The following is a 57671-nucleotide window of genomic DNA, read 5'->3' as shown; positions in this document are numbered from 1 at the left end:
ACTTGAATTATATATAATAATTTTCTGATTTTGAACTTCTGCCCTGGTGGTGTAGGGGCTATCATGCGGGCCTGTCGAGCCCGCGACTCGGGTTCAAATCCCGGCCAGGGCGTTCAATTATATTCATGAAAAATTTTTATATTTAAAAGTACATAAATCCACAGTATTACATGTACGAAATAAATATATTACAGTATAATACATAAATATATTATGTATCATTATATATATTATATATAATACATAAATACAGCATATACTTGATATTATTACATTTGTAACTAGGGCCCGTAGCTCAGTCTGGCAGAGCGCTTGGCTTTTAACCAAGCGGCCGCGGGTTCAATTCCCGTCGGGCCCGTTCTGATTTTATATTTGAATTTTCTAGCTGGAGGAATTATTGGTGAAAGAGGATATTTTAAAACATGAACTTGTTCCAAGGCATGTTATTTTATCTGAATCTGAAATTGAGAAGGTTTTTAAAGATCTGGATTTTGAAAAAGATCGTCTCCCTAAAATAAAAAGTGATGATCCTGTTGTTAAAGCTATTGAAGCTAAAAAAGGAGACATCTTAGAAATTACAAGAAACAGTCCTACTGCAGGGACATTTGTTACATATAGGTTAGTTGAAGGTTAACTTTTTTATGGAAAATTATTAGTCATTTGGCAATACTTATTGAATTCTTATTATATTTTTATTTTTTATCTGAATTTGATATCGAAAATCTGATATCTGAACTTATTAATATATTATTTGACTTTAAAATAAGTTTAAAGAGATATTATCTGAAATCATTATAAAAAAATGTTATTTAAAATTTATTAATGAAGTATAGGGGTATAATAAAAATTAACATTATTATTAAAATCAGAATAATATTAAACTATAAAAATAATATTTAAATCAATATTAAGAACTTTTAATTTATTCATTTGATTTATTTGTTGATAATAATATATCATTTTGATTATATCCTTGTATTTATTGTTTACTGTAATATTAGTGTATTTGTAACGTAATTAAATATCATTCGATCGTAAAAATTGATTATAATGTATTATATTTTATTACACTATAATTTACTATACATTAAAGTATAATTTACTATATTAACTTAATTTACTATATTAAATATTTATTCTGGAGGAAGTCCATGAAGAACAATACATGGGGATTGGTAGACGCATTTTTTAATAAATATGAATTGGTTGATCACCACATCAAATCATATAACGACTTTGTAAATAATCGTATACAAAATATAATTGACATAACCGAGCCTATTACATTGGAACAAGGAGAATATGTTCTTAAAACAGGTAAATTGGAGATAAAAAAGCCATTCACTAAGGAAGCAGATGGTTCTAAAAGTTTAATTTATCCTACTGAAGCAAGACTTCGAAACTTGACTTATTCTGCACACATGTCTTTAGAAATGGCTTTAAATAAGGGTGAAGAGGATAATCCCTTAGAAAAAGTCTATATTGGTGAATTGCCTCTCATGCTCAAATCAGACATTTGTCATTTAAACGGTCTTGATAAGGATGAACTACTAGCTAAAGGGGAAGATCCACAAGATCCTGGTGGATATTTTATTGTAAATGGTTCTGAAAGAGCTGTTGTAACAATGGAAGAAATAGCTCCAAACAAAATTATTCTTGAAAGATTAGGTGAAATTGAAGATAGAAGGGCTAAAGCTATTGTGACTTCTATAAAAAGTGGTTTTAGGGCAAGAATTTCATTAGAATATAGAAAGCCACGTAAAAGTGGGGTATTTTTAAGAATATCTTTCCCATATGTCCCTGGAGAGATTCCTTTAGTAATATTGCTTAGGGCTTTAGGTTTATCCACTGATGAAGATATTATTACAGCTATTTCTGATGATTTTAATTTCCAAATGGTAATAGCCGATGATATCCAAGTTTCAGAAGCAGCACTTAAACTTGATTCTAAAGAGATGGATGAACTTTCTAAAGAAGAAAGAGAAGAATATCTTCAAAATGCAGCTATTAAATACATAGGTAACAGAGTAGCTAAAGGTATGACTGAAGAATACCGTATTAAGCGTGCTGAAGATGTTATAGATAGATATTTACTCCCACACATGGGTGTTGAAGGTGAAAAGCGAAACAGCAAAGCTATTTACTTGGCTGAAATGTGTGAAATGCTACTTCAAGTTATTTTTGAAATGAGAGAACCTCATGATAAGGATCATTACACTAATAAAAGGCTTCGTGTTTCTGGAGATTTAATGGAAGATTTATTCAGAGTAGCTTTCACAAGTTTAACTAGGGACATGAGCTATCAGCTTGAAAGGAGTATATCTCGTGGGAAAGAACCTTCTATTAGACAAGCAGTTAGATCTGATGTTTTAACTGAAAATATAAAACATGCAATAGCCACTGGTAATTGGGTAGGTGGAAGGGCTGGTGTAAGTCAGCTATTAGATCGAACTAGTTATATGGGCACACTTTCACATTTAAGACGTGTTGTTTCACCATTAAGCAGAAGTCAACCTCATTTTGAAGCTAGGGATTTGCATCCAACACAATTTGGTAAGATTTGTCCTAATGAGACTCCAGAAGGGCCTAATTGTGGGTTGGTAAAGAATTTAGCTCTTATGTGTAAAATATCTGAAGGTTCAGATACAGAAGAAATTGAAAATGCCATTAGAGAAATGGGTATTTTGAAATAATTATTATTTTTTTATTTTTATTTGGAGGAGTTTGGTGAATAAAGCTAAAATTTACATAAATGGGGAGTTAATTGGAACTTGTGATGACCCTATTGATTTTGTAGGGGAAATGCGAGAAAAAAGAAGGTCTGGTGAAGTTTCTGATGAGATGAATATCACCTACTATGAAGAAACTGATGAAGTATATATCTTTAATGATCCAGGAAGAGCTAGAAGGCCTCTTATAATTGTTAAAGAGGGAGTTCCTTTACTTGAAGAAAAACACATGGATGAATTAGAAAAAGGAGAAATCAGATGGGATGATTTCATAAAGTTAGGAATTGTAGAATATTTAGATGCTGAGGAAGAAGAGAATTCTTACATAGCTATGGGGTTGAATTCTTTAAATGAGGATCATACTCATTTGGAAATAGATCCTTCTACAATGCTTGGTATTTGTGCAGGGATTATTCCTTTTTCTGATCATAATTCTTCTCCTAGGAACACTATGGAAGCAGGGATGACAAAACAAGCATTGGGTCTTTATGTTTCTAATTATGCACTGCGTACTGATACTAGGGCACATTTATTACATCATCCTCAAACACCATTAGTTAAAACACGAATAATTGATGCAACAAACTATGATAAACGCCCATCTGGGCAAAATTTTGTGGTAGCAGTCATGTCTTTTGAAGGATATAACATGGAGGATTCTTTAATTTTAAATAAATCATCACTTGAAAGAGGAATGTCTAGATCTTCTTTCTTTAGATCTTATGAAGCATCTGAAAGAAGATATCCTGGTGGACAAGAAGATAAATTTGAAATTCCAGAAAAAGGAGTTAGAGGATATCGTTCTGAAGAAGCTTATAGGCATTTAGATGAAGATGGAATTGTTAATCCAGAATCTTATGTAGAATCTGGTGATGTTTTAATTGGAAAAACTTCCCCTCCAAGATTTTTAGAAGAGATTGATGAGTTTGGAACTGTAGCTGAGAGAAGAAGAGAAACTTCTGTTACTGTAAGGCATGGTGAAAAAGGTGTTGTAGATGCAGTTCTTTTAACTGAAACCGTTGAAGGAAGTAAATTAGCTAAAATAAGAGTTAGAGATACTCGGCAACCTGAATTTGGAGATAAATTTGCTTCAAGACATGGACAAAAGGGTGTTGTAGGTCTTATATTATCTCAAGAAGACGTTCCATTTACAGAAGATGGGGTTGTCCCAGATTTAATAGTTAATCCTCACGCTATCCCTTCTAGGATGTCTGTTGGTCAAGTTATTGAGATGGTTGCAGGAAAAGCAGGATGTATGGAAGGACATCGTATTGATGGAACTCCATTTAATGATGATATGGAACAAATAACAAAAGATGCTCTTACAGCTAATGGATTTGAATCAGCAGGATGTGAATCACTTTATAGTGGTACAACTGGTGAAAGAATTGAAGCTGAAATATTTGTAGGAGTAGCTTATTATCAGAAACTCCATCATATGACTACTGATAAAGTTTATGCTCGTTCAAGAGGACCTGTACAAGTTCTTACAAGACAACCTACTGAAGGTAGAGCTCGTGAAGGTGGCCTTAGATTTGGAGAGATGGAAAGAGATTGTTTAATCGCTCATGGAGCAGCTCTCGCATTAAAAGAAAGACTTTTAGATGAATCTGATAAATATGAAGCTATTATTTGTGGAGACTGTGGTATGATATCTGTGTATGATAAAATACGGGACAAGAAATATTGTCCTATTTGTGGAGATGTGGATTCTTATCCAGTTGAAATTTCTTATGCATTTAAATTATTACTTGATGAGCTTAAAAGTCTATGTATTTTCCCTAAATTAGTTTTAGAGGATAAGGCTTAGAAAAAAATCAATTAACCATTTTAATTAAGATTAATATTATCGAATAAATTAATATTATTTTAATTAAAGTTATTTTCATATTATTAAAATTATTATTCAAATTAAATCTATTATAAGATTATTAAAAAATAATTAAGAAATCTTATAAATCCAAATTATTATTCAAATTAAATCTATTATAAAATAATTAAGAAAATTATTATAGATAAAAATTATTTATTTAAAATCATTTATTAAATTGTGGAATTATATGAAGGAGCCAATATTTTGAAAGGAATAATAAAACAGATTTCTCAAATTAACTTTGGACTAATGTCTCCAGAAGATATAAGGAAGATGTCTGTTACTAAAATTGAAACTCCAGACACTTATGATGAAGATGGTTATCCAATTGAAAATGGATTGATGGATCCTCATTTAGGTGTTATTGACCCAAGTTTGAGATGTCGTGCTTGTGGTTCTAAAGGTGGAGAATGTCAAGGACATTTTGGTAGTATAAATTTAGCAAGACCCGTAATTCATGTTGGATTTGGTGATACAATTCACAAAGTTTTACGTTCTACATGTAATTCTTGTGGCCGTATTCTTCTAAATGATACTGAAATAGTAGAATACAGAGAAAAACTTGATGATTTAAAAGAAAATGAAGATAGTACTAATGACGTTATAAAAGAAGTTTATACAGTTGCCCGTAAAGATAAATGTCCTCATTGTGATGAAGAACAAGAAGACATTAAAATTGATAAGCCTATTTCAATAATTGAAGGAGATTATAAATTAACTCCAAGTGAAGTTAGAGAAAAATTAGAAAGAATATCAGATGATGATGCATACATTTTAGGAGTTAATCCTGAGGTAGCTCGTCCTGAATGGATGGTTTTAACTGTACTTCCAGTTCCTCCTGTAACTGTGAGGCCTTCAATTACTCTTGAAACTGGAGAAAGGTCTGAAGATGATTTGACTCACAAACTTGTGGATATATTAAGAATAAATCAAAGATTGATTGAAAACATGGAAGCTGGTGCTCCTCAGCTTATTGTTGAGGATCTTTGGGAACTTTTACAGTATCATGTTACTACTTACTTTGACAACGAAGCTTCAGGTGTTCCTCCAGCAAGACATAGATCTGGAAGACCTCTTAAAACACTGGCTCAAAGACTTAAAGGTAAAGAAGGTAGATTTAGAAGTAATCTATCTGGTAAAAGGGTTAATTTTTCAGCACGTACTGTAATATCTCCTGATCCTAACATAAGTATTAATGAAGTTGGTGTTCCTGAGATGATAGCTAAGGAAGTTACAGTCCCAGTACATGTTAATGACTGGAACATTGATGAAATCAAGGAGCATATTAGTAACGGACCTGATGTTCATCCTGGAGCTAATTATGTTATAAGACTTGATGGTAGAAAAATACGGGTTTATGATGAAACTAAAGAAGCTATAGTTGAAAAATTAGAACCTGGTTACATTGTAGAGCGCCATTTAAAAGATGGAGACATAGTTCTATTTAATCGTCAGCCTTCTCTTCATAGAATGTCAATGATGGCTCATGAAGTTAAAGTTCTCCCATATAAAACTTTCAGACTTAATTTATGTGTTTGCCCTCCATACAATGCAGATTTTGATGGGGACGAAATGAACATGCATGTTTTCCAAACTGATGAATCAAGAGCTGAAGCTAAATCTTTGATGAGAGTACAAGAACATATTCTATCTCCAAGATTTGGAGGACCAATTATTGGAGCTATACATGATCACATATCTGGAGCATATCTTCTTACAAGGACAGGTTCAACTTTTACTGAAGAACAAGCTTTCCAAATCATAAGAAAAGCTAAACTTCCAATTCCTAAACGAAAACATGAAGATTGGACTGGAAAGGAATTGTTCAGTTTATTGCTTCCAGAAAAACTTAATATGCAATATAAGGCAGAAATTTGTCAAAAATGTGATGAATGTAAACTTATGGACTGTGAAAATGATGGATATGTAGTTATTGAAGATGGACAACTTATTTCTGGTGCTATGGACGAGAAAGCATTTGGTTCTTTTTCAGGTAAGATATTGGACAGTATTATGAAAGAATATGGTTCAGATGAAGCTAGAAAATTCCTTGATTCTTCAACGGACTTAGCTATTTCTGGTATTATGAAAGCTGGAATTACTACAAGTACCAATGATGAAGAAATTCCTGATGAAGCTAAAGAAAGAATTGAAGATCATCTTCACAATGCAGAGAAAAAAGTAGATCAACTTGTTGCAGCTTATGAAAATGATGAATTGGAGTCATTACCTGGAAGAAGCCTAGAAGAAACTCTAGAAATGAAAATTATGCAAGTTCTTGGTGAAGCAAGGGATAAATCAGGAGAAATAGCTGAAAGTTACTTTGGAATGGATAATCACTCTGTTATAATGGCAACAACTGGTGCAAGAGCATCTATGCTTAATTTAACTCAGATCACTGCGTGTGTCGGACAACAGTCTGTTCGTGGTGGTAGAATTGATAGGGGATACATTGAAAGAACATTGCCTCATTTTAAAAAGAACGAATTAGGGGCAAAAGCTCGTGGATTTGTTCATTCAAGTTATAAAGAAGGTTTGGATCCTATTGAATTCTTTTTCCATGCTATGGGTGGAAGAGAAGGTTTGGTTGATACAGCTATTCGTACTGCTCAAAGTGGTTATATGCAAAGAAGACTTGTAAACGCATTGCAAGATCTTAATGTAAAAGAAGATGGATTAGTAACAGACAACAGAGGAATGGTTATACAAACTATGTTCGGTGAAGATGGTGTTGATCCAGCTAAAAGTGATTATGGAAAAGTTGCTGATTTAGATAAGATCATTGATGAAATGAGAGTTAAAAAATAGCTATTGGATAGGTGATTTTTGTGGAAATAATTGACAAAAAAATAATTGAAAAGGTAGAGAAAATAGCTAAAAAGAAGAAAGCAGAATTTCCAGAAAGTTATATTTATGATATTTCTGAAGCATATGTTAGAAGAGAGCTCACTGAGAAAGAACTTGAAACACTCATAATTAGAGTTAGAAAAGCTTATGAAAGAGCTAGGGTCGAAGCTGGAGAAGCTGTAGGAACTGTTGCTGCTCAATCTGTTGGGGAGCCTGGTACTCAGATGACCATGCGTACTTTTCACTATGCAGGAGTAGCTGAATTAAATGTTACTCTAGGTCTTCCAAGACTTATTGAAATTGTAGATGCCAGAAAAAAGATTTCAACTCCAACTATGGCTATATACTTTGAAGATGATAAAAAAGAAGATGAAGAATTTGTTAAAAGATTAGCTAATCGTATTGGTAAAAGTACTATGAATGATATCTTGAAAGATTTCTATATTAATTATGCTGAGATGAAAGTTGATGGTATTATTGATGAAGAAAAGATTGAAGATAAAAGACTTGATAAAGATGAAATTTTAGCTAATGTAGAAAAAGCTTTTAAGAAAGTAATTACTATAAATGATAATAAGCTAACTTTTGAACCAGCAAAACCAAGTATAAGAGAACTCAGACTTCTTGCAGATAAAGTCCGTTACTTACAAATTAGTGGTGTTAAAAATATTGGAAAAGTCATTATAAGAAAAGAAGATGAATGGATCATACATACTGAAGGTTCAAATCTTGGTGATATTCTTGAAATTGATGGTGTAGATAAGGTTAGAACAACCACAAATGATATTCATGAAATTGAAACTGTTCTTGGTATCGAAGCAGCCCGTAATTCTATTATTAATGAGGCTCTTCGTACTCTTGAAGAACAGGGTCTAAGTGTTGATGTTAGACATATTATGCTAGTCGCTGATATGATGGCTGCTGAAGGTTCTGTTAGATCCATTGGTCGACATGGTATTAGTGGTGAAAAATCCAGTGTTCTTGCTCGTGCAGCATTTGAAGAAACTGGTAAACATCTTCTCCGTGCAAGTATAAGGGGAGAAGTTGATAAATTAACTGGCATAATTGAAAACATTATCATTGGACAACCTATACCCCTTGGTACCGGCTCAGTCGGTGTTGCAATGAAATCAAATAAAAATAAATCGAAATAATAAAGGAGGCAGATGATGGACGTAGATAGAGGAATTAGAGTAGCAGTTGACACAGGTGATGTGACACTAGGCTCTGAAAAATCAATTCAATCTTTGAAATTAGGAAAAGGACAACTTGTTGTTGTTGCTGAAAATAGTCCTAAAAATATATTAGAAGATGTAGAATACTATTCTAAACTTTCAGAAATTCCAATTTACATTTTTAAAGGAACAAGTGTAGAATTAGGTTCTGTTTGTGGTAAACCTTTTACTGTGGCTACTTTAGTCATAAACGATCCAGGAGATTCTACTATATTAGAAATAATGGGGTAGATTTTTGTGGCTATTAAATTTAACGCAAACGAAATAAGATACATAGCTCTATTTGAAAGTATGACTGGTGCTATGGTTAAAGATTGTATCATAGATGAAGATAATGGAAAGGTCACATTTGTTGTTAAAAATGGTGATATGGGTTTAGCTATTGGTAAAAAAGGTAGTACTGTTACTAAAGTTCAAAAAGCTGTTGATAAAGGTGTTGAAATTATCGAACATTCTGCTGATGCAACTGAATTTATTAAAAACTTAATGGCCCCAGCTGAAGTTAAAAGTATTAAGTTGCTTCAAAAAGAGAATAAAGAAAAAGTGGCTACTGTAGTTACTGATTCCGTAAACAAAAGAATAGCTATCGGTAAAAATGGTCACAATATTGAAAAAGCTAAATTATTAGCCAAAAGGCAATATAATATTAGTAACATCATTTTAAAATGATGTTATTTCAATATTTTTTATTAAAAGTATTAATTTAGTAGTATATTTTTTTAAAATGCTATAGAATCATATCTATTAAAATTATTATTTGCATAAAGTTTTATTAAGTATAATACATCTTAATCATGTGTATTAGATAATCATAGGATTTATTAAATATATAATTTAATAAATAAAAAATAAATAAAATATATAATTAAATCCATAAATACAACAATTTATTATTTAATAAGAATAATTTAATAATGAATTTTTAGTATTATTATATCCATATTATAATTATTTAGCAATATTATAATGATTATTGTTATCATTATTATGATTACTGTTACTCTTATTACTATTGCTATGATTATTGTTAATTATTTGATAATGAAAATCTAATTATTTGATAAATATGATTATTATTAACTTATTTAATAAAATTATTAAAATTGATTTTATACATAAAATTTATAAGGGTTGTAATTTATATACATTTATAATAGATATGGTTTAAGTAATATATGTATGAATTAGTTAAATTCAAAAGTCTTAATATATCTAAGAAGAGTATTTTGAGTTTAGAATGTAGCTACATGTGTGCCAATAGTTATAGATCCTACTAATTATGCATAATTGTATTTAAAATCAGTCTTTTATAGATAAATTTCATTGATATTTGATATAGTTTAAGAAACATAATTCTTATTTTCTAATTCAATGTTTTTAGTATACACTACTTAAATAGTTGTGTTATTTTTGTTTATCTATTATCTATAGTATATTAGCTAATATTATGTAGAAATATCATAAATATGAAATTAAATAATAAATATGAGATTAAATAATAATTTCAATAAATGAGAAAATTGATAGAAATTATAGAGTATTATAATTATTCAATAAATTGATAAAATTGAATTTATAGAAAATTAATGATATTAATGATTATTAATTACTAGACATTAATAGACTATTGATTTAAAATATTAACTAAAAAATTAGATTATTAGTTTAGAATATTAATTAGACGAATATTAATTAGACTATTAATTTCTGAATATTAAATAAACTAATAGCTAATAAATTTGAAAGTATTAGTTAAAAAATTAATAGTTAAATTTTTACAATGCTCAATCAATTATTAAAGAGATTCATGAGTTATTTGAATTATCTCGATAAAGTTATAATGAGGAAAAAATATGCCGGGACTTTTCGCTGCAAAAAAACTTAAAAAGAATAGACAAAATTTCAAATGGAAAGATGTGGATTACAAAAGAAAAGCTTTACGTTTAGATGTTAAAGCTGATCCCCTTGAGGGAGCACCTCAAGCAAGAGGGATTGTTATTGAAAAGGTTGGAATAGAAGCTAAACAGCCTAATTCAGCTATACGAAAATGTGTTCGTGTTCAATTAATTAAAAATGGTAAACAGTTAACTGCATTTGCTCCTGGCGATGGAGCTATTGGCTTTATTGATGAGCATGATGAAGTTATGATTGAAGGAATTGGTGGACCATCTGGAAGATCTATGGGAGACATTCCAGGGGTTCGTTGGAAAGTAAGTAAAGTTAACAATGTTTCATTAGAACAAATGGTTCGTGGAAAAATAGAAAAACCTGTAAGATAATGGGGTAGTTTAATGAGTCAAGTTTTTGATAAATGGGATTTAAAAGATATAAAAGTTGAAGATTTAGGTTTAATTAATTATATATGCTTAGATGAAACTTTAGTTCCTCATACTTTAGGAAGACATGTTAGAAGGCAGTTTGCTAAATCTAAAGTTTCTATTGTTGAAAGATTAATGAATAAGGTCATGAGAACTCAAAGAAACTCTGGTAAAAAGAATAAAGCTTATAATATAGTTAAGGATTCTTTTGAGGTTATTAATAAAAAAACTAAGCAAAATCCTGTTCAAATTTTAGTAAAAGCAGTTGAAAATACTTCTCCTCGTGAAGAAACTACAAGAATTAAATATGGTGGAATTGGTTACCAAGTAGCAGTAGATATAGCACCTCAAAGAAGAGTAGACCTTTCTTTAGGATTTTTAACTAGAGGAACCCTACAATCAGCTTTTAAAAATAAAAGATCTGTAGCTGAATGTTTAGCTGATGAATTGATGCTTGCTTCTGAACATGATACAAGAAGTTTTGCTATTCAAAAGAAAGAAGAAAAAGAAAGAGTAGCTAGAGCTGCACATTAATTAAATTAAAATTAGTCAATTAATTTAATAACAATCAATAAATTTTACATTTTTAAGGTGATTATTGTGAGTAGACGTACTAAAATGATTGAAAAGATTAAGGAGTTAATGTACAAACCTAAGTTTATTAGGAATATAGGAATTGTGGCTCACATCGACCATGGTAAAACTACTTTATCTGATAACCTTTTAGCAGGTGCTGGGATGATATCTTCTGAACTTGCAGGTGATCAAAGATTCCTTGATTTTGATGAGCAAGAACAAGCTAGAGGTATCACTATTGATGCAGCTAATGTTTCTATGGTTCATAAATTTAAAGATAATGAATATTTAATCAATCTTATAGATACACCAGGTCATGTCGATTTTGGTGGAGATGTAACAAGAGCTATGAGAGCTGTTGATGGAGCAGTTGTAGTTGTATGTGCTGTTGAAGGTATTATGCCTCAAACTGAAACTGTTTTAAGACAAGCATTAAAAGAAAATGTTAGACCAGTTCTATTTATTAACAAAGTTGATAGATTAATAAATGAATTGAAACTTGAACCAGAAGAGCTGCAAAACAGATTTTTGAAAGTAATAGCTGAAGCTAATAAACTTATTAGGAGTATGGCTCCTGAAGATAAAAAAGATGAATGGAAAGCAGATGTAGCTGCAGGTAGTGTTGCATTTGGTTCAGCATACCATAATTGGGCTATAAACATTCCAATCATGCAAAAATCAGGAATTAACTTCAAAGACATTATAGATTACTGTAATAATGAAAATCAAAAAGAATTAGCTGAAAAAGTACCAATATCTGAAGTATTACTTGGTATGGTTGTTGAACATTTACCAAGTCCTGATATTTCTCAAGCTTACAGAGTTCCAAGTATTTGGGATGGAGATATTGAGAGTGTTGAAGGACAGACTATGATTAATACTGATCCAGATGGACCTCTTGCAGTTATGGTTACTAATGTATCTGTAGATAAACATGCTGGTGAAATAGCTACTGGTAGAGTTTATGGAGGTACTATTGAAAAAGGTACTGAGGTTTATTTAGTTGGTTCTCATTCAAAGGCGAGAGCACAACAAGTAGGTGTATATTTCGGTCCTGAAAGAGTTAATACAGACAAAGTCCCTGCAGGAAATATTGTAGCTATTACTGGTGCAAGAGGTGCAATAGCTGGGGAAACTATTTGTGATATTGGTAATAAAATAAAAGAATTTGAAGGATTAGAACATATATCTGAACCTGTTGTTACTGTGGCAGTTGAAGCTAAAAATACCAAAGATTTACCAAAATTAATTGAAGTTTTACGTCAAGTAGCTAAAGAAGATCCTACGGTTAGAATAGAAATTAATGAAGAAACTGGAGAACATTTGGTTTCTGGTATGGGGGAACTTCACTTAGAGGTCATTACTTATCGTATCAATGAAAAGGGTGTAGAAATCACTACTTCTGAACCTATTGTTGTTTACAGAGAAACTGTAGCTGGAACTGCTGGGCCAGTAGAAGGTAAATCTCCAAATAAACATAACAGATTCTATATTGAAATTGAACCTTTAGAAGACTCTTTATTCAAAGCTATACAAGATGGAGACATAAAAGAAGGTAAAGTTAAAGGTAAAGAAATGGCCGCTACCTTCATGGAATATGGTTTAGATAAAGAAGAAGCAAGAAGAGTTTGGGATGTTTATGGTAGAAGTATATTCCTTAATATGACTCGTGGTATTCAATACTTAGATGAAGTAAGAGAATTACTCCTTGAAGGATTTGACTCTGCCCTTGATGATGGTCCAATAGCCAGAGAGAAAGTTATGGGATTAAAAATCAAGCTTGTAGATGCGAAACTTCACGAAGATGCAGTTCACAGAGGACCTGCCCAAGTTCTTCCATCAATTAGAAAAGCCGTCTATGGTGCTATAATGCTGGCTAAACCAACATTACTAGAACCTATGCAAAAGGTATTTATTAATGTACCTCAAGATTATATGGGTAGTTCTACTAGAGAAATTCAAAACAGAAGAGGCCAAATTGTTAATATGGAACAAGAAGGAGATATGGTTACCATAGAATCAAAAGTTCCTGTAGCTGAAATGTTTGGTTTTGCAGGAGATATACGGTCTGCTGCTGAAGGTCGATGTTTGTGGTCTACTGAAAATTCTGGTTTTGAAAGATTACCAAATGAATTACAAAAGCAAATTATCAAAGAAATAAGAGAAAGAAAAGGCTTATCTCCAGAACCTTATGGTCCTGATCATTACATAGGCTAATAAATTTTCTTTCCATTTTTCATATTAAAATATATTAATAAATAGAGAAATTAGATTTAAATTATTTAGATAAATAAATCTTGTATTAATATTAAAGATTATCAATAATTACACTAATATTAAAGATTATCAATAAAATAGAGAAATTCAGATTAATTTATTTAGATAAGATAACTCTTGTATAATATTAAATAAAAAATTTAAAAGTTAAAAAATCAAATTAAAAATCATTATATATTTATATGGTTAAGTTCAAATTTAATAAAGTTAAACGATATAATTTAACTGAATTTAAAAATAATGATTTATTATTTTAAAAATAGAGGTTTTTACAATGGCAAAAGCAAAAGAACATATAAATTTAGCGTTTATTGGACACGTTGATCATGGAAAATCCACTCTTGTTGGACACGTTTTGTTACAATCAGGGGCTATTGCTGAACAGCAATTAGATGAAGGTGAAAACAAATTTAGATTCATCATGGATAAACTTGGAGAAGAAAGAGAAAGAGGAGTTACAATTGATTTAGCTCATGCAAAATTCGAAACTCCAAAATATGAATTTACAATTGTGGACTGTCCAGGGCACAGAGATTTTGTTAAAAACATGATTACTGGAGCATCACAAGCAGATGCAGCAGTACTTGTAGTAGCTGCAGATGATGGCGTAATGCCACAAACTAAAGAACATATCTTTTTATCTAGAACTCTAGGTATCAATCAAATTATTATAGCTATTAACAAAATGGATTTAGTTGACTACTCTGAAGACAAATTCAATGAATTAAAAGATGAAGTATCTGGTCTCATTAAATCTGTTGGTTATAATCCTTCTGAAGTTCCTTTCATCCCACTTTCAGCATTTGAAGGAGATAACATTAAAGAAAATAGTTCTAACACTCCATGGTATAAAGGAAAAGCATTAATCCCTGCTTTACAAGATTTTAAAGCTCCTGAAAAACCAACTAAATTACCTTTAAGAGTACCTGTTCAAGATGTTTATTCTATCACTGGTGTAGGAACTGTTCCTGTTGGACGAGTAGAAACTGGACTAATGAAAAAAGGGGAAAATGTTATATTTGAACCAGCTGGATCTTCTGGAGAAGTTAAATCTATAGAAATGCATCATGAAATGTTTGATGAAGCTGAACCTGGAGATAATGTTGGATTCAATGTTAGAGGTGTAGGTAAAAATGATATCAGAAGAGGGGATGTTGCAGGACATACTGACAACGCACCTACTGTAGCTAAAGAATTTGATGCTCAAATTGTTGTTTTACAACACCCTGGTGTTATAACTGTTGGATACACTCCAGTATTCCATTGCCACACTTCTCAAGTTGCATGTACTTTCTTAGAATTAACTAAAAAGTTAAATCCTGCTACTGGTCAAGTTGAAGAAGAAAATCCTGATTTCCTCAAAACTGGTAATGCAGCTATTGTAAAAGTTAAACCAACAAAACCTATGGTAATCGAAAATATTAAAGATATCCCTCATATGGGTAGATTTGCTATTAGGGACATGGGTCAAACTGTTGCTGCGGGTATGTGTATAGGTATTACTCCTGCTAAATAAATAGGATAATAATTAGCTATTAAAATATTAAATAGCTATCTTATTCTTTTTATAGGTTTAAATTAACTTATATTTTTTTTATTTTTTGGAGGATGAAAATGCATCAAGCAAGAATCAAACTTACAGGAACTGACCCAGAGAAACTTAACTTTGTCTGTGATCAGCTTAGAAAAATAGCTGAAAGAACTGGCGTAGATCTTTCGGGTCCAATTCCATTACCAACTAAAAAATTAGTGGTTCCTACAAGAAAATCACCAGATGGTGAAGGAAAAGCTACTTGGGAAAAATGGGAACTCAGAATTCACAAAAGATTAGTTGGAATAGGAGCAGATGAAAGAGCAATGAGACAAGTTATGAAGGTTAATGTTCCAGATAATGTAAGTATTGAAATTGAACTTAAAAGCTAAGTTAGCTATTATTTAATAAATAGCTAATATTATATAGCTATTCTTAGGAAGAGCTATTTTATTTAATTAGCTACTTTTTTTAAATTTATTACAATTTTTACAATTTCTAACTTTTTTATACAAGGAATTAATTTTATAACTTTAAATTGTTTATAATGTTTTAGTATTATATAATACTATTCCTACTTGCCAAGATAGCCTAGCCAGGTAAGGCGCAGGACTTGAGATCCTGTGGAGATTTTCTCCGCCTGGGTTCAAATCCCAGTCTTGGCGTATTTTTAATTTTCAATTGTTTTCATCCATTTCATAAATTTGCCAATCATTTTCTTTAATAAGTATTAACACTTTATTAGAAAATAAGCTATTATTATCTGATTCGATTTTAGTCATATCTACTAAAAACATGATGTTTTAAAATTATTTTCTTTTTATCATATGAATAATAATATTAAACTAATTAATCTTATTAGAAATAAATTTACATGATAATTATTATTTCACGAAATGATTATTATAATTAATTTTTTATTAGAAATAAGATGAGATTTCTTATTTATTAATAAAAAGAATTGTAATGATATTTTTATCACTATTGAATTTGATATTAAGTTTATATAGAATTATTTTAGAAATATTTTCCTTAAAAATAAAATATTAAAGTACTATATCAATGTAATCACTTATTATATCGAAATAATTAAATTTCAAATAAATCTTAATCTATAATATCAAATTAATTTAGTATAAAATTAATTCAACTATTAAATTAAATTATTATAAAATTAATTCAACTATTAAATTATTATAAAATTAATTTAACTATAATGTTAAGTTGTTATAAAATTAAGTCAACTATAAAATTAAATTATTATAAAATTAAGTTAAGTTATAATTTTAACTATTGAATGTATCTAAGTGAGTAAAATTATGTGGGCTGATTTAGGAGAATATATAATCAAGTTATTAGAGGGAAAATCAGATACTTCTCAAAAAGTAGTTGAAATAGGTGTTGGGAAATTATTTGATGTTTCAAATTATTTAAATGAATATAATAATCTTTATAATAACCTTAATTTTATAATGACGGACATAGCTCCTGCAAATGATACGGTTGTATATGATGATATAACTAATCCAAAACTTAATCTATATAAAGATGCTAAAGTGATCTATTCAATACGCCCTCCTTCAGAACTTCAACCTTACTTAGGCAAAATCATTGATAAAACAGGAAGTATTTTAATAATAAAACCTTTGTTTAATGAGGATATAAACATCAATAAAGAAATGAGTCTAGTTAATTATAAAAAAGCTGTTTTCTATGAATATTCTCCTTAATTATAAACTATAATTTGAATTTTTAATTATTTTTAAGTTTTTTAGATAATTCTTTTTCTCTGTTTTTGATTTAAGCTAATTTAAAGACTATAGCTCTTTTTCTATTTAATCATAAAACTGATACTATAAGTTTATATGGCATGCTTTTAAAATCTCAAATAAGGCATTCTCTATTTTTAATAAGATATTTTTTATCTATTCTAACATATTGAATGTTTTTGATATTTTGGGGGTTTAATTAAAAGTATTGAATGTTTTTGATATTTTGGGGGTTTAATTAAAAGTATTAAATATAATTAATATTTGGACTTTAAAATTTATAAAAATTTAATAACTATGAAAATAATATATTCATTACTAGTTTGTTATCATATTTTATTATTTTTATTTTCAAATTAAGTTAACGATTATAATTTAATTCATTAAACAGTCTCACTAAATGTTTTCATGAAGTTATTATGTAAGTTAATATTAATTTAAATTAATAAAATAGCTTAATAAATTAATTATTCAGAGAATAATTGAAATTAATTAAAATTATCAAATCATTTAAATTAATTTTTAATAAAGCAATATAATGGTTTATCCTAATCTAACTAGGGGATTTAATGAGTAATAAGGACAAAATTTTTCAAAGATACGGAACTAGTGAGTCAGGTTTGTCTCATGAGGAAGCTAAATCGAAATTAAGTAAATATGGAAAGAATGAACTTAGGGAAGAGAAGAAAGATCATCCAATTAAATTATTTATCATGCAATTTTTTGATGTACTAATTTTGCTTCTTCTGGTAGCTGCAATAGCTGCATACTTTGTTGGAGATGTGATTGATGCAGTAGTAATATTAATTGTAGTTATTTTAAATGCTACAATTGGATTTATTCAGGAATATCGTGCTGAGAAGGCTATGGAAAAATTGAAAAGTTTGGTTTCAACAAATGCTGTGGTTAAAAGGGATGGTGAATTTGAAAAAATTTCTGGAACTGATCTTACTATTGGGGACATTGTTGTAATAGAAGAAGGAGATAAGATTCCCGCAGATATTCTTTTGATTGAAACTGCAGACCTTAGAATTGATGAATCTTCTTTAACTGGCGAATCTAAACCTGTAACTAAAGAATGTGGGGTTAATAGTAGTCATATTAATTCTAATTCTAATAATTCTAATCGTAATTCTAATAATTCTAGTGATTCTAATTCTAATAATTCTAATAAGAATGACACTGATGAATATTTTGAGAATTTTGATAAAGATTCTCATGATGAAAATATCAGAAAAAAGATTGGATATATGGATTCTAATGTGATTTCTGGACGAGGTATGGGTGTTGTAATAGCTATTGGTATGGAAACTTCTATAGGCAAAATAGCTGAAATGATTCAAGAAAAAGATGTAGACACTCCTTTACAAGAGAAAATAAGTTCTTTGAGTAAGACGTTGGGACTTATAGCTGTTGTGGTTTGTATTTTTGTATTTGGTCTTCAATTATTTAAAGGACATCCATTAGTTGAAACATTCATGACTGCAGTTTCATTGGCAGTGGCTGCTGTTCCAGAAGGTCTACCAGCTATTCTTACTCTTACTTTAGCTTTAGGTATGCAAAAAATGGCTAAATCTAATGCAATTGTCAGGAAGTTATTAGCTGTTGAAACATTAGGTTCTTGTACTGTAGTGTGTACTGATAAAACAGGCACTTTAACTTTAAATAAGATGAGTGTTGTGGATGCAAGAATTAATAATAAGGATAAAGCTTTAGAAATTTCTGCATTGTGTAATAATTCAAGCATAAAAGACAATAAGGCTGTTGGTGATCCAACTGATGTTGCGGTGATGTTATATGGTCAAGATAATGATTATACTAAATTAAAACTTGAAAAAATTTATCCTAGGATTAAAGAAATCCCATTGGATAGTGTTAGGAAAAGAATGACTACTATCCATGAATTAAAAGATGATAGTAATATATTTTCAAATACCAATGAAGTAACAAATAATGGTAATGATACTACACATAGTACTATTAGCAGTACTAGTAGTAGCTCTACTAGTCAAAATCTATATGTTTTTAGTAAAGGTGCTCCTGAAATCATGCTAGGCTTGTGTAAATACATTGATAATGATGGAACTATTGAAATTATAAATGATGAAATCAAGGAAACCATAAGTAAAAATATTCATGAAATGACAAATTCTGCACTCAGAGTACTTGCTCTAGCATACAAAAAAATGGAGAGGGATTCTAGTATAGAAGATCCTCAAAATGTAGAAAAGGATTTAATATTTGTTGGACTTGTGGGAATGATGGATCCTCCAAGGGAAGAAGCAAAAGAAGCTGTTTCATCTTGTAAAACTGCAGGAATAAATGTGGTAATGATAACAGGCGATCATAAATCTACTGCTGCAGCTATTGGAAGAAAAATTGGAATATTAGATCAAGGAAAAGTATTAATTGGTAGTGAACTTGAAGAATTAAGTGATGAAGAATTTTCAGCTATTGTAGAAGATGTTCAGGTTTATGCGAGGGTTTATCCAGAACAAAAAGTTAGAATAGTTGAAGCTCTTCAAAATCATGATAATGTTGTTTCAATGACAGGTGATGGAGTAAACGATGCCCCTGCCCTTAAAAAAGCTTCAATTGGTGTAGCTATGGGTAGTGGAACAGATGTTTCTAAGGAATCTGCAGATATGGTTATACAAGATGACAATTTCGCTACAATAATAGGTGCAATTGAAGAAGGAAGGAAAATTTTTGACAATATAAAAAGATTTGTCAAATTCCAAGTTTCTACCAATGTTGGAGCTATTTTAACAATAGTTGCAGCCTCTATTTTAAGTTTACCAATTCCATTTAATCCAATACAAATTCTTTGGATAAATATTATTATGGATGGTCCGCCTGCTCAATCTTTAGGTATGGAAGGGGCAGAAAAAGATATAATGGGAAGAAATCCTGAAAAAGGAAATATTTTAACTAAAATTACCTTGATTAGGATATTTGTTGCAGGAGTTGTGATGGCAGTTGGAACTTTATTGCTTTATTTCTATGAATTAAATGTTAATAAAGAATTAGCTAATGGTAGTACAATAGCTATGACTGTAGCTTTCACAGTGTTTGTTATGTTTCAGATATTCAATGCAATAAATAATAGGGCTAACTCTAAAGATAAAAATAACTTCTTTTGGGTGGCTATTGCTGCTTCATTCTTATTGCAACTCTTGGTTATTTACCTTCCATATTTACAAGGAATATTTAGAACTACTGGTCTGGAATGGTTTCATTGGATTTTGATTTTAATCGTATCTGGAACTATTTTAGTTTCTGAAAGAATTTTAGATAGAATTTTGATTAAATAGGGAAAGATAGTGAATTTTTTGAATAAACTAACAAAATGGTGGATTTATGGATGAAAAATCTAAAAATAGATCAAGAATATTTTTAATGGGTGGAACTAAGGATTCCATTAACATAATCAAACTTTTAAAGGAAGGATTTGATAATGAAAATTCACCAGAGAACTCATCAGAAAATTCATTAGAGAACTCATCAGAAAATTCATCAGAGAATTCGCCATATATTTTAGCTACTACAACCACTGATTATGGTGGAAAAATAGCTAAAGATGCTGGTGCAGATGAAGTAATAGATAAACCATTATTAAAAGAAGAAATTTTGGATATTCTGGACAATAATCCTAATAAGAGTGATAATGGCCATAATAATAATAGTAATAATAATTCTAATAATAATAATAACAATAATTTCGATGTATTTATTGATGCTACTCATCCTTATGCTAGTAATGTTACAAAAACAGCTATTGAAGCTTCAAAATTAAGTAATATTCCTTATATCCGCTTTGAAAGACCGAGTTTGGAATATAGAAACAATGGTACTATTTATCATGTTGATTCTTTTGAAGAAGCAGGAAAGTTAATAGCTAAGAAATGGAAAAATGGCAATATCCTTCATTTAGCAGGAGTAAACACAATCAGGGATGTTTTAAAATCAGTGAATATTGATAATTTATATGTTAGAGTGCTTCCAGTTGAGTCATCTATTTTAAAATGTAATGAATTGGGAATATTTGGTGAACATATAATAGCTATGCAAGGAATATTTTCAAAAGAATTTAATAAATCTCTAATGAAAGAACTTAAAGCAGAAGTTATTATCACCAAAGAAAGTGGAAATGTTGGTGGTGTTCCAGCTAAACTAGAAGCTGCAAATGATCTAAAAATAGCTATTATCATTATTGATAGGCCTAAAATAGATAATTTAAAAGATGAAACTGTTGTACAAGATTTAGAAAGTTTGAAAAATAAGTTAAATTCATTGATTGGATAATATTTTTTTATATGGCACACTAATTCAATATTAATTATTGAATAATTGGGTTATTTTAATGACCCATTCCTTCCTGCACCAATAAATATTGTATAAGTTAAATAAAATTAAAAAATAACATCTAGAAATCTAGATGCTATTTTATGGTTTATTAAAAACCGCCTCTCAATCCGTTTATTACACAGCAATTAAAAATTTAAAATATCAAATTTCCAATTGTTGAATATATTATATTTTTAATTATTAATTTTACTATGTAATTAACTTCAATTTTCTATTAATGAGCATACTATATAAAGATTACTATTTAATTCTTTAAAAAACCTTTGTTTAGACCTTGTTTTAAGAAATAAAAGATACACAAAAGGAATTGAAACACCTCTATTCAAAGCTCTAAGATTAATATCTTATTTTGGTATATGATACTTAAAAATAGCTTATTTTATAAAAATACAAGTGATTGAAACTTTTTTTAAAATCATATATGATTTTAAACATGATTAAAATATTAATCATCTAATAAAAAAAATAACTAAGGAATTAAAAATGATTAAAACTAACAATAAACTGAAATATCTCTTATTTTTTTAATTAGGGGAAAGAAAAACTTTTTTTAGAAAAATCATTATTCTTATTATTTTTCAGTAATATCTGCTATAATTTAAGTATCTCTAGTTTTTGCATTATTTTAATGTCATATTTAAATACATAGTAACTATAAGTAGTATAATATCCATGAATCACAATTCTGCTTAAAAAAGTAACTTTAATACTAACATATTACTAATATATAATCTCGATGAATATTTATAATATAAGCGATTCTTTTAAATGGTTAATGTTTTAAACAGTTATTATTAATTATTTTCATGATATAATAAAAACTATAAATATTATCCTTAATTTAATAGCTCCTATTAAATAAAAATAATTACTATTGGCAATCATAAAAAATTATAATTATTATAAATTTCTAATTTAAAGTATAATAATAATTTAAATATAACAATTAATTTATAATAATAGTTTAGATTATTTTTATTATAAATTTCTAATTTAAAGTATAATAATAATTTAAATATAACAATTAATTTATAATAATAGTTTAGATTATTTTTATTATAAATTTCTAATTTAAAGTATATATTAATAGTTTAGATTATTTTTATTATAAATTTCTAATTTAAAGTATATATTAATAGTTTAGATTATGATTAGTTCATAATAATTACTTTAGAATAATTCGATCATAATATATTAAATTTAAAAATCTATTTTTATTTAAATTCAATAGGATATGGGGAAAATTAGGTAGTCAGATGATAATAAGAGAATTCAGGCCTTTTGATTTGAGAAGAGTTCATGAAATTGAAAAAATGTCTTTTTCTGAACCATATGAAATTGAAATACTTAAACAACTTTTTGATATGGGATCAGGGTTTTTAGTAGCTCAACAAAAGAATTTAATAGTGGGATATATTATATTTTGGGCTATTGAAGAAGATCAAGGTCATATAATTTCTTTAGCTGTTGATCCAAAGTATAAAAGATTAAAAGTCGGATCTCAGCTTTTAAAAACTACTATAGACATTTTTAAAAATTTCAATATATTCAAAATAAGTTTAGAAGTTAAGTCTCAAAACAAAGAAGCCATAACTTTTTATAAATCTTTAGGATTTAAATGCAGAGAAAAAATTTCAAATTATTATGAAGATGGATCTGATGCTTACAAGTTATATTTAAACCTTTTATAAGGGGAGTGAATTCAGTATATAATAAATTTAATTATATTAATTCTATTTTTCTATCAACCTTGTCTATTCTTCTTTTTTATCAATATTGATTATTTTAATATTCTTATCCCTATATTTTCATAATTTTTTCATAATCTTTTGAAATTTTATATTTTAAAATATTTCAATAACAGAGACTATCAAAAACTTGAGGGTTTTTAAAAATTATAGAATTTTTCAAAAATATGATTTTTATTAAAATATGAATTGCACTGTTTTAAATCACAAATAACTACAAAATAAATCCTTTTAGCATTTAACTGCTTTAAATCACAAATAACTACAAAATAAATCCTTTTAGCATTATTATAAATTTCCAAATTTATATTAAAAATATCTCAACCCTCAAGTTTTTGACAGTCACCAATAACAAAAGTATTTTAATTAAATTAACTAAAATAAAAGAAGAGATAAATAATGAATAGTTAATGAAATTTTTATATTAAGATACTTTAATAATAACATAATAAAAAAAAATGATTTAAATTCATAATCAGTTTCAAATATGGTGATTTAATGGAAAATGAAGCCAAAATAGCTTTGGAAGATGGAACTATAATTAAGGGAGAAGGATTTGGCCATGAAACAACAGCTACTGGGGAAGTAGTATTTTCAACTGGAATGACTGGATATGTGGAAGCACTGACTGATCCTTCATTTAAAGGTCAAATTTTAATGTCAACTTACCCACTTCAAGGAAACTATGGGGTAGATGAAGAATGGTATCAGTCTAGTAAGATTCAAACGGAAGGGTTTATTGTTAGAGAAGTTTGTAAACAACCTTCTGCTTTTTCATCTCAAAAAACATTAGATGAATTTTTAAGAGAGTTTAAAATTCCTGGTATTAGTGGAATCGATACAAGGGATTTAACTATAAAAATTAGAGAAAAAGGAGCAATGAAATGTGCAATGGCTACTGAAGAAATTGATGATAGTGAATTACAAGCTATGGCTAGAAATCAGCTTAGTATTGTAGATATGGATTTAGTTCCTCAAGTTTCAACCAAAGAAACAGTTGTTTTTGGAGAAAATTTTAAAAGAAGAGTAGCTATTATTGACTGTGGTGTGAAAAAAAATATCATTAATGGATTTTTAAAGAGAAATATTGGTGTAGCTCTTTTTCCCTATGATACTGATTATAAAAATATTTTAGATTGTGATGTTGATGGCTTGATGATTTCTTGTGGTCCTGGAAATCCATCTAGGGTTACAGAAACAATAGATACTATGAAAAAAATTTCAGATAAACTTCCTATTTTTGGAATATGTATGGGTCAGCAAATTATAGCTAAATCTTTTGGGGCTAAAATTTATAAAATGAAATTTGGTCACAGGGGAGCTAATCAACCAGTTAAAGACTTGGCTTCTGGTAAGGTTTTTATAACTTCACAAAATCATGGATTCACTGTAGATGCAGACTCATTAAAAGACATTCCTTTAGAATTAACTCAAATCAATCTTAATGATGGTACTCCTGAAGGATTTTCCCATGAAGAATTACCTCTTCAATGTGTCCAGTACCATCCTGAAGCAGGACCTGGTCCAAATGATACAAGTTTTGTATTTGATAGATTTAAACAGATGATGGATGATTATTAATAATGGAATCATTTTTATATTGAATAAGTTTAAGTGATTATGGATATTATTGTTTGTGGATGATTATTAATGATGGAATCATTTTTATATTGAATAAGTTTAAGTGATTATGGATATTATTGTTTGTGGATGATTATTAAAGATTATTATTACTAATAAATAAATGGGGATTATAGATGCCAATTGATCATGATATTAAAAAAGTACTCATAATCGGTTCAGGGCCGATTCAAATAGGACAAGCTGCTGAATTTGATTATTCGGGATCTCAAGCTTGTAAGTCTATTATGGAAGAAGGGATTGAAACTGTACTAATAAATAGTAATCCTGCTACAATTCAAACAGACATGGACATGGCAGATAAAGTTTATGTAGAACCTTTAACTCCAGAAATAGTAGCTAAAATAATCAAAAAAGAAAAAGTAGATGCAATTCTTCCCACTATGGGGGGGCAAACTGGTCTTAATATAGCTACTAGGTTAGGTGAAACAGGAGTTCTTGATAAAATAAAAGTATTAGGATCTTCTGTTTCCACAATTGCTAATGTAGAAGATAGGGAATTATTTGCTAATTTCATGGATAAACTTAATGAACCTATTCCCGAAGCTAAGGCTGTAGAATCCATTGAAGATGCTTTAAAAGCTGTTGAAGAGATAGGATATCCTGTAATTGTGAGACCTGCTTTTACTTTAGGGGGTACTGGTGGAGGTGTAGCTCATAATAAAGAAGAATTGATTGAAATTGCTTCTCATGGTATAGATATGAGTTTTATTAATCAAGTTCTTATTGATGAATCTGTTATTGGTTGGAAAGAATTTGAATATGAGGTTATGAGAGATAAAAATGATACTTGTATTATCTTATGTAGTATGGAAAATATAGATCCTATGGGAATACATACTGGTGAAAGTATAGTGGTTGCTCCTGCTCAAAACTTAAATGATATTGAAGCTCAACAACTTAGAGATGCCTCCATTAAAATCATAAGGGCTCTTGGAATTGAAGGTGGATGTAACATCCAATTTGCTGTCAATCCAAATACTGGAGAATATAAAGTCATTGAAGTAAATCCAAGAGTAAGTCGAAGTAGTGCATTAGCTTCAAAAGCTACAGGATATCCAATTGCTAAAATATCATCTAAAATAGCTATTGGAATGACACTTGATGAGATTCAAAATGACATAACAAAAGAAACACCTGCTTCTTTTGAACCAACAATTGATTATGTGGTTTCTAAAATTCCAAGATGGCCATTTGATAAGTTTAAAGGCATCAACAGAAAGATTGGTGTTCAAATGAAATCTACGGGGGAAGTTATGTCTATTGGAAGAACCATAGAAGAAGCTTTACACAAATCTATTCGTTCACTTGATATTGGATATGAAGGTTTTCAAGAAGTTGATTTTACTAAAGATGATTTAGAAAATCCTACTGATGAGAGATTGTTTCAAATTTATAGTGCCTTGAAGATGGGAATGTCTGTAGCAAAACTTCAAAAAATTACTAGCATTGATTCTTTTTTTATTAATAAAATAAAAAACATTGTTGATTTTGAAGAAAGAATTAAGAATGAATCTCTTCATGATAAAAAATTCTTTTTAGAAGCTAAAAAAATGGGGTTTTCTGACTATACCTTAGCTGAAATAACAGGCATGGATATTACAAATATTAAAAAATTAGCAAATGACCATGATGTTAAACCCTCTTATAAAATGGTTGATACATGTGCTGCTGAATTTGAAGCTAAAACTCCTTATTATTATAGCAGCTATGATGAAGGAGATGAACTTAAAGTTTCGAATAATCAAAAGATTGTGATTTTAGGTGCAGGACCGATTAGAATTGGACAAGGAATTGAATTTGATTATTGTTGCGTTCATTCAAGTTTAGCTTTAAAGGATGAGGGTATTGAAACAATAATAATCAATAATAATCCAGAAACTGTAAGTACTGATTATGATATTTCAGATAAGCTATTTTTCGAACCATTAACCTTTGAAGATGTTATGGGAATAATCGAAAAAGAAAAACCTGAAGGGGTCGTAGTTCAATTTGGTGGACAAACTTCTATTAACTTAGCTGTTCCTCTAGCAAAGGCAGGTATTAAAATACTTGGAACTCCTTACGAAAGTATTGATAGGGTAGAAGATAGGGAGAGATTTACAGAAGTATTGAACAAATTAAACATTCCTCAAGCTCCTTATGGTTTGGCTAAATCCTTTGATGATGCAAGAATAGCAGCTAAAAGAATCGGATTCCCGGTTCTAGTTAGGCCTTCATATGTAATAGGTGGGAGAGCTATGGAAATTGTCTATGATGATTATGAGCTTAAAGAATATATGGAAGAGGCAGTGAAGGTTTCTCCAGAACACCCTATTTTAGTGGATAAGTTTTTAGAAGATGCTGTTGAAGTTGATGTAGATATTCTTTGTGATGGTGAAGATGTTTTCATAGGAGGAATAATGGAGCATATTGAAGAAGCTGGGGTTCACTCTGGAGATTCTGCCTGCGTAATACCTCCTCAAACTATTCCAGAAAATCTTCTTGATGTTATTAGGGATTATTCTCATAAATTAGCTATTGAACTTGATGTAATAGGCCTTATGAATATTCAATATGCTGTAAAGCTTGATGAGGGAGATTCAGGGAAGGTTTACATAATTGAAGCTAACCCTAGAGCAAGTCGTACTATTCCATTTGTTAGTAAAGCTATTGGAGTACCACTTGCTAAGATAGCCTCTTTACTCATCATTGGAAAAAAATTAAAAGATCTCAATTTAACTGAAGAGATCAAATTAAATCATGTGGCGGTAAAAGAATCAGTTTTTCCGTTTCTCAAACTTCCAGAGGCCGATACTATTTTAGGTCCAGAAATGAAATCAACTGGAGAAAGTATGGGTATAGATGAAAACTTTGGACTAGCTTTTTATAAGTCTCAGTTATCTGCAAATATGGATTTACCAAAGAAAGGAACTATTTTCATAAGTGTTAAAAAATCTGATAGACCAAAAGTAAAAGAAATAGTTGAAAAAGCAATTGATTTAGGTTTCAAAGTAGTAGCTACTCCAGGAACTGCAAAATCAATTACTAGTGAGAATGTCACTGAAATAAGTAAAATTAGTCAAAATTCTCCTAATGTTAGTGATGCAATTTTAAATAAAGAGATAGATATGATAATCAACACCCCATCTGGAAAATTATCAGCATCTGATGGTTATAAGATTAGGCGATTAGCTATTGAACTTGGAATCCCTTATGTTACCACACTAGCTGGGGCTAAAGCTGCTTTGAATGCTATTGAAGCTATTAAATGCAGTGAATTAAAAGTTAAATCATTAAATGAATACATTGAAGAAAATAATTAATTTAAATTTGATAAATATCTAATATTTAACTAATTAATAAAAATTAATTATTTACTCTTTTATTTAATTAGTATTACTTTCATTAATTTTTTTAATATTTTTAACAGTCTTAATGTTTTTATTAGTAGTCCTCAAAATATTTTTTAGTATCATCCTTATCCTTATTATTATCTTTATCCTTATTATTATTATCATCATTATTATCTTTATCCTTATCATTATCATCATTATTATCTTAATATTTATTGATAATTTGTTTTATTTATTTGTACGCTGTTTCCATGATTTAGCATTGATTTTTCTTTTTATTTTTAATTATTATTAAAATATTTTTAATTTTTTCTTTTTGAATTGATTTGGATGTTAAATAATTTTTAATTTAAAAATTTAATGTGTTTCATAATTATCATTTTTATTAACAAATTTTTTCATAATTATTAAGTTAATGTGTAATTATTTTCATATTTGAAAAAACCTCATTTTTTTATTTAAACATGATAATATGCAAGGATATTAATTATTTTTTGTAAATTTTTTTTTCGGAAAAGAATCGATATGTTTATATGTTCATATTGATAATTATATATTATTAAAAAGGTGATATGATGACAGTAAAAATTAACTATGAAAAGTGTGGAAATATATCAAATTGTCCTGGTGAAGGATTATGTATTAAATTATGTGAACAAGGAGCTTTAATAGATGAAGGTGGAAATCTAAAAGTTGTAGATGAAAATTGTGATGATTGTGATCTTTGCATTGCAAATTGTCCTAATCAGGCTATTTCAAAAGGATAAGTGATAAAATGACTTCTGTGCTCCGTGAAGGAAAAGAAACAAGAAAAATAACTCATACTAATGATGAGTGTGTGGGATGTGGAATTTGTTCTGATATTTGTCCTACATCTGCTTTAAATCTTGGACCAATTTTGCCTATTGCTAGGGGAATATTGGAAATGGACTATATCAATATGAATCATGATAAATGTGTTTTGTGTGGGTTATGCTCATTTGCATGTCCATTTGATGCAATAGACTTTGAAATCAATGGTGAAAATGCTAAAAAAATCGAAAACTATCCAAAATGGAACTGTGGTACAGAAATAACTAAAGATGATTGCATATATTGTGGAAAATGTGAAATATACTGCCCAAGAGATGCAATAGCTATGAAAAGAAATCTACCAAATGTAGAAGATCTTGTTATGGGGGAAACAAGAACCGAAGTGGATAAATGTATCAACTGTCGTATTTGTGTAGAGATGTGTCCAGCTGAAGCAATAACTATTAAAACTGAAAGTGAAAAAACAACTAAAAAGTTTACTGCTAAAGATATTGAAATAGATAAATCCAAATGTATGTATTGCAAAATTTGCCAGAAAGTTTGTCCAGAAGATGCAATAAAAATAATCTGTACTTCTTGTATGGACATTGAACAAATACCTGAAGTTACTATTGACGGAGCTCTTGTATTAGACGAAGAAATTTGTGTCAACTGTGGCTGGTGTGAAAAAATATGTCCTACAGAGGCAGCACATACTAAAAAACCATTTGAAGGTGAAGTAATTTTAAATGAAAATGAGGAAGAGGATTTAATTTGCAAAGGAGATTCTTGCCATGCTTGTCAAGATGTCTGTCCATGTAATGCAATCACAATAGTAGATAATAAAAGTTTTGTTAATCAGGAAGTTTGTGTACTATGTGGGGCATGTGCGAAAGCCTGTCCTCAAAAGATTTTAAACGTTAATAGAACCGTAATGAATTTGGATAATATAAAATCAGCTTCTTGGCAGAAGATTTTAGGAAGTATAATTGATTAAATTGAGATAAATAATTTTTAAAAAGATTTTTTTTTTTTAAGGTCGGAGGGTCGGCCAAAAATAGCTTTTTTCAAAAAAAAGTTTCTTCTTTTACTAAACAAAGGATTTTCCTAAGATTTTGACAAGCCGATATGGAATTTTGGCCGACCCTCTTTTTTTTTAAAAAATGAATTAAAGAGTATTTATTTAGAGAGTATTTATTTAGAAATGATTTTAGATTGTTTATTTCATAAAAATATTTAAAAAAGAATATAAAGTAGAGAATATTTATTCTCTAGTCAACAGGTTTTAAAAAACTTACTTTTAATCTTTTTTGCAGGTTAAACATAATACTGTAGTCAATAACATTATTAAAATAGATATTATCGGATTCCCTGTAGATTTCATACTAGCTTTTGGAGAATTTAGGTCTTTGATATTACTCTTGTTGATATTTTCTGAAGAATTCTGATTATCATTGTTTTTAGTAGTTTTAACAATAACTAAACTATTTTTGCTTTCTTTTGCTAGATATTTTGATTCTTCAGTGAATTTTGCAGATAAAACAAATGTACCTGTTTTAGTAGCAATGTAAGATAAAGTTGCAATGCCTTCATCATTTGTTTTTGAAAATCCAATTAACTTTCCATTTAGATAAAAATAGACAGTTTTATCTTTAAGAGGCTTCCCATTTTCATCAACTAGTTTAGCTTTTAGCTTAAGAACTTCACCTATTTTCCCTTCGGTTTTGTAAACTTCTAATTTAGGATTTTGTTCAGCTATAGTTATATTACTACTAGCATTGGAGGTAGCATAATCACTATCTTCATTAAATTTAACAAGAAAATTAAATATCCCTGATTTAGTAGGAGTATAGTAATATTTAGCTATTCCATTTTCATTAGTTTTATTGGTTCCAATAAGGAGACCATTTATCCAAAATTCCACAGTTTTATTAGCTATGCTCCCTCCAGTTCCGTTTGTCAGATTTGCAACTAATTCTATAGGCTTATCAACTTTACCATTAATATCTTCAGTATCTATCTTAGATATCATGTAATTTATTTCTAAGAGTATATATTCATTGTCAGTAAATACTTGAACTGAATAATAAGTATTAAAGTTATCAAGTGGCAATCCCCATCTAGTTCCAGTTCCCCAACTTATTGAAAATGTTTGAATGTTTCTGTTGAATGTGTTTCCAAATGGACATAGGACAGTAACATTGAATGGAGCTAATTTCAAAGGATCGTTATTAATAGGCCTATTTGTAGATAGATTATAAGCTAAATAGATACCTGGATCGTTAGTAAAATTTTTAGATGCAGTAGCAAGGTATTTATCATTGTTTAAAGTTATTTGTAAAACATACCAATAATCTTTAATAAAGTTTTGACCGTTATTTCTAATTTGTGAAGAGCTTGGATTATTAACACCCCACCAATTTAAATTAGCATCAGTATTATTTCCGTAGTTATCTAAATCATAACCATTTGCAGTATTATTTAAAATTCTATTGTAATTTACAATAGTTCCGTTAGAATTACTATTTATATATATTCCATTTAAGTTATTTAGGATGTTAGAGCTTAAAATAGAATTATTTGAACCAGAAATCCAAATAGCTTGACTATTGTTGGTGAAATTAGACCAACTTATATTGGAGTTAGAGGTACTATAAATAGCTCCACCATTAGTTGCAATATTGTTTATGAATATAGAGTTAATAACGGATATATGTCCTTTATTGTTGATAGCTCCTCCGTCGGCATCAGCTTTGTTGTTACTAAATATGGAATTGCTTATTGTAACATTTCCCTGATTATTGTAAATAGCACCTCCATTTGCACTATTTCCATTTTTAAAGGTTATATTTTCAAAGGTAACATTAGAATTAGGTGATATGTTAAATAAATATCCCAGACTTCTACCATCAATTATTACCTTATCTGGGCTAGAGTTACCAACTATTCTAAGGTTACCATTGAGTGTTATGTTGTTATTAATATCTTCATCTGTGTTATAGGTTCCTTCTAATAGGATTATTGTATTTTCTAAATCAGTTGAAGGATTAATAGCATTTATAGCATCATTAATTGAATGGTTATCCGCTGAAGTAGTTGTATTAGGAGATACAGTTATTGTCGCAGCCGAAACATTTGAAATAATTATAGAAAACACTGCTAAAATAAAAATGATAGTTGATACCATACATAAAATTTTAGAGATACCTTTTTTAGAATATACTTCTTTCATACTTGAATTTTTTATTAATTGATTCATATTATTCATCTTCTATGAAATATTTTAATTATTTTTAATTATTATGAATTTTTATTTAATATTAAGAGCTTGTAGGAGGAATCATTATTAATTTTCCTGTATCAGGATCTTTATAGACTGTTCCCATGTTTTCCATACCTGCGTCGCTTCCAGAATCGACATCTGCAGTTCCATTATATTCTTCTCCAGTTTCAACAGCTACTGTGTTTTTTATTGCTTCTGCTAATTTGCTTCTTTCTTCAGGTGAAGAATCATTAAAAATTACACTTTGCATGTTCATGGACATAACTGCGAATATCAAAAAACCAACAGCTAAGACTAACATAGCATCAGTTAAATTAGCCATTCCAGAAAGTGGATCTTCATCTCCGCTGGTTTTGCCTAAAATTTTTCTTTTTCTTATAGACATCATGTTTCTCCATTTTTTATTTTTCTTATTAGATTATTATAGCTCTCCATTTTTTCTTTTTTTATTAGATTATTATATCTCTCCATTTTTTATTTTTCTTATTAAAGTATCATAGCTCTCCTTTTTTTCTCATGACAATCAATATTTTCTTATTGTTCTAATTTGTTGTCATTTCTAATTTTTTGGATTATAATTTTTCATTATCTATAATCATTTTTAAGCTTTTTTTTCAAGAATTTCTAAAGTTGAACTTATTAATACTTCAAAATTAGATAGGTCTTCTTCATACCATCTTTTTCTAACTCTAGAAATTATGTAGGCCACAGCAGCTGCAGCTAACCCTGTGACAGTTGTATCAAAAGCTACTATAATAGCTTGAGCTAATAATTCTATATTTCCTGCCCCAAGAGATGCAAGTCCAGGCCCCATTGGAATCAATGTCCCCATAAGCCCAACAGTTGGACCAATTCGCACTATTATGTCTGTTTTTTCAACAGACTTTTCCATTTTTAATTCTTCTTCTTCTATTATTTTAGCTGCAAAAGCTTTTCTAGTTTCAATTCCAAAATCATGATTTTCAATGATTTTCAAAATAGCTATTTTGTAACTTTCTCCAATATCAGAATTATTGATTGTATCTTCCATTTCATGATAGGTATTTGTGGTATTGATTGATTTTATCAATGATTCGATCTCATTTAATTTAAGTTTTTTACGAGATTTATATTCTGATATAATCCCCCCCACACTGACTAGGGTAAATATCACGAATATTAAAAGTAGTATTATTACTGGTATCAATAAAGTTTGAGATATTGCATGCAACAAACTAGTTAGTATCTCACTTCCTAAGATTTCCATTTGATCACACTCTGAAATAATCCATTTTGGTTTTGTTATTTATTCTTTTTTTTTGATTTGATAATTTATGTGGTATCATGAATTTAAATAAGGTTTATGTAAATTGTAAATAAGGTTTAAAGTGAATTCTAAATAAGGTTTATGTAAATTGTAAATAAGGTTTAAAGTGAATTCTAAATAAGGTTTATGTAAATTGTAAATAAGGTTTAAAGTGAATTGTAAATAAGGTTTATGTAAATTGTAAATCAGTTTTTTAAAGTAAATTCTTAAGTTTTTTAGATTTTTTTATAAAGAATCCTATTACAATAGCTATTACTGCAATGATTAATATAGTGATCATCATATTGATTTCAGGCAAAGTTAAAGGACTCATTTTGTCAGTTAGACTACTTTGAAAATTTGGAATAAACGTGTAAACAATTAGATAATATATCCCAGATAATATTAAAAAAATTCCAATTGTTTCATTGTATATATAGCTTTTTACTTTCAAAAAGTTGCTTAAGATTAGATATATTGAGATTATCATAATAAATGATGTAATTGAACAGATTAATCCCAGTTCAAAAACTGACATCCATATAACAGGTGCTACATATATTAGATTAATCAATATCCCAAAATATGCTCCTATAAGAAGTAAAGGTAATGAAAGATTATTTGTAATCTTTTCTTTTAAACTATTCTTTTTGGATTCACTTTTTAAATAGCTAGTTTCTTTTTTATTTTTAAATTCTAAAAGAAATCTAAAACCAGTATAAAGAATAAACATTCCTATTATAGCCATCAGAAATTCTAAGTTATTATTAATAAAAGGGATTATATTTTTACTATAAATATTTGAAATGAAGAATGAAACTATAAGTAATAAAATGAAATAAACAGTTGTCATAATAGCTTTGTATTTTTCCATATTATATTGTTTTAAACCAATGCTTATTGATATAGAGAACAATAATAAAATAATCATTAGTTCTATTAGTTTTTGATCAATCATTTTTCATTCTCCAGCTGGATGCATTCTACAATGATTAGCAAAGATTCATTTTCTCATTAGAGATTTATTTTATCTGTGAAGTACCCTACTATTATAACACCAATTAGTAAACCAACAATAATGTAGGTTAAATTTTGAGGATCTTCTATTTTCAATGCTGGGTCTTGAATTATTATTTCTTTTGCAGAATTAGAATCGGTAGGATTTTCACCAGAATTTTCGGCAGCAGAAGCTCCAGTATCTCCAGAATCTGCACTATTTTGATTTTTGACTCCAGAACTCTGTGAACCAGTACCTTGAGTATTTCCAGTTCCATCTCCGTTATCATGCCCTAGACCATTATCATCCCCTAGGTTATTTCCAGTTGGTTGATTTGATTCTTGGATCCATAATTCATAATTTTCTCTGTTATCTTTAGCACTTAGAACTTGATTTGTTCTGAAGTTATCTACAGACATTTCAATAAAATTGTCTTGACTTAATAAGCTAAATAGTATTGAACTATAGTCAACACTACCAACTCCATTTTTACTTTTAACAACAACTTTATTATTTCCATTTAAAGTAAAAATGACGTCTAATGATGGAAGATCTGCCATTACATTCCCATTTTTATCTTTAAAAACTACAGAATACTGTCCACCTTTCCCTTTTACAAGTTTGGCCTGTATTAAACTTGTTGTAAGTTTAGGACAGAGATTAACAAAACTTTCACTGTTTGAACCATACCAGTTAGCACCTACTTCAAGATTGGGATATGTTGATTCAATAAGCTCAACTTCTTTTCCAGAGTTTTTATATATTACATTTGATGAAATAGTTTTTGATTTATCATCAACATATTTTGGACCAAAGCTAACACCATCATGATTTTCGTTTATGGTATTACTTTTTATTGTTAATCTATTATTTTGATTTGAATTCAATCTTATTCCATAATAATTATGCTTTATTGTATTTTTGGTTATAACCATATTTTTTGCAGAACTTTCAGTTAAAATACCAGATTCTTTATTATTTAAGATTTGGTTATTAGTTATATTGGTTGTAGTAGTATTATAAGCATTTAATCCAGATCCATTGTTCTTTGTTATGGTATTTGAATCTATTGTTACTTTTTCAGTATTTTTTATAGTAATGCCATTATTTCTATTTTCAGTAACAGTGTTATTTTTCATGTTTATGTTGTTGCTGTTGGATATTGAAACTCCTTCAGTAGAATTTTTTATACTATTTTGAGTAATATTTATGTTTGAACTTTTTTCTATTGATATTCCTGATTCTTTACATGAACTTATATTATTTTTAGAAATTTTGATATTTTTCGTGTTATTTAATACAATTCCATTTCCATTTTTATTTGAAATATTAAATCCAGATATTGTTGTTCCAGCAGCAGATGATCCGTTTATAAAAAATATACTATTTAGTGAACTACTCGTATCTGAGTTTTTAATGGTTGTTCCAACATTAGTTACAATATTTAACTTTTTATTTATTACTAAAGTTAAGTTTTCATAACTTTTTCCTAAAAAATTAATAGTATCTCCAATTGCAGCACTATCAATAATCTTTTGTATCTGTTGACTTAATGATAAATTTTGATCATTATAGTATGAAGCATCATACACATCCACTCCAGACACCATATTAAGTGGAAATATAATTATTAGAAATAGAAATGTTAATGTCACTATTTTGTTTTTATTCTTCATTTTTATTCCTTTATAAAATTTTAACATTTAAATAAGATAATTTAGAGGATATAGCTATTTATAGCACTTTTTGACCAAATAAAACCCATTTAAAATTATAATATTAGGCTACATCCTTTCTAAAATTCTTAATAACTATTAAATATTTATATATATTTCTCATATATAATAGTTATGTACAGATTTTCATATTGTTCAAAAAATCAATAATACTTAATACAAATATAGTCGAAAAACCGATTTTTTGGCAATATTAATAAATTCCAATTAGCTTATTTTATTCTTTATATTGAAAATAAAGACATATCAACTAAATAGAAAATATAATTATTGCTAAAAATTCGTGCTTGACTATAATAAAAAATTTAATAAGATACAGAAAATTATAAAGAATTTATGATGAATTTAATGAAAGATAGTTATTTTGATAAGGTTCTTAATAGATAAATCATATGAAAAAATATTATAATTCTAATTTAATAATTTTAATCAATTTATTAAATTAATAACTATGTTTAAATAATATAATTCTAATTTAATAATTTTAATCAATTTACTAATATTAATAATCATGTTTAAGTATAATTATAATTCTAATTTAATAATTTTAATCAATTTATTAATTAATAACTATGTTTAAATATTCTAATTCTAATTTAATAATTTTAATCAATTTACTAATATTAATAATCATGTTTAAATAATATATTTTTAATAATAATCAATTTTAAGATATTATAATTGAAAATAAATGATATTGAGAGTTTAATTTATTTTTAAAATTTAAGAACGGCTTTGTCTAAAATTCTGCTGATAGACAAATTTTTAATGAATATGAAAAATTTAATAATTTTGAAAAAATTGTTATTTTAATTTTTATCTTTAAAATAAAGTGCAAATAGCTACTTTTGAAGTATTATCAAATAGGAATTATTAATACTGAATCTTTTCATCAGCAGGATTCTAGACATTGCCTAAGAACCTTTCCAGAAATACTATAACAGAATTATAATAAGTTAATATGAATGTTAATATAAATAATAAATTTAATAAGATAAAGAAAAGTATAAATAAATTGATTAAATAAAAATCAGTGCATGTTTTACTTAGTATTGGTAATCAGTGCATGTTTTACTTAGTATTGGTAATCAGTGCATGTTTTACTTAGTATTGGTAATCAGTGCATGTTTTACTTAGTATTGGTAATCAGTGCATGTTTTACTTAGTATTATTACATTATAATACTCTTAACTTTTTTGTCTGTTTTTTACCATTTATATTAAAAGTTATTTTATTTGTACTTTTTTTTATTCCTTTAATTTTCATTTTTAATATCAACGTTTTCTTCATAGGAACTTTAATTTTCCACTGATTAGTTTTTTTGTTGAAATATTTTTTATAGTTAATATTTACCAATTTGAGATTTTTAGGCAACTTTATAGATATTTTTAGATATTTTGAAGATAAGGTTCCAGTATTCTTAAGTGTAGATATTAAATAAGTTGATTTATTCCTTTTAATTGTTTTTGCACTTATCTTATTGGTTGATAAAATCTTCACATAGTCCTCAACTTTCATAGAGAGCTGATTTGACTCTATATTAAACCCATCTCCAGTTAACACTGCTTTAGTTTTGTATGTATTGGCCTTATTTGGAACAATAAAAATATTTAATGTAGCTATTTCTCCTGCATTCAATAAAGGGATAGTCCAAATACCTGTTTTCTTGTTGAATGTTCCTATATTGACATTATAATTGTAAACATTAAAATTAGGAATCATCTTACTTATATTTATATTTTTTATTTTCTTATCACCATTATTTTTAACAGTAACAGTATATTTAGCTGTTGCTCCATTCTTAATCTTGTTAGAATTTATAGTCGTTGAAATATTGATTGATTTTTTTGGAATATCACTTTCTTTTACTTGAATAGATTCTTTATATTTATAATAGGTATAAACTTCATTTCCACTAGATTTAAAATTGGATTCTCTAAAATCAACAATACCTGCCCCATTGGAAACTAGAACATTTTTAAACTCATCATTAAGATAAACTTTTACATCATGGGCTATCATTTCTTTTACTAAAGTGTTAGTATCAGCTGTGAGATATGATATTTTATATAGTCCATTTGATATTTTTTCTAATTTAGTGTATATAATTCCAGTATCTGTTTTTGCACATAATGGTAATAAACTTCTTGAAGAAGTACCATAGAAATTGTAGCCTATTGTTAATGGGAGTCTATCATCATCAGAAGTATTGATTCTTTGTATTGCAAAGTCATTGAATCCTTTATTTCCCAGTATATAGTTGTATTCGATAATTGGGTTTCCAGTTTTATTAGCACCATAATCCATGCATATTCCATGTCTTCCATTGTTTGTTATCATATTACTTGAAATATTCATATTTGGATAACTACTATTGATATATATTCCAGAGTTATGTTCATTATCATTTATATAATTATAATTTATTTTCACATTTCTATGAGTGTTTATTTCTGGTCCTTCAAACATAATTCCATATTCTTTATTTTTTGAAATATTATTTTTACTTATTTCACTATTGCTTGTGTTTCCAGAAAATCTAATTCCTTCTTCATTACCAGTAATGGTATTATTAATTATTTTTGTATTATTAGAATCAGTTATATTTATTCCAGTTTTGGAATTTGTAATTGTGTTATTATTAACTGTTACATTTGTACTAGTATTTACTTTAACACCAGTTCCATTGCCTGTGATAGTATTATTTTTGATAGTTACATTAGAGCTATTAGTTATGAATATTGCAGTACTATTCTCAGGAGTAGATGTAATATTAAATCCAGAAATGTTGGTACCACTTCCTCCTTCATTTATTACAAAAATAGCCTTTTGTTCATTAGGATTTTGAGGACATCCAGTTATTTTGGTGCCAACTTCGCTGATGATATTAAGTGATTTATTTATTAACAAATATAAGTGACTATAAGAAGTTCCTTTAAACAATAAGGTATCTCCATCAGTAGCATTAATATCAATGATATTTTGTATCCTGTCTATATTGATAGGCATTCCAGCATCTGGAAAATCTATTATCCATGTGGCTGCATATGAAGTATTTGATATCATGGATGAAGATAAAAATAAAATACTAAAAATCAGACCCAATAGAAGAATTCTTCTTTTTGAAGATATTTTAATCCCTCCTTTTATACTTAATAATATTGTGAATTATTTTAATATGAATACCTAAAATATATTTATTAGATAATAAGTATATAACTAAATTATCTAAAATATATTTATTAGATAATAAGTATATAAATAAATTATCTAAAATATATTTATTAGATAATAAGTATATAACTAAATTATCTAAAATATATATTTTTAATATTTCTAATTTTTAATTTTATTATTTTATCAAAATTAATTATTAAGTTATAAATTTTATTATTTTATCAAAATTAATTATTAAGTTATATTATATTAAAAATAAAAAAATAAGAGTATGTAGTAATTCACACTCTTTTTAAGTTATTTAAACTACTACTAATTTCTTAGCCTGTGTTTTACCATTTACATTAAAGACTATATTTTTAGTTCCTTTAGCAGTTCCAGATATTTTCATACTTAATTTAATGGTTTTACCTGCTGGAACTTCAATAGTCCATTGTCCTGTTTTTTTGTTAAACTGTGCTTTATAATTTGTTGCAGCAACTTTAACACCTTTTGGTAATGTTATTTTCACAGATACTTTGTTGGATTTATCTTTACCAGAATTTTTGATGGTTGTAGATAAAGTTGTTGATTTACCTTTTTTAATTTTGGAACTAGCTAATTTATTGCTGTAGGATAATTTTATATCTTTATTTATGGTTAATTTTTGACTATTTGTATTTATTGTAGTATTATCAGTTTTTAAAGAGGAAATTATGTTTGTAGATCCTGATTTTTTAGTTGTCAATTCTAAAACTAATACTGCAGTATCTCCAGCACCTAAACTGTTTATTGTCCATTGATTGTTAGCATAGGAACTTTCTGAAGCTTTATATTGAACAGCTACATTTGCATAGCTAGATGAAACTCCAGTACCTACGGTAATTTTATCAGAAGATCCGTTTCCTGTATTTTTAACAGTTATGGTGTAAACTGTTTTTTCTCCATTTTTAACCACTTGTTTATTGATGGTATTGGATATTGAAACATTACTTTTTAGAACAGGACTATCCTCTTCATAATAATTTTTCACTATGTCAAATGAACTTCCGATTGCAGTAGTCCATTCTGATGGATCCCATCCATTAGCATCACGATATCCATAGCCATTTCCACCGAAAACATTGTCATCACCAATAATTACTTCTTTACCTACTTTGCTTTCAGGTAAATTTTCTAACAATATTCCAATTAATGCATTATTTTGAATAGAGTTATTTAAAATAATTATATCATTCACTTGACTTGGAGCACCATGGCTAGTATCTCCAGCTTTAATAATAATACCTATAGCATTACCATCAATAGCATTGTTTATAATGGTTGCACTATTTGCAGCTTTAACAAGAGCTATTGCTACATTACTTATGTTAGTTATGTTATTTCCATCAATTATTATATCTTGGACTCCTCCTCCAAAGTATATACCAAATTGTGAATTAGTAATGTTATTGTTTGTAACTTTTATATTACCTGAATTTTGGAAAAAGGACATACCATTTCTTCCTAAATCGTGGAAATAGCTATTGTTAATAAGTGTATTATTTCCTCCACCAACGCCCACAGCGTCACGGAAGCCACTAGCATCAACATTGTTTATTGTAAGTCCATTTACCCCATTTCGTGCATCTATACCAGTTCCATTATTCTCACTGACACCAATTAGGGTGAGATTCTCTAAGGTGATATTACTACCTCCTCTAACAGTTATTGCAGTCATTGCTTCTAAAACTAGATTTGATATTGAAATATCTTTGTATAAGCTAGTATCGTTACCAGAAACAAGAGCAAATATCGGTGTGTTGTTAGTAGAACTACCTGTGAATGTTGCACCATGACCTAAAATGGTTACAGCTTTATTAATAGTTAGGGCAATATCATTATATACTCCTGCAGCAACATGAATTATATCTCCTGCTTCTGCAGAGTCTAAAATTGCTTGAATCTGAGCAGAAGTCATTCCAACTGTCACTTGCTTATCAGCTGCAGATACAGATGATGTTGTTAAGGTTCCTATTGCTATGAATAAGACTAGCAAAAACATCAGCTTCGTTTTTTTAATCTTTATTTTAATCATCTCCTTAATAATATTTATCTAAATGATATTATTTGATCATTTAGTTCTTATTTTTCACAGAAGATATTCACAAACTAGTTTTCAACGAAAATTAAGAATCTAATAAATGAATATGAAGAATGACTAATTTGTATACTATCTAACTGTTGATAGAATAGTTTATCGTTAAGTATATATATACATTTCGACTTGATTTTTGTTAATAACTTTTAAAATAAAAGTATGCTAAAATATCTTTCTGTATTAGCTATTTAATGAGAAAGTATAATAATTAAATAGATATATTTAAATTATATTAATATAATTATTAACATAATGCATTTCGTAATTAGTATATTTCAATAAATTATTAATAATGCGTATATGAAATTTCACTGATTATTTACTGTTATATTTAGAGAGGTTTATCAATATGAATTCTAATGATTGTATACAAAATTTAGATGATATTAATTGGGAAAAGGCTTGGCAAAAAGAAGTTGGTCCTAAAAGAAATCAAAAAAAACATTGGGATAAGAATACAAACCCAGTCCACTTTGAAAAAATAGCTGTAAAGGATGAATTTCACGAAAAATTGATACCAAAATTGATTTTAGATAAGAATAATACTGTAATTGATTTAGGAAGTGGTGAGGGAGCTGTTACATCATTGGTGGCTGAGAAGGTGGCTAAGGTAACTGCACTTGATTCTTCTGAAATGATGTTGGAGTTACTTCGTCAAAGGTGTGAACATGATAGCATTGATAATATTGATATTCTTGAAATGGAGATAGAGGATGCTAATGTTAAGTCTGTAGGGAGATATGATGTTGTTTTATCTTCACGTTCATTAATGGGTATTCATGATATTAAAGAAGTTATCCTTAACATGAATGAAATAGCTAATAAATACGTTTTTTTAGTTGTTTTTGGAAGAAATAACTGGTTGTTAGAGAAAAAATTCTTTGATTCTATTGGTAAAAAATATCCTGATTTTGCTCCTTATGATTATTTGTTTAATTTGCTAATTAGCTTAGGAATCTATCCAAATATTGAAAATTTTGATTTGGTAGGTAACAGGAAATATGATGATATAGAGGATGCTTTCATTCGAATGAAATGGAAATCTGGAAAATTAACAGAAGAAGAAATAGGGAAAATAAGACCATTTTTAGAAGAAAATCTCCATAAAAACCCTGAAGATGGAAAATTAGAAAATATTAATGATAAAGCCGATTTAGTTTTAATGTGGTGGAAAAAATAGCTTTTTCCATGAATTAATTAATTATATTCATTTTTATAATAAATTTATTTAACAATTATTATTATAATTTACTTAACAATGATTATTATTATTATAATTTATTTTAATAATGATTATTATTTATAATCATATTATAAACTGACTATCGCGGAATAATTATTCAAAGTTACTAATAAAAAGAGGCGTACTAATGAATAAAAAGATTATATTACCGTTAATAGCTATTTTAGTAGTTATTGGAGTAGGAATTGCGTATTATTTCGATTCTAGTTCTCTTTCTCAAGACAGTAATTTGACTATAGCTGATATGGTTGGCAGGACTGTTGTAGTTCCTGGAAATGTTGAAAATGTAGTAGCTACTTCTCCACCGATGACTACAATGGTTTATATGATAGCTCCAGATAAATTAGTTGGTATAAATTTTGCCTGGAGTGATACTGAGTTGAAATATGTTGCGGATGCTTATAGAAATCTACCTGTTGTTGGTGGATGGTTTGGAAGACAAGATGGAAATTATGAAGAAATAATTGCCTCTGGTCCAGACATTATAATTGAGGGGGCCATGGGTGTTGATTTAAGCACAGTTAATGAACGACAAGAAAAGTTTGGGACTATTCCTGTTATAGGTGTTACAGATAATTCCGATGTTACAAAAATAGTTCCTTCAATTGAATTTATGGGAAAATTATTAGGGGCTGAAGAAAGAGCAAATAAACTCGTTGATTTTACTAATACTTATCTAGATAAAACCGAGAGTGTTACTAATTCCATCCCAGAAAATGAGAAAAAGAAAGTTTATTATGCTGAAGGAGAAGAAGGTCTTCAAACAGATCCTAGTGGCTCACTTCATGGACAATTGATTGATATATGTGGTGGGAAAAATGTAGCTGATGTTCAATTACAAGATGGAGTTGGACAAGTAGAAGTTTCTATGGAACAAGTAATCAATTGGAATCCTGAAGTTATAATAACCACAGATTCAGAATTTTATGATAGTGTATACACCAATTCAAAATGGGCAAATATTGATGCAGTAAAAAATAAACAAGTTTATTTATCTCCTTCATCTCCATTTAAATGGTTTGATAGACCGCCTGGTGCAAACATCATAATTGGAATTCCTTGGACTGCTAAAGTTCTTTATCCAGATAAATACAATGATATAGATCTTAAAAAAATAACCAAAGAATTTTATAGAGATTTTTATAATTATGATTTAAGTGATATTGATGTTTTATCTATTCTTAAGAATAGTGGACTCAAAGAAGAAAATATGTAAAATAGCTAGTTATTAGTTAATAAGTATTTCATTAGCTAGTTATTAGTTAGTAACTATTTTATTAGCTACTTATTAGTTAATAACTATTTTATTAGCTATTTACTAACTAATTATTATTTATTTATTAGTTAGTTGTTTATTAGCCATTTACTGGTATGTTTGATTAAAATATTTAGGTTTATACTTATTAGGATTCAGATTTATATTTATTAAGATTTAGGTTTATACTTATTAGGATTTAGATTTATATGAGAGATTCAAATTATTATGTAGCAATGTTTATTTTAGTGTTACTTCCTATTATTTTATTTTTTTCTTCATTTTTATTAGGGAGATATCCAATAACTCCCATTGAAGTGATTTTAACTCTTTTAAGTCCAATAAATCATAATTTAGCTGTTTCTTCATCGGTATCATCTATAGTTTTTGATATTCGATTGCCTAGAATAATAGCTGCTATGCTAGTTGGAGCATCTTTAGCTATTGCTGGAGCTGCTTTTCAAGGAATATTCAAAAATCCACTGGTATCTCCGGATATATTGGGAGTATCTAATGGAGCAGGATTTGGTGCAGCACTAGCTATACTTGTTTCAGGAGGAAATTTGTTAGTTCAGCTATTTTCGTTTATCTTCGGAATGCTCTCTGTTTCCATAACTTACTCAATATCTAAAAGCTATAAAACAGGAGGAATTCTAGTTTTAGTTCTCTGTGGAGTTGCAATATCTGCACTATTCAATGCTTTGATATCTGGAGCTAAATTTATAGCTGATCCAAATGATAAACTGCCTCAAATTGTTTATTGGCTCATGGGTAGTTTATCTGCTGTAACTATGGATAAATTACTGGTTATAGTAGGTCCAATTGTAATAGGAATAGCTGTTTTGTTAGTATTAAGATGGAGACTGAATTTATTAGCTATGGGTGATGAAGAAGCCCAATCTTTAGGTGTTCACCCTTCAAGACTTAGATTTATCATCATTATTGCCTGTACGTTAGTAACTGCTGCTTCAGTTTCTATAAGTGGTATTATTGGTTGGGTTGGATTACTTGTTCCTCACATAACTCGTATGTTAGTAGGTCCAAATCACAAAATCTTGCTTCCTGCAAGTTTAAGTATAGGTGCAAGCTTTTTATTGTTAATTGATAATGTTGTAAGAACAGCTTCTCCAATTGAAATGCCAATTGGAATATTAACTGCAATAATAGGTGTTCCAATATTCTTATATCTACTTAGGAAAGGCTATTCGCAGTGGTCATAATATTCTAAACTATGAATGTAGTACTTAAATGATATCATATTTAAAATTCTATATAAATATCATACATAAAAATAAATTAATGCATTTAATAATAATAATAATAATAATAATAATAATTTCTAAGATATGAATAATAATGGAATTAATCTATAATAATAATAATTTTTAGAATATGAGTAATAATGGAATTAATCTATAATAATAATTTTTAGAATATTGGTAATAATAGAATTAATATACAATAATCATAGGAATATTATTGATATTAATTTATATCATTGATATTAATACTATAGTTTAAATGGTGATTTAATGATCATGGAAGCTGAAAATCTCTCTTTTGCATATGAAGATAATAATAACATTTTTGAGGATATCAATTTCACTATTGATAAAGGAGATGTTTTTTGCATTTTAGGTCCTAATGGAACTGGAAAAACAACTTTATTAAAATGTTTAAATGGAATATACACACCTAATAATGGCAATGTACTAATTGAAGGGAAAAATATAAAGGAGTTCTCTTATACTGAAATATCTAAAATAATAGGATACATTCCTCAAGGACATGTTGTAACATTCCCATTTTCTGTCTTGGATGTTGTTTTAATGGGTAGGGCACCTTATATCAATTTAACCGATTCTCCTAAAGAAAAAGATATTAAAATAGCTGAAACAGCTCTGAAAAACCTTGGAATGTCATATATTAAAGACAGGGAATATAGTACATTAAGTGGAGGAGAAAGACAATTAGTTTTTTTAGCTAGAGTATTAGCACAAGAGCCAGATTTACTTATTTTAGATGAACCAACATCGCATCTTGATTTTGGAAATCAAATAAGACTTTTAGAAATAATTGATAAATTGTCTGAAATGGGATTAGCTATTATCATGTCATCTCATTTTCCAGACCATGCTTTTTCAACTTCTAATAAAGTAGCTATTATGAAAAACAAGTCCTTTATAGATTTTGGAAATCCAAACGATGTCATAACTCAAGATAATCTAAAAAAAGCTTATGGAATTGATATAAATTTAATTGAAATTTCTGATAATCAAAAAATTTGTGTTCCAATAAAATCACCTAATCAATCATTAGACTTTGATTTCTGATCATTTCTATAATATTTACCTATTTTATGAATTTTATTATTTTTTCTAAAATTAAAAAATTAAACTTTTTAAAACAATTGGGATTGTTTCGATTTTTTCATGATTTTCAACATGGAATTGTTCTCTATTTTAGAGCTCGAATTTCATTTTGATGAGTTTTTTACAGATAATATATGCTATATTTCGTGAAAAACTTGTTAATAATTCGTTAAATTTGTATATAGGTGTGGATAAGATTCTGGTGTGAAAACAAAATCAATTGCCCATGATATTAATATATGTTCTATAGATTATAATTTTTTCGATTTTTTTTGAGCTATTGAGTCTTGGTATTTGGTGGAGTAGTGCCTTATTAGTCTGTAGCTAGATTATGGTGAATATCCTTTTTTGTGTAATTATTTACATGTTGGTAGAATACTCTTTTTTTCTTTGCCTTCTTATTTTTGTATATTTTTAAATCGTAGTATTTTGCTATTGTGGTTATTATTATTCTTTATAATAGAAGAATAGGTGGAAAATCCGTTGATGGATCAGATGTCTTATTTTTGTGAAAAAGATAGTTTTTTGTGTTTAATTTTTGTGTGGATGGTTTTAAGTTCTTTATATGTTTAGGGGGGGGGGGGTAGTTTATGGAATTAGTTCTGGGTTGTGGTTTCTTCTTGTTTTGGTATTGGAGTGTGTAGAAGTGATATCTTTATATATGGGTAATTACTATAAGTATGTTTGTCCAGTAATTAAAAGTTAATAGTTTAATAGGATACTAACTGTTCTTTCAGTAACTAACAAATTTTTTTCATTTATTATTTATGAGATGTTAGTTAGTAGGTGATGATTGTTAAACGTTTTTTAGTTTTTAACTAATAGCTGGCGTTATATTGAATATTAGATATTTAAGTAAAAACACGGTTCGATATATTAATTAAATAAAAAAAATATTGAGGTGAATTTATACTATGTATAAAAATGAATTTAAGAAATTATCGACATTTTTGATAATTTCCGCAATAATAGCTATTGGCGCTTTTTCTTTAATCGACACAACAAACGCAGCAGAAGTTACTATTGATAACACTACTGGTAATATACGAGATGCATCAATCAACAATGGTAGCTTTAATGCTGGTGATACGCTGTACTTAGAAGATGGTGTATATTCAGGAACAGGTAATAAAGCTCTAACAGTCAACAAAAATATGACAATAGCTGCCGTGAACAAAGGTGGAGCAATAATCGACATGGAAAACAGTGGACGAGCATTCTCAATAAGTGCAGGAATCAATTTAACATTGATAAACATAACCTTCATAAACGGGAATGGCACTGGTAGTGGCGGTGTAATTTTTTCAAATGGAGATAACACTATATTAACCATAACTGACTGTAGATTCGAAAACAACACCGTAACAAATAATGGTGGAGTAATCTATGTGGATAGGGTTGGTTCTAGCAGTACTGTCGAAAATTCAGTGTTCATAAACAATACTGCAAGTAATAGTTATGCTGCTGTAGTTTTAGGTGGAGTTAATAGTGTTAATTTGGTTGATAACTGTACTTTTGAAAACAACACTGCAGGTAATAATTATGGTGCTTTACGTATGTCTGGAGAAGGTTCTACTAATACTTTAAGAAATTCAGTATTCAAAAACAACAATGCAAGTGTTGGTTATTGTGTATCTCTAGTTGGAATTAGTAGCACTAATTTGGTTGATAATTGTACTTTTGAAAACAACACTGCAAGTACTGGTAGTATTGGTGCTTTAGTTATGGATGGAGATGGTTCTACTAATACTTTAAGAAATTCAGTATTCAAAAATAATAAAGCAAGTAATAATTATGGTGCTGTATATATACTTGGAGTTAATAGTGTTAATTTGGTTGATAATTGTACTTTTGAAAATAACACTGCAGGTTCTAGTTATGGTGCTTTACGTATTGATGGAGTTGGTTCTACTAATACTTTAAGAAATTCAGTATTCAAAAACAATACTGCAAGTAATAGTTATGGTGCGTCAGCTCTAGGTGGAGAGAGTAGTATTAATTTGGTTGATAATTGTACTTTTGAAAACAATGCTGCAATTAGTGATAGTTATGGTGCTTTAACTCTAATTGGAGTTGGTTCTACTAATACTTTAAGAAATTCAGTATTCAAAAACAATACTGCATCTAATACTCATGGTGCTTTGCGTATTGTTGGTGATGGTAGTAATAGTGTTTTGGATAATGTTACTGTAGTTAATAATTCTGCTGGTATTAATGGTGGTGGAATAGGTTTCACTGGTGATAATAATGTGCTTACTATTAAGGATAGTATTATAAGTGATAATAGTGCTGTTAAAGAAGGTGGAGCATTATATGCTAGTGGTACTAATCAGACTATTAATATTGAAGGTAGTGCTTTGGTGAATAATAGCGCTAAGATTGGTGGAGCATTAGATATTAATGGTGAAGAAGCTGAAATCAATATAGATAATTCATTGTTTGAAAATAACTCTGCTACTTCTAGTGGTGGAGCAATAGACATCAATGGCGAATCCCACGAGACTAATATTAACAACTCTACATTCAACAATAACTCTGCTAAAAACGGTGGAGCAATCAACAGCAACGGTGCAAAGAATAACCTAACAGCTAATAACACTGATTTCAACAACAATAACGCTATAAATAAAGGTGGAGTAATCAACAGCAATGGTGATAATAATGTTATTATTTTGGATAATTCAACAGCAACTAACAACACCGCACGAGAAGGTGGAGCAATCAGTAGTACTGGTGATGAAAACGAAATAGCTATAGATAACACCAATTTATCAGGCAATAACGACGGAATATTAAAAAGTGAAGGTGATAATAACAAAATCACAGTCGACAACTCTACTATAACTAATAACACAGCAAAAGACGGACTAATCACCAATGAAGGCGACAACAACAATGTAACTATCAACAATACTAACTCAACCAATAACACCGGAGATATCGTATCCAATACAGGTAATAATAACACCGAATCAGAGAACAACAGTAATATAACCGTTGATGTAACTTATGAAACTAGTACTACATTAACTGTTGTTTCAGGTAATGGACAAATCACAATAACAGCAACAGTCACAAGAAAAGATACAGATGAACTATTATCTGGTAAAAAAGTTTATTTCTATGTTAATGGTAAACAAGTAGGCTCAGCAACAACAGATAAATACGGCGAAGCAAGATTCACTTACACAGTACCAAAAACAGCCAACTACAGCGTATATGCAAAAACCCAACAAACAACAATAACCAACAACACAGGAAAATACACATTCAAAGAATCAACAAGTATAACAAAAACCCTAAATGTTAACAAACCACTAACACCAACAAAAATAAAAGTTTACAGCAAAAAAACAACTTCAAAAAAGACCAAAAACTACAAAATCTACTACATAACATACTCAATCAAAAACTACGGAGAAAAAACAGGCACAAAGACATTCACAAAATCACTCAAAAAAATACTCAAAAAACACAAAATCTACAAAATACAAACAACAAAAAACACCAAATACAACTACAACAAAGCATCCAAAATACTAAAAACAATAGTCAAAAACCTAGCACACAACAAAATAGCTAAACTCAAAATAACAGTATACAGAAAAGCCTAAAAAAATAAATTGTTTTTGTGTTATCTATTTTTTTGGAAAGAAATTAATTAATATAATATTCTTTCCAAACATTCTTTTTTTCCTTTATTTCATAATTTAATTAACATTTATTCATTTTCATCTTATTAAAACATTAATAAATTTCATTATACAAAAAATAATCCAAATTCACTGATTATAGGAAATTTATAATATTATATAAGAATAATTTTTATTAAAATTTTGAAAGTGCTAAAAAAATCAGGGTGGTGCTGAAACCAAAAAAATCATTTTTGAAAAAAGTGATTTAGAACTTTCTAAATACTATTAATATTTAAGAATAGATTTCACGAAGAAGTAGATAGAAAATCTTATTTCAAAAACTGAGAAGAAGAATATTTAGAAAAAAATTAGGTAATAAACTATATAGTAATTTTTTCATCTTCTTTATCAAATTTTTTCATTATCAAATTTTTTTACTTAAAATTAAATACCAGTTGATTCATAAATATATTCAATGATAACAATAGCTAATGGAACAGTTTTATATGGTCATGACTTAATAGCTAAAAATACAAACATTTTAATCGATGATGGGAAGATTTTAGAAGTTTCTAGTGATGTTATGGAAGGAGAAATCATAGATGCTACTGATTGTGTTGTTTGTCCGAGTTTTTTAAATGGTCATACTCATGTTGGAGATTCTATAATAAAAGATGAATGTGAGGGGAAATCTATCGAGGAAATTGTAAAACCTCCTCATGGAATCAAACACATTGCACTTCAAGAAGCATCTGATGATGAATTGATAATGGCTATGAAGAAAACTATGATGCATATGTTTGAAACTGGAACAACTCATTTTATTGACTATAGGGAGGGAGGAATAGCTGGAATAAATCTTCTAAAAGAAGCTGCTTCTGATATTCCAATCAATCCGATAATTTTAGGCAGGGATAGTATTTTTCATGAAGACGATCCTAATATGTCTAAAGTAAAAATAGCTATTCGGAAACTATTAAAACACTGTGATGGAATAGCTCCAAGTGGTTTTGGGGAAATGACTGATGAAATTGGTGAATTAATAGCTATTGAGTGTGAAAAAAAAGGGAAAATATCTTCAATTCATGCAGCGGAATATGAAAAACTTCAAGAGGCTTCAATTGAAACTACAGGAAAAACTGAAGTTGAAAGAGCTATTGATTGTGGATTTAATCAATTAGTCCATGTTACTTCTCCCATAAATGGAGATCTAGATTTAATAGCCCAAAATCATAAAAATTTAGTTCTTTGTCCTCGTTCAAATGGTGCATTTTCAAATGGAATTCCACCAATTCTTAAGATGTTGGAAAAAGGAATAAAACCATTGATTGGTACTGATAATATAATGATAAATTCCCCCAATATTTTTAGAGAATTGGAATATACTTTTAAAATTATAAGAGCATTTTTCAAGGAATACATAGACCCACGAGAAATCTTAAAAATGGTGACAACAAATGCATGTGTTGATGACTCATTAATCCTTACTCAGATGATTGATAAAAATAATAATAAAAACAATAAAGAAAATAATAAAATTAGTAATATTAATAAATCAGCCATTAAAGAAAATGCTAATGCTGAATTGATAATAGCTAAAAAATCTTCCAAAAATCCTTATCTTAGCTTAATTAATAGAACAGAAACAAAAGATATACTATGCATGATAAACAGAAATGCTATTGTTGAAATGAACAAATTAAATTAGTTCTACTATTTTATTTATCATTTTTATATATTATTTATGAATATTCTGGTATTTTATTTATCATTTTTATATGTTATTTATGAATATTCTGGTATTTTATTTATCATTTTTATATGTTATTTATGAGTATTCTGGTATTTTATTTATTATTTAATAATGGTAAGTATGAATATTTTTAAATGATATTTTTATGAATATTTTTAATTTAATCAAAAAAGATAATGACTATATATCTATATATGAAATAAAAACAAATATTTGTAATAATGTTTTAAATTTCTAAATATATTTTTAAATTTTATAATGTTTAGAATTTTTTAAATTTCATAGTAAGATTTAATTTAGTCAATGAGGAATATAATGTATAACAAAATATTATTACCAACGGATGGTTCAGAATTTGCGGAAAAAGCAGAAAAACATGCTTTGTTTATTGCAGAAGCAAGTGGGGCAGAAATAATAGCTTTAAGTGTAGTTGAAACGAGTTTTTCAATAGGTCTTCCTTCTGATGATACAATTTTTCATATTAATCAATTACTTAAAAAAGAAAGTGAAAAAAATCTTCAAAGAGTTGAAAAGATTAGAGAAGAGGCAAATAGTAATGTTAAAATGACTTTAAAAGTAGATGAAGGTTCTCCTGCTGAAGTAATTTTAGATAACATAACTAAAGAAAATATTGATCTCGTGATTATGGGAAGCTCTGGAAAAAGTGGGTTTGATAAATTCATTATGGGTAGTGTAGCTGAAAAAGTTGTTAAAGCTGCAAAATGTTCTGTTTTGCTTGCACAATAATTAATTTCAACATACATTAATTATTTATTGGAATATTTCTGTTATTAATGCTTAAGTTGATTTGATGAGATATTTTTGCTATTAATGCTTAAGTTGATTTGATGAGATATTTTTGCTATTAATGCTTAAGTTTATTTGATGAGGGAGTTTTGCTATTTTTCATTAAGTTTGTTTGATGAGATATTTTTCATGTTAAGTGTAATCAAGTTTATTTAATTACCAACTTGCATGTTATTAAGTTAAGTTTATTTGGTGTAGTAGTTACGTGTTATTAAGTTAAGTTTATTTGGTGTCTTAATATTTGCTATATTGATTTATGTGTTATTATGAGTTAACTTTATTGTTTAAAAAAAATTTCATATTTATAAAAATTTTTAATTTATAGGTGTTATTATGTTAATAAAAGATATTGTTTCTGAGGAAGTGGTTCATGTTTCTGTTCCTGGAAACCGTGAAAAAGCATTGGAATTGATGAGAAAGAAAAAAGTTTCAGGATTACCTGTTACTAAAGAAGGAACTAAGAAATTAGTTGGAATTTTAACTAGGTCTGATTTGATTGAGAATCCTGATGAAGAGCAGATCGCCCTAATAATGTCAAGAGATATAGTTGTTGCTGATTTAAATGATGATGTAAAAGATGTAGCTCGTAAAATGATTGACAATAATATAAGAAGAATGCCTGTTGTTAAAGATGGGGATTTAATAGGAATAGTAACTTCTTTTGATTTAGTGGCATTAGCTATTTCTGAAATGGATATTCAAGATCCTGTAGGGGATTATATGACTAAAAGTGTTCCAACGACATGGGAAAAAACTCCATTAAATGTCGCATTTGAGATAATGAGACTTTACAATCTTAAATGTGTTGTTGCTTTAAATAATGATTCTAAAATGAGTGGAATTCTCACTGAAACAGATTTTATTAATGAAAGTGAGGTTGTATCAGAAACAAGTGTGCATAATTCTACTGTTGGGACTGAAGGGGATAAATGGTCTTGGGATAGTACATCTGTCCTTTATGTTGAAAAAAATCATCTTAAGTTTTCTGATAAACTTGTTAAAGATGTTTCTTCAATTACAGTATCAACAGCCAATACAAAAACTAAGGTTTCGGACTGTGCTAAAAAGATGCGGGTTGATAACATCGAGCAGATACCTATTACTGGAATTGAAGGAGAATTAATTGGATTACTAAGAGCTAATGATTTAATTAAAGCGATTATAAAATAATTTCCATATATTATAAAATAGTATAGTACCAAATTTTTGGAAAAATAATTATAATTTTTTAATGCAAAATATTCTTTTATTTATATTTTAAATTAATAATTAAGATTATTTAATAATATAATCGTATATTTATACTTTATTTCAATATTTAATAAATTTTAACTTTTTATTTTAAAAAAATTTTTTATTTTTATAAAGTTAAAAAATCTCTGATTTTTTTTTTATTTTAAAAAACATCCATATTAATTAAAATTAAAAATATTAAATTTTTCCAAAAAATAATGTTTTACACTATAAAATTCATTGTATAAAAAAAATATAAAAATGAAATTTTTAGTTTTTAAGAAGAGTTGATATAATTTAAATTTTTACTATGACATTGTTTCCTACCTTATTTATCTCATAAAGAAAAAGTGTTAGGTCTTTGGATGATCCATCGTCTTTTGTTTCTTTTATATTTATCCCAGTAACAAGATCGGTATTTTCATCAATTACAAGATTATCAACTATACCTAAACTTTTACCAGTTGAATTAACAACTTCCTTACCTATTAAACTAGTTGTTTTCATTTTTTCACCTTGATACTTTTAATAGAATGAGTTTTAATTTAATCCAATGTTATATATTCTGCTATTTTACATATTTGATCAAAATTTATTGAATCTTTTGAATATGAACATACCCCTCGATCTAAAGACATCTTGACTTTTTTAATAGTGCCACTATTTTCATCAATATCAATACCATCTACTATGCCAACGGTTTTGTTTTGATTATCAACAACAACCATGCCAAACATACTTAATACATTCATTTTAAATACCCTCCTATTGTTTATTAATATTCCCTGTTTAAAAAGGTGAGTTATACATTATTATTTTATGATATTTAAATTTTCACCGAATATGAGAACTTATTTATTTATAAATCAAAGATAATTTTCTATTATAAGTTGTAGAAATAGTATATGATAAGGATTCAATTAAAAAGGATAAAGGGGGTGATTTTAATTATAAATTGTAAAAATATTTTAAGATTAACAATCTAAATATAATTAGTTTGATAAAGTTTTTAATAAATTAATCATCTGAAAATATTATAATCTTAAATTAATAATTTTAATCAATTTATTAAATTAAGAAGTATGTTTAAGTATTGTATTTTTAATAACACTCAATTTTAAGATGTTATAATCAAAACAAATGATATCAAGAGTTTAATTTATTTTCAAAATTCAATAAATTTTCTACAAATTATAAAAGCATTTCATTATCTATTTAAATATATTAAAAAAAGTTGGCAATACAAGATTAGTTTTAGATTGCATTGAAGATAAAAAATACAAGATTTATATTACATTAAAGATAATAAACTTTTAAAGAAAATGTAATTTCATTCAAGTGGATTTAAAAAAATAGAAAGAAGATTTATTCATGTTTTTCTTCTTCTTCATGTTTTTGTTCTTCTTCTTTAGCTTTATTTTTAACATCTTGTGTAGTATCTTTTGCTTTGTTTTTAACATTATCTACAGTATCTTTTATTTTATTTTTCAAATCAACCATTTTTTCACCTCCCCTGTGATAAAAAGTTTCTCTTTTATGAAATTTTTATTTTCTAAACCTGAATTATTTTCTATTAACTAGTATGTTTTATTTACTATTTATGTTTTACTATCAATTCAAGAAAATTTTCAAGTTTTTAGCTATTTTTTCAATGTTTTAAATAGAATAGGGGGCAGTGAAAAATGATAGGAAAATATAAACGATTAATATCTAAATTATTTAGTTTTTTTATTTTGGGATTTTCATTTATTTTATTATTCTTATATTTACTAATTTACTATCCATTGATAATTCATATTTAGGAGAGTGTCCCATAATTACTTTTTCACTAAACAAATCTACAAACATTTGAAGAAATTATTAAGATAAATTAAACAAAAAAAGAAAATCTTGGTGATTTTTACAAATTTGTTCATACAAAACTTAATTATGGGACACTCTCTTTAGGAAACTTTTTTATCTTATGAAAAACATAATAAGTATAATGTAAGTTTCTGATGCATATGAAACTTGAGCTTGCATATGATAAAAATTAGCAGTTTATCTTTTTTTGGACTCTGGTAAACTGTTTTTTTATCAAACACTTATGATAACCTATTTTTTTGCACTGATCATTAAAAATAAATTATTTTATAAATTCATTCTTTTCTTTTTCCTCTTAAATTTTATATTTAATACCTTATTTTTTTATTTATATTTGATAACTTATTTTTTTATAAATTCATTCTTTTCTTTTTCCTCTTAAATTTTATATTCAATACCTTATTTTTTCTTAATATTAGATTTTAAAGAGTAGATTAAATACACGATTACTAATTAAAAAAGATAGCTATTAAATTTCCACCCGTATTTGTGAATAATAGTAAATTCACTAAATACAGGTTTGAAATTCTTTGAAAATAAAGCTACACAGAACTTATTAGAAAACGATAGTTAGTTCGTGAAACCAATTATTTTATTAATATTAAAAATAATAAAATACAACATGGAAGAAAAACTCATGCTAATAATAAAGGCTGATAAAAATACTTTGACTGTAATAGCTAAATGTGGGGATAAAATAGCTGAACATGAAATTCAATTAAAATTAGTTTTAGGTTATTATTGGCAAAATGAATTGCCAGTTATTGATAAATTATTAGAGTTATTTGTGACTGTTATAAAAAGAGCTGTGAGTCAAATATTTCATCATAAAAAATTATTAATTAATTATACTTTAGAATCTAATGATAATTTTGAAAATTCTTCATATTTTGAAATAAACATCAGTAAGGTAAAGGCTGATGATGTAGAATTAGAATTACTAGGAGATGTCATAACTTTTGAAGGCATTGATGGTAGAAATACAATATCTAAAGTAACCTCTTTTAGAAGAAAAGACAAAAAAACAATTGAAAAAGAGATTATTTCTTCTTAATATCCCATTTAAAGTTACTTAATTTAGAATTTATCAATCTTTTTATAATTTTTAATTCAATATTTAATTTATTAGTTTAATTTTATTGCAATACTGATATGATAATTGTGTTGTAAAATATTTATTTTAATGTAAATTTATTTTCATATTTTTTACTTAAAAATTGTCATGATTTCGACTTTTCATTATTTTTTATAAAAATCTTTTAGAAATTTTTTTAATTAAAGATTTATTATAAAAACATGAAATTATAATTCTTTAATCAAACATCATGAATTTTTTTGATAAAACATCATATTCTTTTTTTTTAGTTTCATTCACTTATTATTGTTCATGTGCTTGGATAGTAATGCTTTTTTGATGATTATTCATTAAAGATCTAAAGATCATGAATTTTTACTATAATTTTTTTTCTTTGAAGATTGTGTAGATGTTATTATCCTACTTGAGATTTTAGCTAGTTTTGGATAAAACAATGGGTAAAATAAGACAAATAATAGAATTATAACTCATTTTTTTAAAGATTTTTCGTGATATTTACTTAAATGAAAAAATGTGTGGAAAATTAGACGATGGGTTAAATAGCTTATTTTCATGAATATGATAATTTTATGCGTTTAAATTTATTGTGAATGGTTTTAAGTTCTTTAAATGTTTAGGGGGGGGGGGGGTAATCTATGAAATTAGTTCTGGTTTGTGGTTTCTTTTTGTTTTTGTATTGAGGTGTGTAGAAGGGATATATTTATATATGGGTAATTACTATAGGTATGTTTGTCCAGTAATTAAAAGTTAATAGTTTAATAGTATACTAATTGTTTTT

At 27.9% G+C, this 57671-nt stretch carries 42 protein-coding genes and 3 tRNA genes; 35 read left to right on the top strand and 10 right to left on the bottom strand.

Features of this window, described 5'->3' with window-relative positions; translation table 11 throughout:
* Positions 1 to 40: 40 nt before the first annotated feature.
* From MBCUT_RS08275 to fwdF, 23 genes are all read left to right on the top strand, one after another.
* Positions 41 to 112 (top strand) — tRNA-Asp (locus tag MBCUT_RS08275).
* 172 nt (positions 113 to 284) lie between these two features.
* Positions 285 to 358: transfer RNA gene (locus MBCUT_RS08270), tRNA-Lys, on the top strand.
* 42 nt (positions 359 to 400) lie between these two features.
* Positions 401 to 634 (top strand): DNA-directed RNA polymerase subunit H, encoded by a 234-nt coding sequence (locus tag MBCUT_RS08265; protein WP_211263795.1) that lies wholly within the window; start codon positions 401 to 403, stop codon positions 632 to 634.
* A 517-nt stretch (positions 635 to 1151) separates the two neighbouring features.
* The gene (locus MBCUT_RS08260) at positions 1152 to 2693 is read left to right on the top strand and encodes a DNA-directed RNA polymerase subunit B'' (protein WP_067260214.1); all 1542 of its coding nucleotides are present in this window, start codon (positions 1152 to 1154) and stop codon (positions 2691 to 2693) included.
* 34 nt (positions 2694 to 2727) lie between these two features.
* Complete coding sequence (rpoB, locus tag MBCUT_RS08255; RefSeq protein ID WP_067260213.1) at positions 2728 to 4539, top strand: DNA-directed RNA polymerase subunit B; 1812 nt, start codon at positions 2728 to 2730, stop codon at positions 4537 to 4539.
* A gap of 267 nt (positions 4540 to 4806) precedes the next feature.
* Positions 4807 to 7410: a DNA-directed RNA polymerase subunit A' gene (locus MBCUT_RS08250; RefSeq protein ID WP_067260212.1), complete on the top strand. Its 2604-nt coding sequence runs from the start codon at positions 4807 to 4809 to the stop codon at positions 7408 to 7410.
* Positions 7411 to 7430: 20 nt separating this feature from the next.
* On the top strand, positions 7431 to 8603 hold the full coding sequence (rpoA2, locus tag MBCUT_RS08245; RefSeq protein ID WP_067260211.1) for a DNA-directed RNA polymerase subunit A'': 1173 nt from the start codon (positions 7431 to 7433) through the stop codon (positions 8601 to 8603).
* A gap of 12 nt (positions 8604 to 8615) precedes the next feature.
* Positions 8616 to 8915 carry a 50S ribosomal protein L30e gene (locus MBCUT_RS08240; protein ID WP_211263793.1) on the top strand — a complete coding sequence of 100 codons (300 nt, stop codon included), beginning with the start codon at positions 8616 to 8618 and terminating at the stop codon, positions 8913 to 8915.
* Between the two features lie 6 nt (positions 8916 to 8921).
* Complete coding sequence (locus MBCUT_RS08235) at positions 8922 to 9353, top strand: NusA-like transcription termination signal-binding factor (protein WP_067260209.1); 432 nt, start codon at positions 8922 to 8924, stop codon at positions 9351 to 9353.
* Positions 9354 to 10537: 1184 nt separating this feature from the next.
* Positions 10538 to 10963, top strand: a complete 426-nt coding sequence (locus tag MBCUT_RS08230) for a 30S ribosomal protein S12 (RefSeq protein ID WP_067260208.1) — start codon at positions 10538 to 10540, stop codon at positions 10961 to 10963.
* A gap of 12 nt (positions 10964 to 10975) precedes the next feature.
* On the top strand, positions 10976 to 11536 hold the full coding sequence (locus tag MBCUT_RS08225) for a 30S ribosomal protein S7 (RefSeq protein WP_067260207.1): 561 nt from the start codon (positions 10976 to 10978) through the stop codon (positions 11534 to 11536).
* A 66-nt stretch (positions 11537 to 11602) separates the two neighbouring features.
* On the top strand, positions 11603 to 13795 hold the full coding sequence (locus MBCUT_RS08220; RefSeq protein WP_067260206.1) for an elongation factor EF-2: 2193 nt from the start codon (positions 11603 to 11605) through the stop codon (positions 13793 to 13795).
* A 334-nt stretch (positions 13796 to 14129) separates the two neighbouring features.
* Positions 14130 to 15371 (top strand): translation elongation factor EF-1 subunit alpha, encoded by a 1242-nt coding sequence (gene tuf, locus MBCUT_RS08215; protein WP_067260205.1) that lies wholly within the window; start codon positions 14130 to 14132, stop codon positions 15369 to 15371.
* Positions 15372 to 15469: 98 nt separating this feature from the next.
* Positions 15470 to 15778 (top strand): 30S ribosomal protein S10, encoded by a 309-nt coding sequence (rpsJ, locus tag MBCUT_RS08210; RefSeq protein ID WP_067260204.1) that lies wholly within the window; start codon positions 15470 to 15472, stop codon positions 15776 to 15778.
* 188 nt (positions 15779 to 15966) lie between these two features.
* A tRNA-Ser gene (locus MBCUT_RS08205) sits at positions 15967 to 16051 on the top strand.
* A gap of 654 nt (positions 16052 to 16705) precedes the next feature.
* Positions 16706 to 17116: a UPF0146 family protein gene (locus tag MBCUT_RS08200; RefSeq protein WP_067260203.1), complete on the top strand. Its 411-nt coding sequence runs from the start codon at positions 16706 to 16708 to the stop codon at positions 17114 to 17116.
* A 608-nt stretch (positions 17117 to 17724) separates the two neighbouring features.
* Positions 17725 to 20469: a cation-translocating P-type ATPase gene (locus tag MBCUT_RS08195; protein ID WP_067260202.1), complete on the top strand. Its 2745-nt coding sequence runs from the start codon at positions 17725 to 17727 to the stop codon at positions 20467 to 20469.
* A gap of 46 nt (positions 20470 to 20515) precedes the next feature.
* Positions 20516 to 21460 (top strand): precorrin-6A reductase, encoded by a 945-nt coding sequence (gene cobK, locus MBCUT_RS08190; protein WP_067260201.1) that lies wholly within the window; start codon positions 20516 to 20518, stop codon positions 21458 to 21460.
* Positions 21461 to 22779: 1319 nt separating this feature from the next.
* The gene (gene rimI / locus MBCUT_RS08185) at positions 22780 to 23214 is read left to right on the top strand and encodes a ribosomal protein S18-alanine N-acetyltransferase (protein ID WP_067260200.1); all 435 of its coding nucleotides are present in this window, start codon (positions 22780 to 22782) and stop codon (positions 23212 to 23214) included.
* Between the two features lie 555 nt (positions 23215 to 23769).
* Positions 23770 to 24852 (top strand): glutamine-hydrolyzing carbamoyl-phosphate synthase small subunit, encoded by a 1083-nt coding sequence (gene carA / locus MBCUT_RS08180; protein ID WP_067260199.1) that lies wholly within the window; start codon positions 23770 to 23772, stop codon positions 24850 to 24852.
* A 176-nt stretch (positions 24853 to 25028) separates the two neighbouring features.
* Positions 25029 to 28217, top strand: a complete 3189-nt coding sequence (carB, locus tag MBCUT_RS08175; RefSeq protein ID WP_067260198.1) for a carbamoyl-phosphate synthase large subunit — start codon at positions 25029 to 25031, stop codon at positions 28215 to 28217.
* Positions 28218 to 28822: 605 nt separating this feature from the next.
* Positions 28823 to 29014, top strand: coding sequence for an ATP-binding protein (locus MBCUT_RS08170; RefSeq protein WP_067260197.1), 192 nt, complete (start codon positions 28823 to 28825; stop codon positions 29012 to 29014).
* Between the two features lie 8 nt (positions 29015 to 29022).
* Positions 29023 to 30036, top strand: a complete 1014-nt coding sequence (fwdF, locus tag MBCUT_RS08165; protein ID WP_067260196.1) for a tungsten-dependent formylmethanofuran dehydrogenase subunit FwdF — start codon at positions 29023 to 29025, stop codon at positions 30034 to 30036.
* Between the two features lie 303 nt (positions 30037 to 30339).
* Here the strand turns inward: fwdF and MBCUT_RS08160 are convergent, their stop codons facing one another.
* The 6 genes from MBCUT_RS08160 to MBCUT_RS08135 form a co-directional block, all read right to left on the bottom strand.
* Positions 30340 to 32298 (bottom strand): right-handed parallel beta-helix repeat-containing protein, encoded by a 1959-nt coding sequence (locus MBCUT_RS08160; RefSeq protein WP_067260195.1) that lies wholly within the window; start codon positions 32296 to 32298, stop codon positions 30340 to 30342.
* Between the two features lie 61 nt (positions 32299 to 32359).
* A complete protein-coding gene (locus tag MBCUT_RS08155) occupies positions 32360 to 32707 on the bottom strand; it encodes a DUF2149 domain-containing protein (protein ID WP_084270771.1) in 348 nt (115 codons plus the stop codon).
* Positions 32708 to 32923: 216 nt separating this feature from the next.
* The gene (locus tag MBCUT_RS08150; RefSeq protein ID WP_067260193.1) at positions 32924 to 33568 is read right to left on the bottom strand and encodes a MotA/TolQ/ExbB proton channel family protein; all 645 of its coding nucleotides are present in this window, start codon (positions 33566 to 33568) and stop codon (positions 32924 to 32926) included.
* A 253-nt stretch (positions 33569 to 33821) separates the two neighbouring features.
* Positions 33822 to 34538 (bottom strand): DUF2162 family putative transporter, encoded by a 717-nt coding sequence (locus tag MBCUT_RS08145; RefSeq protein WP_281177983.1) that lies wholly within the window; start codon positions 34536 to 34538, stop codon positions 33822 to 33824.
* Positions 34539 to 34621: 83 nt separating this feature from the next.
* Complete coding sequence (locus MBCUT_RS08140) at positions 34622 to 36280, bottom strand: right-handed parallel beta-helix repeat-containing protein (protein ID WP_067260191.1); 1659 nt, start codon at positions 36278 to 36280, stop codon at positions 34622 to 34624.
* 1236 nt (positions 36281 to 37516) lie between these two features.
* Positions 37517 to 39349 (bottom strand): right-handed parallel beta-helix repeat-containing protein, encoded by a 1833-nt coding sequence (locus MBCUT_RS08135; RefSeq protein ID WP_169805427.1) that lies wholly within the window; start codon positions 39347 to 39349, stop codon positions 37517 to 37519.
* Between MBCUT_RS08135 and MBCUT_RS11370 the strand changes: the two genes are divergently transcribed.
* Complete coding sequence (locus MBCUT_RS11370) at positions 39339 to 39530, top strand: hypothetical protein (RefSeq protein WP_169805426.1); 192 nt, start codon at positions 39339 to 39341, stop codon at positions 39528 to 39530. The genes MBCUT_RS08135 and MBCUT_RS11370 overlap by 11 nt on opposite strands.
* A 288-nt stretch (positions 39531 to 39818) precedes the next feature.
* On the opposite strand, the gene MBCUT_RS08130 is transcribed toward MBCUT_RS11370, so the two are convergent.
* Entirely contained in the window at positions 39819 to 41573 is a 1755-nt protein-coding gene (locus MBCUT_RS08130) for a right-handed parallel beta-helix repeat-containing protein (protein ID WP_084270769.1), read from the bottom strand.
* A gap of 412 nt (positions 41574 to 41985) precedes the next feature.
* Between MBCUT_RS08130 and MBCUT_RS08125 the strand changes: the two genes are divergently transcribed.
* From MBCUT_RS08125 to MBCUT_RS08090, 9 genes are all read left to right on the top strand, one after another.
* Entirely contained in the window at positions 41986 to 42816 is an 831-nt protein-coding gene (locus MBCUT_RS08125) for a class I SAM-dependent methyltransferase (protein ID WP_067260188.1), read from the top strand.
* Positions 42817 to 43006: 190 nt separating this feature from the next.
* The gene (locus MBCUT_RS08120; protein WP_067260187.1) at positions 43007 to 44095 is read left to right on the top strand and encodes an iron ABC transporter substrate-binding protein; all 1089 of its coding nucleotides are present in this window, start codon (positions 43007 to 43009) and stop codon (positions 44093 to 44095) included.
* Positions 44096 to 44370: 275 nt separating this feature from the next.
* Positions 44371 to 45354, top strand: coding sequence for a FecCD family ABC transporter permease (locus MBCUT_RS08115; protein WP_245634974.1), 984 nt, complete (start codon positions 44371 to 44373; stop codon positions 45352 to 45354).
* Between the two features lie 312 nt (positions 45355 to 45666).
* Positions 45667 to 46467 (top strand): ABC transporter ATP-binding protein, encoded by an 801-nt coding sequence (locus tag MBCUT_RS08110; protein ID WP_067260185.1) that lies wholly within the window; start codon positions 45667 to 45669, stop codon positions 46465 to 46467.
* 604 nt (positions 46468 to 47071) lie between these two features.
* Positions 47072 to 47212: a hypothetical protein gene (locus tag MBCUT_RS10990; RefSeq protein ID WP_157082551.1), complete on the top strand. Its 141-nt coding sequence runs from the start codon at positions 47072 to 47074 to the stop codon at positions 47210 to 47212.
* 208 nt (positions 47213 to 47420) lie between these two features.
* Positions 47421 to 50120: a beta strand repeat-containing protein gene (locus tag MBCUT_RS08105; protein ID WP_067260184.1), complete on the top strand. Its 2700-nt coding sequence runs from the start codon at positions 47421 to 47423 to the stop codon at positions 50118 to 50120.
* Positions 50121 to 50616: 496 nt separating this feature from the next.
* On the top strand, positions 50617 to 51849 hold the full coding sequence (locus MBCUT_RS08100) for an amidohydrolase family protein (protein WP_067260183.1): 1233 nt from the start codon (positions 50617 to 50619) through the stop codon (positions 51847 to 51849).
* A gap of 360 nt (positions 51850 to 52209) precedes the next feature.
* Positions 52210 to 52641, top strand: coding sequence for a universal stress protein (locus tag MBCUT_RS08095; RefSeq protein WP_067260182.1), 432 nt, complete (start codon positions 52210 to 52212; stop codon positions 52639 to 52641).
* A gap of 393 nt (positions 52642 to 53034) precedes the next feature.
* Positions 53035 to 53871 (top strand): CBS domain-containing protein, encoded by an 837-nt coding sequence (locus MBCUT_RS08090; protein WP_067260181.1) that lies wholly within the window; start codon positions 53035 to 53037, stop codon positions 53869 to 53871.
* Between the two features lie 360 nt (positions 53872 to 54231).
* On the opposite strand, the gene MBCUT_RS08085 is transcribed toward MBCUT_RS08090, so the two are convergent.
* From MBCUT_RS08085 to MBCUT_RS11780, 3 genes are all read right to left on the bottom strand, one after another.
* A complete protein-coding gene (locus tag MBCUT_RS08085) occupies positions 54232 to 54441 on the bottom strand; it encodes a PRC-barrel domain-containing protein (RefSeq protein ID WP_067260180.1) in 210 nt (69 codons plus the stop codon).
* Positions 54442 to 54479: 38 nt separating this feature from the next.
* The gene (locus tag MBCUT_RS08080; protein ID WP_067260179.1) at positions 54480 to 54686 is read right to left on the bottom strand and encodes a hypothetical protein; all 207 of its coding nucleotides are present in this window, start codon (positions 54684 to 54686) and stop codon (positions 54480 to 54482) included.
* 613 nt (positions 54687 to 55299) lie between these two features.
* Entirely contained in the window at positions 55300 to 55434 is a 135-nt protein-coding gene (locus MBCUT_RS11780) for a hypothetical protein (protein ID WP_281177982.1), read from the bottom strand.
* 940 nt (positions 55435 to 56374) lie between these two features.
* Between MBCUT_RS11780 and MBCUT_RS08075 the strand changes: the two genes are divergently transcribed.
* The gene (locus MBCUT_RS08075) at positions 56375 to 56851 is read left to right on the top strand and encodes a hypothetical protein (RefSeq protein ID WP_169805425.1); all 477 of its coding nucleotides are present in this window, start codon (positions 56375 to 56377) and stop codon (positions 56849 to 56851) included.
* Positions 56852 to 57479: 628 nt separating this feature from the next.
* Positions 57480 to 57644, top strand: coding sequence for a hypothetical protein (locus MBCUT_RS10985; RefSeq protein WP_157082550.1), 165 nt, complete (start codon positions 57480 to 57482; stop codon positions 57642 to 57644).
* The last annotated feature ends 27 nt before the right edge of the window (positions 57645 to 57671 follow it).

Source organism: Methanobrevibacter cuticularis (genome assembly GCF_001639285.1).
Lineage (GTDB): Archaea > Methanobacteriota > Methanobacteria > Methanobacteriales > Methanobacteriaceae > Methanobaculum > Methanobaculum cuticulare.
The sequence above is the reverse complement of the archived record's forward strand: the minus strand, read 5'-3'. Positions and strand labels throughout refer to the sequence as shown.

Excerpts from the sequence above, each read along its gene's own strand:
- tuf (WP_067260205.1), top strand. The coding sequence starts at position 14,130 with ATGGCAAAAGCAAAAGAACATATAAATTTAGCGTTTATTGGACACGTT.
- MBCUT_RS08140 (WP_067260191.1), bottom strand. The coding sequence starts at position 36,280 with ATGAAGAATAAAAACAAAATAGTGACATTAACATTTCTATTTCTAATA.
- MBCUT_RS08135 (WP_169805427.1), bottom strand. The coding sequence starts at position 39,349 with ATGCCTATCAATATAGACAGGATACAAAATATCATTGATATTAATGCT.
- carA (WP_067260199.1), top strand. The coding sequence starts at position 23,770 with ATGGAAAATGAAGCCAAAATAGCTTTGGAAGATGGAACTATAATTAAG.
- MBCUT_RS08110 (WP_067260185.1), top strand. The coding sequence starts at position 45,667 with ATGATCATGGAAGCTGAAAATCTCTCTTTTGCATATGAAGATAATAAT.
- MBCUT_RS08195 (WP_067260202.1), top strand. The coding sequence starts at position 17,725 with ATGAGTAATAAGGACAAAATTTTTCAAAGATACGGAACTAGTGAGTCA.
- MBCUT_RS08120 (WP_067260187.1), top strand. The coding sequence starts at position 43,007 with ATGAATAAAAAGATTATATTACCGTTAATAGCTATTTTAGTAGTTATT.
- cobK (WP_067260201.1), top strand. The coding sequence starts at position 20,516 with ATGGATGAAAAATCTAAAAATAGATCAAGAATATTTTTAATGGGTGGA.
- MBCUT_RS08145 (WP_281177983.1), bottom strand. The coding sequence starts at position 34,538 with ATGATTATTTTATTATTGTTCTCTATATCAATAAGCATTGGTTTAAAA.
- fwdF (WP_067260196.1), top strand. The coding sequence starts at position 29,023 with ATGACTTCTGTGCTCCGTGAAGGAAAAGAAACAAGAAAAATAACTCAT.
- MBCUT_RS08150 (WP_067260193.1), bottom strand. The coding sequence starts at position 33,568 with ATGGAAATCTTAGGAAGTGAGATACTAACTAGTTTGTTGCATGCAATA.
- MBCUT_RS08240 (WP_211263793.1), top strand. The coding sequence starts at position 8,616 with ATGATGGACGTAGATAGAGGAATTAGAGTAGCAGTTGACACAGGTGAT.
- MBCUT_RS08200 (WP_067260203.1), top strand. The coding sequence starts at position 16,706 with ATGTGGGCTGATTTAGGAGAATATATAATCAAGTTATTAGAGGGAAAA.
- MBCUT_RS08100 (WP_067260183.1), top strand. The coding sequence starts at position 50,617 with ATGATAACAATAGCTAATGGAACAGTTTTATATGGTCATGACTTAATA.
- rpsJ (WP_067260204.1), top strand. The coding sequence starts at position 15,470 with ATGCATCAAGCAAGAATCAAACTTACAGGAACTGACCCAGAGAAACTT.
- MBCUT_RS08155 (WP_084270771.1), bottom strand. The coding sequence starts at position 32,707 with ATGTCTATAAGAAAAAGAAAAATTTTAGGCAAAACCAGCGGAGATGAA.
- MBCUT_RS08095 (WP_067260182.1), top strand. The coding sequence starts at position 52,210 with ATGTATAACAAAATATTATTACCAACGGATGGTTCAGAATTTGCGGAA.
- MBCUT_RS08230 (WP_067260208.1), top strand. The coding sequence starts at position 10,538 with ATGCCGGGACTTTTCGCTGCAAAAAAACTTAAAAAGAATAGACAAAAT.
- rimI (WP_067260200.1), top strand. The coding sequence starts at position 22,780 with ATGATAATAAGAGAATTCAGGCCTTTTGATTTGAGAAGAGTTCATGAA.
- MBCUT_RS10990 (WP_157082551.1), top strand. The coding sequence starts at position 47,072 with ATGTTTAGGGGGGGGGGGGTAGTTTATGGAATTAGTTCTGGGTTGTGG.
- MBCUT_RS08115 (WP_245634974.1), top strand. The coding sequence starts at position 44,371 with ATGTTTATTTTAGTGTTACTTCCTATTATTTTATTTTTTTCTTCATTT.
- MBCUT_RS11780 (WP_281177982.1), bottom strand. The coding sequence starts at position 55,434 with ATGGTTGATTTGAAAAATAAAATAAAAGATACTGTAGATAATGTTAAA.
- MBCUT_RS08090 (WP_067260181.1), top strand. The coding sequence starts at position 53,035 with ATGTTAATAAAAGATATTGTTTCTGAGGAAGTGGTTCATGTTTCTGTT.
- MBCUT_RS08105 (WP_067260184.1), top strand. The coding sequence starts at position 47,421 with ATGTATAAAAATGAATTTAAGAAATTATCGACATTTTTGATAATTTCC.
- MBCUT_RS08225 (WP_067260207.1), top strand. The coding sequence starts at position 10,976 with ATGAGTCAAGTTTTTGATAAATGGGATTTAAAAGATATAAAAGTTGAA.
- carB (WP_067260198.1), top strand. The coding sequence starts at position 25,029 with ATGCCAATTGATCATGATATTAAAAAAGTACTCATAATCGGTTCAGGG.
- MBCUT_RS08080 (WP_067260179.1), bottom strand. The coding sequence starts at position 54,686 with ATGAATGTATTAAGTATGTTTGGCATGGTTGTTGTTGATAATCAAAAC.
- MBCUT_RS08130 (WP_084270769.1), bottom strand. The coding sequence starts at position 41,573 with ATGATTAAAATAAAGATTAAAAAAACGAAGCTGATGTTTTTGCTAGTC.
- MBCUT_RS08160 (WP_067260195.1), bottom strand. The coding sequence starts at position 32,298 with ATGAATCAATTAATAAAAAATTCAAGTATGAAAGAAGTATATTCTAAA.
- MBCUT_RS08085 (WP_067260180.1), bottom strand. The coding sequence starts at position 54,441 with ATGAAAACAACTAGTTTAATAGGTAAGGAAGTTGTTAATTCAACTGGT.
- MBCUT_RS08125 (WP_067260188.1), top strand. The coding sequence starts at position 41,986 with ATGAATTCTAATGATTGTATACAAAATTTAGATGATATTAATTGGGAA.
- MBCUT_RS08170 (WP_067260197.1), top strand. The coding sequence starts at position 28,823 with ATGACAGTAAAAATTAACTATGAAAAGTGTGGAAATATATCAAATTGT.
- MBCUT_RS08260 (WP_067260214.1), top strand. The coding sequence starts at position 1,152 with ATGAAGAACAATACATGGGGATTGGTAGACGCATTTTTTAATAAATAT.